This window comes from Deltaproteobacteria bacterium (genome assembly GCA_020845895.1).
Lineage (GTDB): Bacteria > Lernaellota > Lernaellaia > JACKCT01 > JACKCT01 > JADLEX01.
On the sequence record JADLEX010000138.1, the window covers coordinates 1 to 42,177 of the forward strand.

General features: G+C 64.6%; 41 protein-coding genes. 19 read left to right on the top strand and 22 right to left on the bottom strand.

Annotated elements, in window-relative coordinates; translation table 11 throughout:
* Positions 1-1,531, bottom strand: a 1,531-nt coding sequence (locus IT350_18535; protein MCC6160055.1) for a hypothetical protein, incomplete at its 3' end; no start/stop codon positions are given.
* Positions 1,532-1,666: 135 nt separating this feature from the next.
* On the opposite strand from IT350_18535, the gene IT350_18540 reads away from it, so the two are divergent.
* The 7 genes from IT350_18540 (at position 1,667) to rho (ending at position 9,436) form a co-directional block, all read left to right on the top strand.
* Positions 1,667-3,061 (top strand): L-seryl-tRNA(Sec) selenium transferase, encoded by a 1,395-nt coding sequence (locus IT350_18540; protein MCC6160056.1) that lies wholly within the window; start codon positions 1,667-1,669, stop codon positions 3,059-3,061.
* A 41-nt stretch (positions 3,062-3,102) separates the two neighbouring features.
* Positions 3,103-3,384 (top strand): hypothetical protein, encoded by a 282-nt coding sequence (locus IT350_18545; GenBank protein ID MCC6160057.1) that lies wholly within the window; start codon positions 3,103-3,105, stop codon positions 3,382-3,384.
* A 98-nt stretch (positions 3,385-3,482) separates the two neighbouring features.
* On the top strand, positions 3,483-4,490 hold the full coding sequence (locus tag IT350_18550; protein MCC6160058.1) for a patatin-like phospholipase family protein: 1,008 nt from the start codon (positions 3,483-3,485) through the stop codon (positions 4,488-4,490).
* Positions 4,487-5,908 carry an aminopeptidase gene (locus IT350_18555; GenBank protein ID MCC6160059.1) on the top strand — a complete coding sequence of 474 codons (1,422 nt, stop codon included), beginning with the start codon at positions 4,487-4,489 and terminating at the stop codon, positions 5,906-5,908. Before IT350_18550 ends, IT350_18555 begins: the two co-directional genes overlap by 4 nt.
* Before the next feature lie 4 nt (positions 5,909-5,912).
* A complete protein-coding gene (locus tag IT350_18560) occupies positions 5,913-6,869 on the top strand; it encodes an RluA family pseudouridine synthase (GenBank protein MCC6160060.1) in 957 nt (318 codons plus the stop codon).
* Positions 6,866-7,630 carry a peptidoglycan editing factor PgeF gene (gene pgeF, locus IT350_18565; GenBank protein ID MCC6160061.1) on the top strand — a complete coding sequence of 255 codons (765 nt, stop codon included), beginning with the start codon at positions 6,866-6,868 and terminating at the stop codon, positions 7,628-7,630. The genes IT350_18560 and pgeF overlap by 4 nt, the downstream gene beginning before the upstream one ends.
* A gap of 402 nt (positions 7,631-8,032) precedes the next feature.
* The gene (rho, locus tag IT350_18570) at positions 8,033-9,436 is read left to right on the top strand and encodes a transcription termination factor Rho (GenBank protein ID MCC6160062.1); all 1,404 of its coding nucleotides are present in this window, start codon (positions 8,033-8,035) and stop codon (positions 9,434-9,436) included.
* A 52-nt stretch (positions 9,437-9,488) separates the two neighbouring features.
* Here rho and IT350_18575 read toward each other — a convergent pair whose 3' ends face one another.
* The 11 genes from IT350_18575 to IT350_18625 form a co-directional block, all read right to left on the bottom strand.
* Positions 9,489-10,271 carry a TIGR02757 family protein gene (locus IT350_18575; GenBank protein MCC6160063.1) on the bottom strand — a complete coding sequence of 261 codons (783 nt, stop codon included), beginning with the start codon at positions 10,269-10,271 and terminating at the stop codon, positions 9,489-9,491.
* Positions 10,268-10,504, bottom strand: a complete 237-nt coding sequence (locus tag IT350_18580) for a hypothetical protein (GenBank protein MCC6160064.1) — start codon at positions 10,502-10,504, stop codon at positions 10,268-10,270. Before IT350_18580 ends, IT350_18575 begins: the two co-directional genes overlap by 4 nt.
* A gap of 63 nt (positions 10,505-10,567) precedes the next feature.
* Positions 10,568-11,080 (bottom strand): hypothetical protein, encoded by a 513-nt coding sequence (locus IT350_18585; protein ID MCC6160065.1) that lies wholly within the window; start codon positions 11,078-11,080, stop codon positions 10,568-10,570.
* Entirely contained in the window at positions 11,059-11,682 is a 624-nt protein-coding gene (locus IT350_18590) for a TIGR04282 family arsenosugar biosynthesis glycosyltransferase (protein MCC6160066.1), read from the bottom strand. Before IT350_18590 ends, IT350_18585 begins: the two co-directional genes overlap by 22 nt.
* On the bottom strand, positions 11,679-12,332 hold the full coding sequence (locus IT350_18595) for a TIGR04283 family arsenosugar biosynthesis glycosyltransferase (protein MCC6160067.1): 654 nt from the start codon (positions 12,330-12,332) through the stop codon (positions 11,679-11,681). The genes IT350_18590 and IT350_18595 overlap by 4 nt, the downstream gene beginning before the upstream one ends.
* Before the next feature lie 3 nt (positions 12,333-12,335).
* The gene (locus IT350_18600) at positions 12,336-13,427 is read right to left on the bottom strand and encodes a hypothetical protein (protein MCC6160068.1); all 1,092 of its coding nucleotides are present in this window, start codon (positions 13,425-13,427) and stop codon (positions 12,336-12,338) included.
* Positions 13,424-14,464 carry a hypothetical protein gene (locus IT350_18605; protein MCC6160069.1) on the bottom strand — a complete coding sequence of 347 codons (1,041 nt, stop codon included), beginning with the start codon at positions 14,462-14,464 and terminating at the stop codon, positions 13,424-13,426. Before IT350_18605 ends, IT350_18600 begins: the two co-directional genes overlap by 4 nt.
* Before the next feature lie 20 nt (positions 14,465-14,484).
* Positions 14,485-15,864 (bottom strand): sigma-54-dependent Fis family transcriptional regulator, encoded by a 1,380-nt coding sequence (locus IT350_18610; GenBank protein ID MCC6160070.1) that lies wholly within the window; start codon positions 15,862-15,864, stop codon positions 14,485-14,487.
* 3 nt (positions 15,865-15,867) lie between these two features.
* Positions 15,868-17,298: a HAMP domain-containing histidine kinase gene (locus tag IT350_18615; GenBank protein ID MCC6160071.1), complete on the bottom strand. Its 1,431-nt coding sequence runs from the start codon at positions 17,296-17,298 to the stop codon at positions 15,868-15,870.
* Positions 17,295-17,699 carry a YraN family protein gene (locus tag IT350_18620; GenBank protein ID MCC6160072.1) on the bottom strand — a complete coding sequence of 135 codons (405 nt, stop codon included), beginning with the start codon at positions 17,697-17,699 and terminating at the stop codon, positions 17,295-17,297. The genes IT350_18615 and IT350_18620 overlap by 4 nt, the downstream gene beginning before the upstream one ends.
* On the bottom strand, positions 17,699-18,352 hold the full coding sequence (locus IT350_18625) for a ribonuclease HII (GenBank protein ID MCC6160073.1): 654 nt from the start codon (positions 18,350-18,352) through the stop codon (positions 17,699-17,701). The genes IT350_18620 and IT350_18625 overlap by 1 nt, the downstream gene beginning before the upstream one ends.
* A 163-nt stretch (positions 18,353-18,515) precedes the next feature.
* On the opposite strand from IT350_18625, the gene IT350_18630 reads away from it, so the two are divergent.
* From IT350_18630 to IT350_18670, 9 genes are all read left to right on the top strand, one after another.
* Positions 18,516-20,441 (top strand): hypothetical protein, encoded by a 1,926-nt coding sequence (locus IT350_18630; GenBank protein ID MCC6160074.1) that lies wholly within the window; start codon positions 18,516-18,518, stop codon positions 20,439-20,441.
* Positions 20,442-20,562: 121 nt separating this feature from the next.
* On the top strand, positions 20,563-21,414 hold the full coding sequence (gene larE, locus IT350_18635) for an ATP-dependent sacrificial sulfur transferase LarE (protein MCC6160075.1): 852 nt from the start codon (positions 20,563-20,565) through the stop codon (positions 21,412-21,414).
* Entirely contained in the window at positions 21,411-22,184 is a 774-nt protein-coding gene (locus IT350_18640; protein MCC6160076.1) for an inositol monophosphatase, read from the top strand. The genes larE and IT350_18640 overlap by 4 nt, the downstream gene beginning before the upstream one ends.
* A gap of 305 nt (positions 22,185-22,489) precedes the next feature.
* The gene (locus IT350_18645) at positions 22,490-23,794 is read left to right on the top strand and encodes a hypothetical protein (protein ID MCC6160077.1); all 1,305 of its coding nucleotides are present in this window, start codon (positions 22,490-22,492) and stop codon (positions 23,792-23,794) included.
* Positions 23,794-24,519: a dethiobiotin synthase gene (gene bioD, locus IT350_18650; protein ID MCC6160078.1), complete on the top strand. Its 726-nt coding sequence runs from the start codon at positions 23,794-23,796 to the stop codon at positions 24,517-24,519. The genes IT350_18645 and bioD overlap by 1 nt, the downstream gene beginning before the upstream one ends.
* Before the next feature lie 189 nt (positions 24,520-24,708).
* Positions 24,709-25,065, top strand: a complete 357-nt coding sequence (locus tag IT350_18655) for a (2Fe-2S) ferredoxin domain-containing protein (protein MCC6160079.1) — start codon at positions 24,709-24,711, stop codon at positions 25,063-25,065.
* On the top strand, positions 25,062-25,904 hold the full coding sequence (locus tag IT350_18660; GenBank protein ID MCC6160080.1) for a shikimate dehydrogenase: 843 nt from the start codon (positions 25,062-25,064) through the stop codon (positions 25,902-25,904). The genes IT350_18655 and IT350_18660 overlap by 4 nt, the downstream gene beginning before the upstream one ends.
* Complete coding sequence (locus tag IT350_18665) at positions 25,889-26,419, top strand: shikimate kinase (GenBank protein ID MCC6160081.1); 531 nt, start codon at positions 25,889-25,891, stop codon at positions 26,417-26,419. The genes IT350_18660 and IT350_18665 overlap by 16 nt, the downstream gene beginning before the upstream one ends.
* On the top strand, positions 26,416-27,888 hold the full coding sequence (locus IT350_18670; protein ID MCC6160082.1) for a VCBS repeat-containing protein: 1,473 nt from the start codon (positions 26,416-26,418) through the stop codon (positions 27,886-27,888). The genes IT350_18665 and IT350_18670 overlap by 4 nt, the downstream gene beginning before the upstream one ends.
* Before the next feature lie 12 nt (positions 27,889-27,900).
* On the opposite strand, the gene IT350_18675 is transcribed toward IT350_18670, so the two are convergent.
* The 5 genes from IT350_18675 to IT350_18695 form a co-directional block, all read right to left on the bottom strand.
* Positions 27,901-28,830, bottom strand: coding sequence for a hypothetical protein (locus IT350_18675; GenBank protein MCC6160083.1), 930 nt, complete (start codon positions 28,828-28,830; stop codon positions 27,901-27,903).
* 151 nt (positions 28,831-28,981) lie between these two features.
* Positions 28,982-29,368, bottom strand: coding sequence for a hypothetical protein (locus IT350_18680; GenBank protein MCC6160084.1), 387 nt, complete (start codon positions 29,366-29,368; stop codon positions 28,982-28,984).
* Positions 29,304-31,118: a short-chain dehydrogenase gene (locus IT350_18685; GenBank protein MCC6160085.1), complete on the bottom strand. Its 1,815-nt coding sequence runs from the start codon at positions 31,116-31,118 to the stop codon at positions 29,304-29,306. The genes IT350_18680 and IT350_18685 overlap by 65 nt, the downstream gene beginning before the upstream one ends.
* 133 nt (positions 31,119-31,251) lie before the next feature.
* On the bottom strand, positions 31,252-31,884 hold the full coding sequence (locus IT350_18690) for an O-methyltransferase (protein ID MCC6160086.1): 633 nt from the start codon (positions 31,882-31,884) through the stop codon (positions 31,252-31,254).
* A gap of 42 nt (positions 31,885-31,926) precedes the next feature.
* The gene (locus tag IT350_18695; GenBank protein MCC6160087.1) at positions 31,927-33,693 is read right to left on the bottom strand and encodes a hypothetical protein; all 1,767 of its coding nucleotides are present in this window, start codon (positions 33,691-33,693) and stop codon (positions 31,927-31,929) included.
* Between the two features lie 107 nt (positions 33,694-33,800).
* Here IT350_18695 and IT350_18700 point away from each other — a divergent pair, with 107 nt between their 5' ends.
* Positions 33,801-34,619: an SDR family NAD(P)-dependent oxidoreductase gene (locus IT350_18700; protein MCC6160088.1), complete on the top strand. Its 819-nt coding sequence runs from the start codon at positions 33,801-33,803 to the stop codon at positions 34,617-34,619.
* Here IT350_18700 and IT350_18705 read toward each other — a convergent pair.
* The 5 genes from IT350_18705 to IT350_18725 form a co-directional block, all read right to left on the bottom strand.
* Positions 34,616-34,945: a thiosulfate sulfurtransferase gene (locus IT350_18705; protein ID MCC6160089.1), complete on the bottom strand. Its 330-nt coding sequence runs from the start codon at positions 34,943-34,945 to the stop codon at positions 34,616-34,618. The two genes, IT350_18700 and IT350_18705, sit on opposite strands and share 4 nt — an antisense overlap.
* A 29-nt stretch (positions 34,946-34,974) precedes the next feature.
* A complete protein-coding gene (locus IT350_18710; protein MCC6160090.1) occupies positions 34,975-35,838 on the bottom strand; it encodes an acyltransferase family protein in 864 nt (287 codons plus the stop codon).
* A gap of 156 nt (positions 35,839-35,994) precedes the next feature.
* Positions 35,995-38,220 carry a hypothetical protein gene (locus IT350_18715; GenBank protein MCC6160091.1) on the bottom strand — a complete coding sequence of 742 codons (2,226 nt, stop codon included), beginning with the start codon at positions 38,218-38,220 and terminating at the stop codon, positions 35,995-35,997.
* Positions 38,217-40,514, bottom strand: coding sequence for a hypothetical protein (locus tag IT350_18720; GenBank protein ID MCC6160092.1), 2,298 nt, complete (start codon positions 40,512-40,514; stop codon positions 38,217-38,219). Before IT350_18720 ends, IT350_18715 begins: the two co-directional genes overlap by 4 nt.
* A 107-nt stretch (positions 40,515-40,621) precedes the next feature.
* Positions 40,622-41,071 carry a transcriptional repressor gene (locus IT350_18725; GenBank protein ID MCC6160093.1) on the bottom strand — a complete coding sequence of 150 codons (450 nt, stop codon included), beginning with the start codon at positions 41,069-41,071 and terminating at the stop codon, positions 40,622-40,624.
* 104 nt (positions 41,072-41,175) lie between these two features.
* Here IT350_18725 and IT350_18730 point away from each other — a divergent pair, with 104 nt between their 5' ends.
* Positions 41,176-41,457, top strand: coding sequence for a hypothetical protein (locus tag IT350_18730; protein ID MCC6160094.1), 282 nt, complete (start codon positions 41,176-41,178; stop codon positions 41,455-41,457).
* 171 nt (positions 41,458-41,628) lie between these two features.
* Positions 41,629-42,036: a hypothetical protein gene (locus IT350_18735; protein MCC6160095.1), complete on the top strand. Its 408-nt coding sequence runs from the start codon at positions 41,629-41,631 to the stop codon at positions 42,034-42,036.
* The last annotated feature ends 141 nt before the right edge of the window (positions 42,037-42,177 follow it).

The window sequence follows — 42,177 nt, forward strand, 5'->3', positions numbered from 1 at the left end:
CGGACGCGATCAGCTCCTGAAGCGCCTCGTCGACCCGGAGGATCTCGACGAGCGGAATGAGGTCGGTGTAGCCGGAGCGGCATTTCGGGCAGCCGACCGGGCGTTTCACGCTTGCGCGATCGACGACGGCGCGCGGCTCGCGCAGCACGCGAGACGCCTTGGCGTGGTCCGTGTCGTCCGTCCGGCAGTCGGCGCACAGCCGCCGGAAGAACGCCACGGCGATCACGCCGCGAAGCGCCTGCGCGACGAGGGTGCGGTTGTCGACGCTTTCGAGTATGAATTCGAGCCCCGGCAACGCCGACGGAAGGCTGAGATTGGCGAAGACGAAGCGCCGTTCGAGCGCGGCGAGCAGCGATTCGGTCAGCACGCGGCGATCCCAGCAATCCTCGATGTAGATCAGGTCGGGGTCCTGGCCGACGACCATGCGCATCGAGCGCATCAGTTCCTCGGCGTCCTCGGTCGGCGCCTTGATCTGGATGAAGCGCTCGTTCTCAAACCACGGCATGCGCCCGATGGCGAAGGTGCGTTTGTCCCCCGCGTGTTTCTTTTCCATCAGCAGGGCGATGAACTTGCGCTTCTCCATCTTCTCGGTCCCGACGACGAGGCACAGCCCCGACCGTCCGCCGATCGTGCGCAGGAGCTCGTCGCACACATCAGGGGCGAGGCCGAGGTCCTCGACGCGGCCCGGAAAGTCGGGACACGACACGTTGAGCAGCGTCGCCGCGATGCCGTGCTGACCTTGGATGAAATTCGCGAAGAAAGAAAAGTTGCGGCCGGTGTCGCGAAACGCGAGCAGTCCCTCGACGTGCGGGCCGATCGTCTCGATCTGCGTCGCCTTGAGGCGAAGCCCCTCCAGAAACGCCTTGTGCCAGGGAAGTCCCCACTCGGCGCAGGTTTCGAGCCGTCCGTGAATGCGCAGACGCAGAACGGCGTGATCGGCGAACGGCTCGAAGTGCAGCGCCGTCGCGCGCATGGCGATCGACTCCGCGAGGATGCGATCGAGCGCCCGCGACGCTCCCGGGCCCGCGGTGATGAGTGCGGTGTCGTTGGGTCCGAAGAGCGACGTCTTGAACTGCGCGGGATCGAGCTCGGAAATGCCCGCCGACTCGTAAGACTCTTCGATGGCCCGGCGGATTTCCTCGGCGAGACCGACCGCCACGTTGATGTCCTTGCCCGAGGCTTCGGCCACCTCGTGGATCGCCTCGTGCCGCGTGGGATCGTCGATCACGACGGTCAACCGACCATCGATGAGGACGTAGGGGATGATCGTGTGGCGGCGCGCGATCGATTCGGGAACGAGCCGCAGCGCCTCGGGATCGACCTGATCGGAACGCACCCGCAAGAAGGGCATTCCCATCTGATTGGCGAGACCCCAGGTGATGTCGTCGGACTGCACGAGGCCAAGCCGGATGAGGGCTTCTCCGAAACGCAGTCCCGTCAGTTTTTGCTCGGCGAGTGCGGCTTCGACGTGCTCCGGCGTGATGATGTGCGCGTCGACCAAAATGTCGCCGAGACGCGGAATATCCGTCATGCGGTCAACCGTGGAATTCTGGTGGATTTAGCAAACCGTCGTATAGTAACAAGGCGCCGGGTGCTTGAAAAGCGAAGTGCCGGGAAACTCAAAGAAACTTCGCGGTTCGCGCGGTTTATGAATGGGGTGTGACGAATGGCGGAAAATCTGCGGAACTTGCCCGCCATCGGACGATGGCTGAGCGAACCGGTATTTGCCGAGGCATTGGCGCGGCACGGCCGGTCGCGGGTGGTCGCGGCGATGCGCGAGGTCCTCGCGGCCGAGCGGAAACGGCGGACCTGCGGCTCGAGCCCCGTTTCGATCGAGGAACTCGTCCACCTTGTCATCCGTCACCTGCAAACGGGGACGAGAGCGCGGCTTCGCCCGGTCATCAACGCGACCGGGATCATTCTTCACACGAACCTGGGTCGCGCGCCGCTCGCGGAGTCGGCGATCGAGGCCGTCACGCGGACGGCCCGCGGCTACTCGAATCTGGAATACGACATCGAATCGGGCGAGCGCGGTTCGCGGCACGACATCGTGCGGGACAAGCTGGCGCGTCTGGCCGGCGCGGCCGACGCCATGGTCGTCAACAACAACGCGGCGGCGGTCCTGCTGGTGCTCAACACGCTCGCGCAGAGCCGCGAGGTGATCGTCAGCCGGGGCGAACTCGTGGAGATCGGCGGGTCGTTTCGCATCCCCGCCGTCATGGAAAAAAGCGGTTGCCGCCTCGTGGAGGTCGGGACGACCAACAAGACGCACGCCGCGGACTATCGGGCCGCCGTGACCGACGCCACCGCGCTCTTCCTCAAGGTCCACCGCGGCAATTTTCGCATGGAGGGCTTCGTCTCCGAGGTCGGCGTCGGCGAACTCGCGCGCATCGGGGATGAGATGGGCATTCCGGTCGTCGAGGACCTGGGCAGCGGATGCCTTGTAAACCCGGACGGCGGCGGATTGGGCGACGAGCCCACCGTGGCCGCGTCGTTGAAAGCCGGCTGCGCGGCCGTCACGTTTTCGGGCGACAAGCTGCTGGGCGGGCCGCAGGCGGGCGTCATTGCGGGACATGCCGAGGTCGTCGAAGCCTGTCGAAATAATCCGCTGGCCCGGGCGCTGCGCGTGGACAAGATGACGCTCGCCGCGCTCGAGGCCACGCTCGCTTGTTACGAACATCCCGAAACCTTGCACGACAAGGTGCCGGTGCTGCGCATGGCCTCGACGCCGGTCGATTCGCTGCGCCGACGCGCACGGTCCATGACGTCGCGACTGCGCCGCGCGCTGGGCGACGCCGCGGCCGCTCGCGTTGTCGAGACGCGGTCGCGCATGGGCGGGGGCAGTCTGCCCGGCGGCGATCTGCCCGGCGTGGCGGTGCGCATCGACGCGGCGTCCATGTCGGCGAACGAACTCGAACGCGCGCTGCGGCTCGGCGATCCGCCCGTCGTCGGGCGCATCGCGGACGGCGCCGTGCTCATCGAAATGCGCACGTTGCTTGACGGTGAAGACGCGCTCGTGGAAAAATCCCTGTGCAACATTCTGGGGCCGGGCGCGAAATGATCTCGCCAAAACCATGTCACGGATGCGGAAGAGCGCTGGTGATGGGCGGAACGTCGTACGACGTCAGCATCCGGATTGTCTCCGGGTTCGACGGGTTCGTGCCCGAGGCGGAAGGTGACGACGCCGGCCGCGAGGCGCGGATCGCGGGGTTGATGGAAACGCTCGATCGGATGTCCGAGCAGGAGATCGAGAACGACGTATTCCAGGAAATCGAGTTCACGCTCTGCCCCGATTGCCGAAAACGCTTCGTCGCAGAGCTTTCCGACTATCTCGGCGATCAGGACGCGCCGAAGTCCAAAAAGTCCCCGATCCTGCTTCAATGACGCGAATTCGCGGCACGCGCCCCGCGGGCGTCGTGCCGCGTTTGCCCAACATCCCATGACGTGGATCTCATGAAGTGGCCGGTGGGTCGATGTTTCCGGTGAGGGTCGGTTTGGCGCTCGGCGGCGGCGCGGCGCGGGGGCTCGCGCACCTGGGCGTCGTCGAAACGCTGTGCGCCGCCGGAATCCCCGTTCAGGTTGTGGCCGGCACGAGCATGGGCGCGCTCGTGGGGGCGATGTTCGCCCAAAAAGCCGACGCGACGTCGATGCTTGCCGACGCGACGCGTTTTCTGCGTTCGCCCGAGTTTCGCCAGGCGCGCATTCACCGATTGCAGCGCGAGACCGCCGGCGAAAAAAGCGTGCTCGACGCGGTCAGCCGCTATATCTCGCGCGGGCGCGTGTTGGCCTCGACGGTCACGCGGCCATCGGTGCTCGACGCCGAGGATCTGTACGAATTGCTCGGGTTCTTCGTGGACGATCGCGACATCCGTTCTCTGCACGTCCCCTTTTTCGCGGTGGCCGCCGATCTGCGGACGGGCGAGGAGGTGATCCTCGATCGCGGACCGGTCATCGATGCCGTGGCGGCCTCGTCCGCCGTGCCCGGCGCGTTTCCGCCCATCGTCGTCGGCGGACGCGAATGTGTGGACGGCGGCGTGGTCAACATGGTGCCCGTGAGTGTTCTGCGCGACATGGATCTCGATTACGTGATCGCCTCGAACGTATCGCACGAACTCCCCGTACCCGCCGACGCGATGAAGGCGCTCGCCACGCACTTTCGCACGCACGAAATCACCAAGCGCACGCTCACCCGGTTGCAGGTGCGTTTCGCGGATGCCGTCATCACGCCGCAGATCGGCCAGATCCATTGGGCGGATTTCACCAAGTCCGACGAGGTGATCGAAGCCGGACGGTTGGCGGCGCGGGGCGCGATCGATACAATCCATCGCGATCTGAAACGACTCGGACGTCGGCCGCGCTTTTGGCGCAAGCCGCGGCGTATTCCGCCGGAGCACGGAATTGTGCCGCCGATGTCGCCGCTCCCCTCGCCGGCGATCGAAGCTGCGCCCGCCGACGCGACCGAACCTTCCACGGAGGAACTCGACCTGTGACCGAGAAAAAAGACGACTCGCTCAAATCCCTTCGCAAGACTTTGATGCGCGAGCGCCGCCACGCGGCCGACGTGCTCGACAACACCCGCAAGGCTGATGCGTACCGTTTTGCCGACGACTACATCGACTACGTCTCCGCGGTGAAGACCGAGCGCGAATCGACGCGATGGTTCGCCGATCTGCTCGCGCGAAGAGGCTTCGCCGACGCGTCGGGCTCCGCCGAATCCGCGCGCTCCGTCTTCGTCGCGTATCGCAACCGCGTGATCGCGGCGGCGCGTCTCGGGACTGCGCCGTTCGATGCCGGACTCACGATCGTCGCGGCGCATCACGATTCCCCGCGTCTCGATCTCAAGACGAACCCGATCTACGAGGATCTCCAGTTCGCGATGCTCAAGACGCACTACTTCGGCGGCGTCCGCAAGCATCAGTGGGTGGCGCGACCGCTGGCCATTCACGGAGTGGTGGCGCTCGCCGACGGACGCCGTGTGGACATCGCGATCGGCGAAGATCCCGCGGACCCCGTATTCACCATCGCGGATTTGCTGCCGCATCTCGCCGCGAACACGCAGTCGCAGAAAAAACTCGCCGAGGCGATTCCCGCCGAAAAACTCAACGTCATCATCGGCGGCATTCCGATCGGCGGGACCGAGGACAAGGATCGATTTCTGCTCGGCGCGCTGCGTCTGCTGCATGAGCGATTCGGGATCCGCGAGGAGGATTTCGTCAGCGCGGACATCGAGATCGTGCCCGCGGGCCCGGCCCGTTACGTCGGGCTCGACCGCGCATTCATCGGCGCGTACGGCCACGACGACCGCTGTTGTTCATATGCCGCGATGCGCGCACTCATCGACGCGAATGACGCGACGCGAACGCGCGTGGCGATCTGTTTCGACAAGGAAGAGGTCGGCTCCTTCGGCGACACCGGCGCGCAGGGATACTTCCTGAAATTTCTCGTTGCCAGGCTCATGGAGTGCGCGGGAGCGAAGCCCGACGCGCTGGCCGTCGAGCGCACGCTGCACAATTCGTTTGTCATTTCCGCCGACGTCGGCGCGTCGATGGACCCGGACTGGAAGGATGTTCACGACCGGCGCAATGCGGCCTTCGCGGGGCACGGTATCACGATCAAAAAGGCGACGGGCCAGCGCGGAAAGACGGCCGCGTCGGAGGCCTCCGCGGAGACCGTGGCGCGGCTGCGCGAGATTCTGACGGCGGCGAATGTGCCGTGGCAGAACTCGTCGATGGGCAAGGTGGACGAAGGCGGCGGCGGCACCATCGCGAAGTTCATGGCGATTCACGGCGCCGAGGTGATCGACGCGGGGCCGCCGGTGCTCGGCATGCACAGCCCTTTCGAAATCCTTCACGTTTTTGACCTCTACAGCGCCTACGCCGCCTATCGCGCGGTGTTCGAGTCCGTCTGAGGTCATGGCCGAACGACGGATCACCGTCCACGCCGGGCGCGACGACGCGGGCCTGCGGCTCGATGTTTTCCTCTCGCGCCGTGTGCCCGCGCTGAGCCGGTCGCGCGCGGCGTCGGTCGTGGACGCGAGCGGCGTGACCGTGGACGGGCGGATCGCCAAGTCGTCGTACCGAATGCGCGGCGACGAATCGATCGACGTCGTCGTGCCGGAACCCGCGCCTGCGCGGGCCGAAGCCCAGGCGATTCCCCTCGACATCGTTTACGAGGATGCCGACATCGTGGCCGTCAACAAGCCGCCCGGCCTCGTGGTGCATCCCGCCGCGGGGAATCCCGACGGCACGCTCGTCAACGCGCTGCTCGCGCACAGCCGCGACCTGTCCGGCATCGGCGGGGTGATGCGGCCCGGCATCGTGCACCGCCTCGACAAAGGGACGAGCGGCGTCATCGTCTGCGCCAAGAACGACGCGGCGCACGAGGCGCTCACGCGCCAATTCGCGTCGCGCACCCTGACCAAAGTCTATCTCGCCATCACCATCGGCGCGCCGAGTCCGCGCGCGGGGGTGGTGGATCGTCCGATCGGGCGGCACACGGTGGACCGCAAACGCATGGCGGTGGATGTGCCGCGCTCGCGCGCCGCGAAGACGGAATACGAAACGCTCGCCGCGGCGGGCGGGCTCGCAGTCGTGCGTTGCGGGCTCCTCACGGGACGCACGCACCAGATCCGCGTGCACTTGCAGTCGCTGCGCTGCCCGATTCTCGGCGACGCGGTTTACGGCGGGCGCAATGCCGAAAAACGTCTCGACCAGATGTCCATGTCCGACGCCCGTGCGATGCGTCGCCCCGCGCTGCACGCGTGGCGCATCGAGTTCGATCACCCGCGCGACGGCCGGCGCGTGAAGCTGGAGGCGGCGATTCCATCGGACATGAAGTGCATTCTCGACCGGATCGGATGGACGCCGTGACGTGGCGGATCGACGCCTTCGCGGACGCCGCGCTGCCCGTGCGCGGGGCGTTCTTCGGACGCCTCGGCGGCACGAGCGCCGCGCCTTGCGACTCGCTGAACCTCGGCATTCGGTGCGGGGACGACGCGGATGCCGTGCGCCTCAACGAAAACTTCGTGCTGGCATCGATGGGGGTTCGCGCGCTCTACATGCCCGATCAGGTTCACGGGTGCGATGTTTCGATCGTGGAAAGCGAGCCCATCTCCGGCGTCGTGCGCGGTGTCGCCGCCGATGCCGCCGTCATCACGCGGCCCGGGATCGCCGTGGGCGTGCTGACGGCGGACTGCGTGCCGGTACTCATTGGCGACGCTCGCGGGCGCGCGGCGGCGGCGGTGCACGCGGGATGGCGCGGGCTCGACGGTGGGATCATCGCGGCAACGGTGGCGGCTCTCTCGCGGATGGGCGTTGCGCCGGGCGACCTGCGCGCGAGTGTCGGCCCCGGCATCGGACCGTGCCATTTCGAGGTATCGCCCGATCTCGCCGGGCGGTTTCGCTCCGAGGTCGCCGGCGCCGACAACGCTGTCGCGCGCGCCGGGGAGCGTGACGTGATCGATCTGGCGCTCGTGGCGTTTCGGCAACTCGTCCTCACGGGGATCGATTCGGCACATGTCGAAGTCGTTCGCCGTTGCACGGCCTGCGAGCCGGGCGTCTTCTTCAGCCATCGACGTGAACGGGGTGTCACGGGCCGCCAACTTTCGGCGACGTGGATCGCGGGAAGATGAACAAAAAGGACTTGACTGGCGAAAAAGCGAAGTCTAGATTGCCGTTATCCGTGAAGTCGTGGAGCCGACGATTCCTGCGTTGTCCCGCGTCGTGTTTCGCCTGATGTGTCCGGGCCGTGTTTCGTCAGGTGTGTTCGTGCCGATGACCGGCTGTTTTTCGTGACGGCTGTTCCCGTTAACAACTCCACACGGTGAGATCGGGTAGTTCGTTCCCGTTCCAAACTCCCTGGCCAATGGTCGATACCTCATGGCTCGATGTGAAGCCCGAGGCGGCGCGAAAAGCGTTGCCCGGCACAAGTCCCAAATGACGGCGACCGCCGTTTTCGATGTCCCGCCCGCGCGTGGTTTTTCCTCGAACCGCCGCTCGTCCCACCTCATTCATTCCGTTATGGGAGACCTGAAATGACCGCCTCGAAGTCGCAGTCCGAAGAACCCCAGGACCAGCAGCCCACGGTCGAAGCGACGCCCGAACCCGCGCCGAGGCCGCCCGTGGTCGACGACTACGAGCCCGAGCCGCGTCGGAAAAAAGAGCGCCGGGAGGATCGCGGGCGGATCACGCTCAACATCCAGGAACTCAAGGAAAAGAAGATCGGCGAGTTGCTGCGTCTGGCGAAGGATCTGGACATCGAGAACGCGACCGGTTTGCGAAAGCAGGATCTGATCTACGCGATCCTTCAGGAGCACGCCGAGCGACAGGGCGCGATCTTCGGCGAGGGCGTCCTGGAAATCCTGCCCGACGGCTTCGGATTCCTGCGCGCGCCGGACTACAACTATCTGCCCGGGCCCGACGACATCTACGTCTCGCCCAGCCAGATTCGTCGTTTCAATCTGCGTACCGGCGACACGATTTCCGGGCAGGTGCGTCCGCCGAAAGAGAGTGAGCGGTACTTCGCCCTGCTCAAAGTCGAGACGGTCAACCACGAAAACCCCGAGGTCTCGCAGGACAAGATTCTGTTCGACAACCTCACGCCGCTTTATCCCGACGAGCGGATCAAGCTCGAATCCGACCCCGAGAATTTCTCGACGCGCGTCATGGACCTGCTCAGCCCCATCGGCAAGGGCCAGCGCGCGCTGATCGTGAGTCCGCCGAAGGCCGGCAAGACGATGCTGCTTCAGGCGATCGCGAATGCCGTCACGAAGAACCACAAAGAGGTCTATCTGATCGTCCTGCTCATCGACGAGCGACCCGAAGAGGTCACCGACATGAGCCGTTCGGTCAAGGGCGAGGTCATCAGCTCGACCTTCGACGAACCCGCCACGCGCCACGTGCAGGTCGCCGAAATGGTCATCGAAAAGGCCAAGCGCCTCGTCGAGCACAAAAAGGACGTCGTGATCCTGCTCGACTCCATCACGCGTCTCGCCCGTGCGTACAACACCGTGGTACCGCACTCGGGCAAGATCCTGTCGGGCGGCGTCGATTCCAACGCGCTGCACAAACCCAAGCGGTTCTTCGGCGCGGCGCGCAACGTGGAAGAGGGCGGTTCGCTGACGATCATCGCCACGGCGCTGATCGAGACGGGCAGCCGCATGGACGAGGTCATCTACGAGGAGTTCAAGGGCACCGGCAATATGGAGATCCACCTCGATCGCAAGCTCGCTGATCGGCGCATCTATCCCGCGATCGACATCAACCGCTCCGGCACCCGCAAGGAAGAACTGCTGCTCGACAACGATATCCTCCAGCGCGTCTGGGTGCTTCGCCGCGTGCTCTCGCCGCTCAACCCCATCGATTCGATGGAATTCCTGCTCGCCAAGATCACGGGCACCAAGAGCAATGCCGACTTCCTGAATTCGATGAATCAGTAAGACGCGAATCGGATCAAGCATGGATCGGCCGGGCGATTGTCCGGCCGATTTTTCATGGGATCAGGTCCTTCCATTGACCCGTGATGCCGATGTGCGTGATCGCGAAATCGTAACGAAGAGGATCATCGGGCGCGAAGCTCCGCAGCGCGTCGGTGACCTCGATCGCGGCGCGGCGGTCGTCGCTCGCGCGGCGCAGCAGGCCGAGTCGACGTGAGATCCGCGCGACGTGCGTGTCGAGGGGCATGACGAGGCGCGACGCGCCGAACTCCGACCACAGTCCGAAGTCGATGCCGTCGGCGTCCCGCACCATCCAGCGCAGAAACAGCGAAAACCGCTTGCAGGCGCTGCCGTCCGCGGGATCGGGCAACAGATAACGCACGTTGGGGCGAACCGCCCCGCCCGCGCGGAATTGCGCGACGAACCGCGACATGGCGGCGTCGATGGGTTCGCCGCCGCAGTCGCCCTCGCGAAACGCGGCGCGGAGGCTGCCGTGTTTTCGCAGGAGATCCGCCGTGCGTGTGAGAAACTCGTTCATGTCGTCGCGCGTAGTGAAACGGTGAACGAAATTCGCGGGCAGGGGGGAGTGGCGCGGATCGAAGTCGATCAACGCGCCGTGCAGATCCGGCCCGAGCGCATCGAAAACGCGCGACACCGACGCCCGCACCTGCGCGGCCCGGCCGTAGGCGAGCGCCGACGCGATAAACGCCGCGACCTCGATGTCAGCGGGGCGCTCAAACCGATGTACAAGATCAACGGGATCGTGATGACGGTGCCGGACGTGATGAAAACGCGCGACGAGGTCGTCGAGAAACACTTGAACTTCGCGACGGTTCACGACGTACCTGGCTCCCAGGGGTCGGCGTATGTCTCGCGCCGCCAGCGATACGGCAGATCGACGATCGCGGGGGCATCGGCGCGCGCGAGCAGGTCGAAGGCGTCCTGAATCACACGCCGCTGCTGCGAAGCGTTCTCGGGTTCGCCGAGCGGATGGCCGAACGGCCAACGCACGCACACCGCACGTGGCGGTTTCACCTTCTCGGTGATCGCCCGGCTGAGCGAAATCGACACCGTGGAAATTCCTCTCTCTTCGAATGCGCGTTGGATCAGTCCGACCGACTGATTGCAGATCCCTCAGGCGGGGGTGAGGAACGCGACCTCCACCCCCTCCGCCACCGCCGCGGCTGCAACCTCGGGCGCGGTGCGATCGATCAGCGTTGCGAGTTGGGGACCCTGAACGTGCCCCATGAACGACCACGCGTGTATATGCAGTGCGCCGATGACGCCGAGTCGCGCGGCCTCGCGCATGCGGTCGATCGGCAGCACGATGTTCACGTCGCGGTCGGCATCACGGTGATCGTAGTAGTCGTGCGTGATCGTGAGGTTTCCGCCGCCAGTTTCAATGACGCGATACGACGCGTCGCCCACGTCGCGGCTCATATCGAACGGTCGATCGCTCGCGTGATGCACGCCCGCCGTGGTAACGAGCGCGACGCGGCACTCGCGAAGCGGTTTTCGCATCGGTGCCCAGGGTGTGGTCGCCGAGCACACGGCCTCGAATCGGGTTTCCCAGTTTTCGCGCAGGCCCGGCACCTTCGCGAACGCCCATCGGCCCGCCGCGTCCTTCAGCCTCTTGATGCGATCCATGCCTCGATCTCCGGAAACTTCTTCATGTCGTCCGCCGTGTCGAGATCGGACTGCGTTTCGAGCATCCGCGTGCGAAGCCCGAACTCGGCCGCGCGTCGCAGCGTTTCGGCCATGACATCCGCATGACCGTACCGCAGTCCCTCCAAAAACCCCGTGACCTGTCGCGCGAACCCGACGGCCACGTATCCGCCGTCGTCGGCGGGAATGAACACCATGTCGTGTCGATCGAGTTCGTTCAAGAAGGTTTCGACATGATGCGCACGCAAGCCCGGCGCGTCGCATCCCACGAGCGCCACGCGGCGAGCGCCGTCGCGAAACGCATCGGCGAGCGCGTTCGCCATGCGCGCGCCCAGATCGTCGCCTCGTTGCGGATGGAATTCTGGATCTTCCCCGAGCCACGCGCGCATCAGGGATTCATCCTCCGGCGGCGTGAAATGAATGCGAACAGCGGCGCCCTGCACGAGCCGAAGCTGCGCCGTGACTTGAGCGCCGAGCCGCCGATAGACGGCGAGCGCGGCGTCGTCGCCGATAGCGGCCGCAAGGCGCGTCTTCACGGTTCCGAGGCGCGGCGATTTCGCGAAGAGGCATAGCACATCGGTCATCGTCGATCCGTCCCGCGCCGCGCGAGCCAGGTCACCGCCTTGCCGTAGTGACGGAGCGTCAACGCGAAGTATCCGTGTCGTTTCCACGCGCGGTCGCTGATCCGCACGGACACGGGTGCCATGCGCAGATGACCAAGGCGACGCAAATCGAGCACGAGCGCCATGTCTTCCAGCGCGGGCGGCGGCGCGAATCCACCGACGGCCAGGAAGTCGGCGCGCCGACAGAACAGCGCCTGATCGCCGTATGGCATGCCGAAGACGGCGCAGCGCAGCGCCACGCCGAGCTCGATGACGCGGTTCGCCGCGCGCCGGCGTTCGAGCCCGAACCGAAACGCGCCGAGCGAAACGGAGGCGTCGCCGAGGATGCGCTCGACATGCGCGCGGTATCCGTCCGGCAACATCGTGTCGGCATGGCAAAACAGCAGGAGGTCACTCGTGGTCCGCGCCGCGCCTTCATTCATCTGCGCCGCGCGGCCCGGTTTGGTTTCGATCACGCGGACGCCGTGAGTGCGGGCCACGTCGCACGTTGCATCACGGCTCCCGCCATCGACCACCACAAGTTCATCGGGGCGTTCGCGCGACGCGGCGTCGAGGCAGGCGGGAAGATGAGCTTCCTCGTTCAGAGTCGGAACGATGATCGCGAGCGACATGGATCAGAAGTTGAACGACGCGCCAAGCGAATAGACGTTTTTGGAGAAATTGAATTGGCTGACCGAATACTGGCTCCAGAAGCGCGCGTAACGCGCCTCGAGCCAGATCCGTTCACCGACCTTCCGGTTCAGCTTCGCCACGAGCTGGTTGTAGTTCTCGTCGTCCTCTTCGACGGAGTAACTGTGCGGGATGAGCACCTGCTCGTCGCTGTCGCGGAAGTTGGCGACCGCGAAAAGGTGCAGGTTCGTCGTCGGCGTGAGGCTCTTCGAGACCATCAGACGCAGCCGGTGGTGGTAATACGAGTCGCCGTAGGAGTTGGAATCGTTCACCTGGAAATCGTACGCGAAGTTGACGAGCACGAAATAGAAGCTGGAGAACTTGAATCCCACCTCGTGCAGCGTGTCCTGACGCAGTTCGTCGGTCTCATCGAGGAACACGGAGTCGCGGTCGGAGACGACGTTCTCGAACGCGAAGAAGGGGTAGTTCTTGTCCTCGATCAGGTAATGGACGCCGAACCCGAGCGCGTGGGAGATCGACTTGTTCAGCTCTATTCCGTACGCCTGCGTCCAATAGTCGTAATAGTCGTAGTTGCGGAAGTCGAAGCGGGTGTAGGACGCATTGACCTGCCCCGACACGCCGCGCGCGAAGTAGTGGCCGGCGAAGGAGTTGAGGATGACCTTGTTGTAGTCCTCTTCTCCGTCGCGAATGTTGCGCAGCTTGAGCGTGGCGTCGCCGCCGATGTACGTGTTCGAGATCGTCGTGTTTTCGTACTGCATCATCACCTGATTGATGAGCGTGTCCTGATCGATGAGGTCGGCGAACTTTTTTGCGCCGAGGGTGTAGTCGAGCGTGACCAGGTTTGCGCGATTCGGGTGCAGATCGAGCTTCGAATCGAAGAAGACGCGTGCGAGCAGGTCGCCTTCCACATCGTCGGTTGTCTTGTAGACATTGTCGTCGTACTCGGCGTGCAGCGCGGCGTGATTCGTCCACGTCACGCGCTCGCCGGCGCCGACGGGCGCGGCGAACGCGAGCGCGGCGAGCACCGCCCACGCCATGCGCCCCAGGGCCGCGATATGGCCGTGTGGTCGTTTCACGGATTGGACCCCTTCGGCGATATCCTCGCCGTGTTCAACGGGACCGGACTCCGGATCACGTCGGCGCGCAGGCGCCGCTGGATCTCCTGGATCTGGCCGTCGATCTGCTTTTCCACGCTCCTCAGGTATTCGAGCAGCTTCTCGAGCCTTGCGATTTCGTCCTCAATGGAGACGTTCAGGTCCGCGCGATCGCCGACATCCTCGAGCGGCGACACGTGACCGCGCGCGGAGGGATCGGCTCCGCCTTCGGCGCCGCCGGGTGCGGGAGTTTCGCCGGTTCGGGCTGAGCCGCGCGAGCCCGGCGAAAACACGACGCCGTCCTCGATGAGTTGCTCCTGGATGACGAGCGTGCGCATCTGGTCGGCGAGCGCCTTGTCGTTTCGGAGCGCCGCGATCTCCTTTTTCAGATTCGCGATCACGGCCGCGAGTCGCGCCTTGCGCCGTTGCAGCAGATCGCGTTTCGCGGCCAGCTCCGAGGGGGTATCCCCGTCGCCGAGCTCGACCGTCATGAACTCGGACTGCGCGACGCGCATCCCTGGCGGACGGAACTGCTCGCGACGATCGCGCAGCCGCGCGAAATCGCGCGCAAGCTCGACTACGGCGGCGCGTTTGGTCTCGCCCGAAATCCGATCGGCGATTTTTTCCATCTCCGCGGTGTACACGCGGTACAGATTGGCCAGTCCGTCGTCGTTCTCCTTCTGTTTTCGATCAACCTGGGCGACGAGGTCTTCCATTCGCTTGCCGGCCTCGAGTGATTCGGCCTGCAATCGCTCCAGTCGGCGGCGGTCGATGAATCCCGGCTCGCCCTGCGCCTTGATGCGGTCGATCTCCGACGCGAGTCGTCGGACCTCGTCATGGGCGAGCGTCCGCTGGCGGACGAGCTCGCGCAGGTTGTTGCGGACGAGCTCGTGCTTTTGTTCCAGCACGCGGATATTGGCGGGGAGTGCGTCGTCGGCGCTCGCCGGGGCATGCCATCCGACGATCGCGGCGAGCGCGATCAGAGCGGCCAGTCGGATGTGAACAGACGCCAAACGCACGTTGCCTGACGGCCGCCGGGTCACAGCAGGCCGTACTTCTCCAGTTTGTAGTAGAGCGCGCTCGTCTTGATGCCGAGGATGCGGGCGGTCTCGGTCTTGACCTGCCCCGACTTTTCGTAAGCTTCCTTTATGAGACTGCGCTCCAGATCGTCGAGAATCTCATTGAGCGGCTTTTTGCCGAGCTGCGAACGCAGCGTGGGCATCGACTGTTCCTGAAACAGGAAACTCGGCAGATCGTCGCGCCCGATCGAGCGCGATTCGCACAGCACCATCGTCTGCTCGATCACGTTTTCGAGTTCGCGGATGTTACCCGGCCAGGGATAATCGGCCAGCGCGCGCATCGCGGAGGGCTCGATCCCGTGGATTTCCTTGCGCGTGCGCGCCATGAGTTTGGCGAGAAAATGGTCAATGAGCTTGGGGATATCCTCCTTGCGGTCGCGCAGCGGCGGCAGGTGGATCGGAACGATGTGCAGGCGGTAGAACAGATCCTCCCGGAAATTTCCCTTTTGTACCTCGTCCTTGATGTCCTTATTCGTGGCGCAGATGACGCGCACGTCGACGCTGATAGTCTGCTGGCCGCCGACGCGCTCGAACTCGCGCTCCTGCAACACGCGCAGCAGCTTGAGCTGGATCACCGCGCTGATGTCCCCGATCTCGTCGCGAAAGAGCGTGCCGCCGTCGGCGAGTTCGAATCGTCCGAGCTTGCGCTTGATCGCGCCGGTGAAGCTGCCCTTCTCATGGCCGAACAGCTCGGACTCCATGATGCCCTCGGCGAGCGCCGAGCAGTTGACCTTGATGAAGGGCTTTTCGGCGCGGGGGCTGAGTTCGTGGATCGCGCGCGCGACGAGTTCCTTGCCGGTCCCCGATTCGCCGTGGATGAACACGGTGGAATCGCCCTGCGCCACCTTGCGCACGGTCTTCATGATGTCGGCGAGCGCGCTGGAGTCGCCGATGATCTCGTCGATTGCGTAGTGCGCCGACTCGGCCTTGCGCAGGTACCGGTTCTGCTCTTCGAGCAGTTCGTTCTTTTTCGCGAGTTGCGTGAAATCGAGCGCCTGCGTGACCTTGAGGCGGAGCTGGTCCTGCGAGAAGGGCTTCTGGATGAAGTCGTACGCGCCCTTTTTGATGGCGTCGACGGCGACTTCGATCGAACCGAACGCGGTGATGAGAATGACCACCGCCTCGTGGTTGATCTGCCGCGCGCGCGTGAGCACCTCGATGCCGTCCATCCCTTCCATCTTCAGGTCGGTGAGGATGAGATCGAAGGCATTGTTCTCGATGAGTGAGACGCCTTCCTGCCCGCCGGCGGCGCCGAGCGTCTGGTGGCCCATGCGCGTGATGATGGTCTCCATCCCCTCGCGCATGGTTTCGTTGTCGTCGATCACGAGAATCTTGGCCATGGACTATCCCTGAATCGTCAGCGGAAGGCGGATCGTAACCCGCGTTCCCTGAAGGTGGCGACTGGTCAGTTGTATCGTACCCCGGTGGCTTTCCACGATCTTTTTCGCCAGCGGCATGCCCAGACCCGTTCCCTTGTCTTTCGTCGTGTAGAACGGCGTGAACAGGTGCTGCAAGTCCTCGTCCTTGATTCCGACGCCGGTGTCCTCGACCGCGAGCGTCCATTCGTCCGACTCTCGCTGTGCGAGAATCGTCAGCCGGCCGCCCTTGGGCATCGCCTGAATGGCGTTGTTCACCAGATTGAACAAAGCCCGGCGCAGGCGATCGGCATCGAAGGTCGCTTCCAATTCGGGCGGCTCGACTCGAAAGTCCAGAATAACGCCTTTTTGATCGAGGTCCATATAACCCGCCATCAGATCCCGCAAGAAACCCACAACGGATTGGGACTTCGGATTCAGGACGACGTCGCGGGTGAAATCGAGGAATTCGTTGACGACGTTTTCGAGCCCGCCGATCTCTCTGCGGATCTTTTCGACATGCTTGAGCTTCTCGGCGTCGCCCGCGAGCTCGTCGCCGAGGATGTCGCAGAACAGGCGCATGCCCCCGAGGGGATTGCGGACCTCGTGGGCGATCCCACGCTGGAGCATCTGAAGGAACCGGTCGCGCTCGACGATGCTCTGGCGCGCGGTGTCGAGCGAAGCGGCCAGAAACCCGATCTCGTCGCGGCTTGTCGGGTCGATGCGCGTTTCGAGGTCCCCGGACCCGAGGCGCCTCGCGTCCTGCACCAAGCGCGCGCTGGGCCGTTCGAATCCGATCGCGAGAAACACACTGACAGCCACGATGAGCGCCGTCGCTCCCGCCGCATAGAGAAGGAGATTTCGTTTGATGCGGGAGAGCGTCTCGAAGAAGGGAACGTCGGCTTCGACGGCGAGCGCCGCCACGATCTCGTCGCCCTTGCGAATCGGCGCGAATGCCGATTTGTACCAAAGCCCGTCGAGCCCGAGAAAAACCTGCGAGACCACCGACTCGCCGGCAAACGCCCGTCGCACCTCGGCGCGGTGCGTTTCGAGCCGAAAGTACGACGCGCCGATCTTCGTCTTGCCGTCAGTGTCGAGCATGCTTTTGTGCTCGGCGTCGAAAACGTAGATGCGCCTTGCCGCACCCAATTCCATCAGGTCGAGAACAGACTGCGTCTGCCGGCGATAGGTGGGCGAGTCCTCGTCGCCCGGGCGCAGCGTGACGAGCTGCTCCGGTTTCTGCCGACTGGCGGCCAATTCGGCGACCAGCACCAATCGCCGCCCCATCTCGTTGTCGAGCGAGTCGCGGGCGATGTAGTAAAAAAACGTCCCGATCACACCAAAAATCCCCGCCGTCAGCAGACAATACGTGACGACGAGCCGGGTGCGGATGCGTCGGTATAGTCGAGGGAGTTTCACGCCCGGCGTCCCTTCGCGTCGATCGCACGCGGATACACCGTGATCCGCGGCTTGTCGCCGGCCATCACGACGGACACGACATCGATGCGGATCGCCACGTCGCGCAGATTGCGCGTCTGACGCAACTCGGCGACGAGGGATACGAGTTTGCGCGCTTTTTGCGAATTGACGTGGACCGTGGGCGAAATGTCTTCGCCCGACGCACTCTTGACCTCGACAATCACCAGAACGTCGCCGTGGCGGGCGAGGATGTCGATCTCCCCGCGACGAAGTTTCAGATTCCTTTCGAGAATCCGGTAACCGAGAGACCGCAGGTGTTCGGCGGCGAGGTCCTCGCCCGCCCGGCCGAGCGCCTGGCCGCGTTCGGGCTTTTCCGAATCATTCGCGCCGAACCAACCCATCACGCCAGAACCTCGGCTACGGGCTGGTAGCTGCGCCGATGGATCGGGCAGGGGCCGTGGAGACGCAGGGCGTCGCGATGCTCGGCGCTGGGGTAGCCGCGATTTCGATCGAAGCCGTATTCCGGCCAGCGCGCGTGCATGGCGCACATCAGCTCGTCGCGGACGACCTTGGCCACGATGCTCGCCGCCGCGATCGAAAGCGAACGCAGGTCTCCCTTGACCAACGGCGTCTGGGGGATGGTGATCGGGAGTCGTTGGTTTCCGTCCACCAGGACATGCGTGGCTAATAACGAAAGTCCGGCCAAGGCGCGCATCATCGCGGTTTTCGAGGCCTGAAGGATGTTGATGCGATCGATTTCGGCCTGATCGCAAAATCCGATCGCCACGCAGTCCGCGGCAGCGAGGATCCCCGGCACCAATTTCCATCGGCGCGCTTCGGAGAGCTTTTTGGAATCCGTGACGCCCGGCAGCGCGATTCCCGGCGGGAGGATGACGGCTGCGGCGACGACCGGTCCGGCGAGCGGACCGCGGCCGACCTCGTCGCACCCGGCCACGTAACGGTGGCCGTGTTCCCACAGCGATTTTTCGAAAAACAGCGTGTCGCCGTATTCGGGATCGCAAAACAGCGTCGGCGCGGCTTTCGAGCGGGGCATTGGCGCATCGTAAATTCGCCACGACCCTTTGACAATCGAATGCGAATCCCTACAATCGCGCGGTTTCGGCCCCGAACGGGGTGGTTCCTCGCGGCCGAAAACCGCCCGGGCTCGCGTCGCCGGGCGGACTCTCCTTCATCGCGGAACGCCCCGGAAGACGGCCATGAAATTGCGGATTTTGACCTGCATCCTGATGCTTGCGTGTTCGTCCGTCGCCATTGCGTCGGTTTACTCTCCAGAAGACACGGTCGCCGCGGTGGAAGCGGACGAGCGCTCGGGCCTGATCGACTTCGACACGGCCGCGCTCTACAAGACCTACGCGTTTTTCGCCCCGGATCGACTGCCCGCCGCCTACCGGCAGGTGGCGTCCGAACCGTTGCACCACGAGTGTGCGACCGGATTTCTGCTGAAACTCGGTCCCGATCTCAAACGTGTGTCGCCCGCCGTGCGCGACGAGATCCGGACCATCGCGCCGAACATCCCCGACCTCAGCCGTCCACCGGTCGCGTCGCGTCCCAAGTCGGCCATTACGGCGCCGGCGGATTTCCCCGACGGGTACACGCCGCCGAACGTCTACTACACGGAGCATTTCGCGCTGCGTTACGGCGATGGGGCGTCGTACACGAACGACGAGCTCGAAGCCCTCGGCGACATCATGGAAGAGGTGTGGGACGTCGAGGTCACCGACATGGGCTATAATGCGCCGTACGGCTCCGACGATTACTTCACCGATATCTACGTGGGCAATTCGGGCAACGGCGCGCCGTCGATCAGCTTCGAGGGCGCGTACACGACGATCTACGACTCGTGGCCCGACACCATGGCCCATATCGTCATGTGGCCCACCATTCTCGACTACGAGTCGTCGTTCAAGGACATCATGTCCCATGAATTCTACCACGTCCTGCAGTTCCAGATCGCGCTCACGGGCTGCTTTCAGCACATGAGCGGTTCGGGTTCGGACTGGGCGGTCGAGGCGACGGCGACGTGGGCAGAGGACGAGGTCTTCGACGACATCAACAACTACGCGTACTTCGTCGACTACCACATGCAGAACGTCGAGCAGACGATCTTTGCGTTCTCGAGCGGCGCTCCGATCCAGTATTCGCGCGCGATCTATTTCAAGTTCCTGTCCGAGAACTACGGCGGCCGGGATGCCCTGCACCACATCTGGAACGACTGCAACGCCAACATCTGGTATTCGGTCGACAGCTATCTGCAGGACTACGAGACCACGACGACGTTCGACACCTTCCCCGAATTCACGCGTAGGACGCTCTTCCGCGACTACGAAGAGGGCAACCTCTACGACAGCCCGTATGTGCTCGACCATGTCAACGACTACCCCGCCGCCGAACTGTATGACACGGGCAAACTCCCCGAGCCCTACGGAACGGCATACGTCCAGTTTCAGCCGAGCGGCGGCGAGACCTCGCTCAATTTGCGGGTACGCGGCGAGCCCAAGTACGGCAACCGCGATATCGACTACGACCTGACCATCGCCAAACAGCGCGCCAACGAGACGGTCGAAACCGAAACGATGACCGAGTCGGGCGCGGGCAACGTCGGCGACATCACGGTGGACGGTTTCGGCGGCGAGTGGACACGGATCTATCTCATCGTGACGCCCCGCGTGCAATTCTCGGGTGGGAGCGCGAATGGGATTCCGTTCTCGATTCAATCCAGCGAGGGCGACGATCCCCTGCCGCCCGAACCGACGGGCGACGATGACGACGACGATACCGACGACGATGCGGATGACGACGACGCCGATGACGACGACGCTTCGGACGACGATGCGGACGATGACGACGGCGGCAATGCGTGTGTCGATGCGCTCGAACTCATCTACGGGGGCTGTGACCTGTCGCTCATGAACGGAGGCTCGGCGATGGACGCTCAGGAGGCGCTCGATTCCTGCGAATCCGGCGGCGGTCCCTGGGCGTGCGTCGAAGCGTGCGTCGACGCGGTGAACTCCTGCGGCGACCTCGAATCGTGCCTGACGGGTCAGTGCGGAATCACGACGGATGACGGCGGTTCGAGCGGTGACGACGACGACGATGACGACGGCGGTTCGTGCGGCTGCTGACGCCGTCGCCGATCTCCCGAAATTTCTCGACGGCGGGGCATTTTGTCCCGCCTTCGTTTTTGGACAAAATCTGATCGCCGTCGTGGACAGTGCCGCGCGCATCCGGTAAAAGTTGGGCGCGATGAACACAGCCGTGAAACACTCCGATCTCGAATCCAAGCTGGAGCGCTTGCGGTCGATCCTCGTGGAGATGGAGCGATTTCTCGTCGCGTTTTCCGGCGGCGTCGACTCGGCGTTCCTGCTGGCCTTCGCGGCGAAGCACGTCGGCGACCGCGTGACGGGGCTCATCGCCGACGGGCCGTCGCTGCCGCGATCGGAACTCGCGGACGCGCGCGATTTCGCAAAACGGGTCGGGGCGAATCTGCGCGTGGTGACGAGTCACGAAATCGAAAACGCCGACTACGCCGCGAACAACCCCGACCGCTGTTTTCACTGCAAGACCGAGCTGTTCTCGATCTGCGCCAATGACGCTGCGCGTCTGGGAATCCATTGGGTCTGCGACGGGTTCAACGCGGACGACGAGGGCGACTATCGCCCGGGCAAGCGCGCCGCCGCGGAGCGGCAGGTCCGCCATCCGCTCGCCGAGGCGGGGATGACGAAGGATGACATTCGCGAGGCGTCGCGCCGGATGGATCTTCCGACGTGGGACAAACCCGCATTCGCATGTCTCGCATCGCGGTTCCCCTACGGCACTTCGATTTCGGTCGAGCGGCTCGGTCGGGTGGAGGCGTGCGAGGAGGCGTTGCGTCGCGAAGGCTTCCGGGGGTATCGCGTCCGGTTCCACGGCGAGATCGCGCGCGTCGAGGTTCCGCCGGCGGAGTTTAGGCGTTTGCTGGATGAAGACACTCGTGCGCGCGTGATCGAAGCGATCAAGGCGCAGGGATTCACGTACGTCGTTCTCGATCTCGAAGGCTACCGATCGGGTTCGATGAACGAATCGCTCGACGCCGAAACGAAAGCCCGCCATCAATGACCGACCGGCTTCAAACGGTGATCGCCGTCGCCCGTGACGCGGGCCGGCTGGCGCTCGACCTGCGTCACGACCTTCGCGTTGAAACCAAGCCCGACGGTTCCATCGTCACGAACGCCGATGTCGCCGTGCAACAGCACATCGCCCTGGCGCTCGGCGCCGCGTTTCCGGATTTCGCGATCGTCGGTGAAGAAGGCGGGCTCGGCGGCGGCGACCTGAGCGGACCGACCTTCGCCGTCGATCCCATCGATGGCACCGATTCCTACCACCGGGGCTTCGTTCACTTCGGCGTCTCGATCGGGCTCGTGGAAAACGGTCGGTGCACGCTCGGGGTGTTTTTCAATCCCGCGCTCGATCTTCTCTATGCGGCGGATGCGGGAGTGGCGTATTTGAACGGGGAGCCGCTTCCCCGGCTCGTGGATCGCGGCCTCGGCGAGGGCCGGCTCCTTCTCGCGCCCAGCAACTTCCACCGCTACTACACGACGACGTTCACGGGAAAAATCCGCGGATACGGCAGCGTGGCGCAGCATCTGTGTTACGTGGCTTCGGGCCAAGCGGCCGCGGCGCTCGCGTTCAGGTCGCACATCTGGGATCTCGCCGCGTCGCTCGCGATTCTCGACGCCGTCGATGGGCGCTATCTCGATCTGAACGGGCGGCCCTTCGATCCCGCGCCGACCCTGAACGGCGAAAAGATCATCGACGCATATCTCGCGGCGCCGGCTGACTGTTGGGGCGAAATGGCGGCGCACATCGCGCCGCGACCGCGCCCGTGAGGGCGATCGGCAAACGCCATTTCGCAGCGCTTCACGAGGGGAGAATTGGTTGCGGACACCGACCGGGTGGTCGAGTATTTTTGGCCCCGATGGGACGGGCCGCGAGCGGTCTCTGTGGATAAGTCGACGATTTGCCCACAGGTTTTCCGAAGCAAAAAAGGGCATGTGGACAATTAAGTGGATAACGTCGAAATCCGGACAGATTCACTGGAAAAATTCTGTGGATATCGCTGTGGTCACCGCATTTTGACCAACGCCGCCTCGGGCTGATAAAGAGGGTGTTCTCCACAGGGCAGGGGCTTGACATGAAGTTGCGCGCAATCCGAGTTTCCGCGGCGATCCTCTGCGCCGTTTTGGCGTTCGCGTCGTCGGCGTGGGCCGACAATCGGCAACTGGCCGAGAGCCTGCGTGCGAAGCTGCTCCAGCTTCCGGGTTTCGAGGCCGTATACGAGGGGAAAAACAACGCGACCGGCGCGACGCTGCGCATCGAGGTGAAGTTCGCTTCGCCCGACCGTGTCCGCATGGATGTCGTGTCCAAGAACGTACGAACGGTTTACGACGGCAAGCGACTCATTCATTTCGACGAGAAGTCGGGCACCGTGCTCGAGATGAGTCTCGAAAACGCGCGCCGTGTCGTGAAGGAATCAGCCAAGTCCCTCGCGACGCTCGACTGGCTCGTGTCGGGCGCGAAGTCGTGGCCGGATCAGGCGGACGTGTTCCCGTTCGTGCTGCTCGACCTGACGGAATCGAACGCGGAACTCGCCGTCTATTTCGGCGCGCGCGCGTGTGACGCCCCGTGGCTCAACCGTCTTGCCGCGAACCCCGACGAACCCGAGATCGGCGACTCCGAGATCGTCGTGTCGTACGGCGAATTCACGCACCGCATCGACCCGAAAACCGGCGTGCTCGTCGCGGTGGAGCATCGCGAGAACGATGTCGTCGTTCGTTCACTTACGCGCACGTCGTTCGAGGTCAAGAAGCCCGATCCCGCCGTCTTTCATCTTACGCTGCCGCCCGTGACGCGCACCGAGCAGGCGCAGTCCGATTCCAACGCCGTCGACGCGGTCGTGCGCAGCCAATTCAACCTCCGCATCGACGCCCTGCTCGCGGCGTCGGCGGCGAGGTGGAAATCGACCACGCCGGAAGACAAACAAAAGATCAGCGCCGCGGTGACGGAATACTGGCGCATCGCGTTCGCCGCGAACGAGGATCTGAAGAATCGTCTCTTCAAGCTCATCGACAGCGACCAGAGCGTCGCGCTCATTCGTGAGCAGCTCGACGACGCCGAGGCGAAGAAAACATGGGTCGCCGAGCAGAAGGTCGAGGGTAATCCCGCGATCGAAGAGCTGTGGCGCAACAACGTGTCCGTCACGCTCACGCAGGAGATTCTGCGCGAGGCGGCTGAACCTTATCGCCGAGAGATTTTCGAATCGGTCATCAAGAGCGTGCGCGCGTCGGCAAAGGCACACAAGTTGTCCGAGGACGAGGCGAACGACCTGCTTCAGCGGCATACCGAGGGCATCGTGCTGGCGCTCGTCGAGGCGCTCATGGCGCCGATCCGTACGCACGTCGACGCGGCGGTCGCCAAGGCCGCGAAGCTCAAGCCCTGATGCCCGCCGGGCACCCCCCGCGCGCACGGCTGATCGCCGTCACCGGCACTGACACGGGCGTCGGCAAGACGTGGGTCGCATGCGCACTCGCTCGGAGTTGGTCAGCGAGAGGGCTTCGCGTTCGGGTCTGCAAGCCGCTCGAAACCGGTTGGCCGAGTGAAGGGGCGGCGGACGAAACCGACGCGGGACGACTCCGCCTGGCGGCGGGCGCGGATCAAGCCATCGAAGACGTTTGCCTCTACCGCTTTCTCGATCCCGTCGCGCCGTATGTCGCGGCCCGGGCCGAAGGCGTTGTTATCGATACGGAACGCGTTGCGAGGCACATCGAACATCTTCTCGACGGTTGCGACGTTGTCCTCGTCGAGGGAGCGGGGGGACTTCTCGCACCCCTCGCGCCCGGTTGGACGCTTCTCGACCTTGCGGCCCGGACGGGCGCGGTCGTGGTGGTGGTCGTCGCCGATCGGCTCGGCTGCCTGAATCACGCGCTGCTCACCGAACGCGCACTCGCGAACGCGGGGGTCTTTCACCTCGGTTTTGTGATGAATCAACTGCCGGGAACCGGCGATGATTCGCGGTTGTCGAACGAAAAGACCCTGGGCGATTGGACGCACGCGCCGATCCGGCGAGCGCCGGAGAGCGCGGACTCCGATGCCTGGGGACGGATCGCCGAGGCGATCCTCGTCGGAACCGGCGAACGAGGGCGGCAAAAACCTCCTCAATCGTGAACGCGAACCGGACGGGGATCGGCGGCAGCGGAACGGCTGGTAATCCGCCCGACAACCGTTTCGATCAAGGAGCCTGGACCCCTCCCTTGATGTCGCCGCCGGTCCCCTTCCAATTTCCCCGATCTTCCCCCCAAACGAATCGGGGCGATTCGATTGACATGCCCCCGGCCGGCGGTCTTGTATGTCGCCATGAATGAGATCGCGGCGAGAAAGATCGCGGCACTTCGCCTCGGGCAATGCACGCGGCACATCTTTTTGTGCACCGGTCCCGACTGCTGCCATGCCGAGCAGGGGCTCGAAGCGTGGGAGTTTCTGAAAAAGCGGATGGCCGAGCGCGGATTGTCGCCCGGAAACGTGCTGCGCTCCAAGGTCGGTTGCCTGCGCATCTGCGCTGATGGGCCGATTTGCCTCGTCTATCCCGAGGGCACCTGGTATCGCGGCGCGACGCCCGAGGTACTGGAGCGCATCATCGAGGAACACCTGATCGGCGGACGGCCCGCGGACGAGTTCGTCATCGCCGTGAATCCGCTCCCGCCGAGCCCATGAGCCCGCCGACGAAGTACGGCATCATCGGCTACCCGCTCGCCCATTCGGCGAGCCCCGCCATCTACGCCGCCGCGTTTCTCGCGCTCGGCATGGACGCGACCTTCGACCGCATCGAGGACAAGGACGGCGAGCGCGCCTTCGCCCGCGCCCGTGACGAGGGTTATACGGGAATCGCCGTCACGATGCCGCACAAAAAGATCGCCGCAGGTCTGTGCGGCGAGATTTCCGAAGACGTCGATCACACCTCCGCGGCGAACACCGTGGTCTTCGGCGATCCCATTCGAGCCTACAATACAGATGTTGCGGGGGTGCGCGCCGCCCTGGACAGCGTGGAATTCGATTGTCGCGGCAAGTCGGCGACGATATTCGGACTCGGCGGAGCATCCCCGGCCGTGTTGCACGCGTTGATCCTCGCGGGAATTGAAGATGTCTGGGTCGTCACACGGTCAAAAACGGACGGCGACGTTCATGTGAATGGGTTTGGAGATCACGAGATCCTCGTCCGCATACGGCTGCGCACCGAGATGAGCATTCGCGAGGCCCTTGCAGCCTCGACGCTCGTCGTCAACGCGACGCCGCTGGGAATGAAGCCCGGCGATTCGCTCCCCGCTCCGAAAAAGCAACTGCGTCGGGACATGGTGGTGCTCGACGCGGTGTATCGTCCGGCGCGCACGCGGTTCCTGCTCGAAGCCATGGGGCGAGGCGCGACGGCGATTCCCGGCACGCGCTGGTTTCTCGGCCAGGCGGCTGAGCAGTTCCGGCTTCTCACGGGTCGTGAAGCCCCCGTCGAGGCCATGCGCGAGACGCTGGCCACGGTCCCCGGATGCGACTGGTTTTGATCGGTCCGCGCGGCGCGGGCAAGTCCAAACTGGCGCGTCGGCTGGCCGCCGCATTCGAGCTGCCGTGCGTTGCGAGCGACGAGGAAATCACCCGCGCCGTCGGATGCTCGATCGCGGATTTTGTCGCGGCGAAGGGATGGAGTGCGTTTCGCGAAATGGAAACGGTCGTCCTCGAAAACATCCTGCGCGAGCATCCCGGCGATCTACTGCTGGATGCGGGTGGGGGGCTGATTGTCGCGGAGCGCAATCGCGAAATGCTTCGAGCGTTCGATGCAAAGATTTTTCTTACCGCGAGAATCGAAACTTTGGTCGTGCGCGTTGCTCGTGATCGAAACCGTCCGCCGCTCACGGATGCCGCCGACCCCATCGAGGAGATGCGTCGCGTGACCGCGGAACGCGAACCGATCTACAGGTCCCTGGCGGATTTGACGATCGACACGTCGGACGCCTCGCCCGACGAAACACTGGCGATGGCGACCCGCTGGATTCGGTCGCATCTGGAGAATCATCCATGAAGTCCCCGACGCTCGTGGCGGCCATGGTTGCGGCACTCGTGTCCGCGCCGGCTTGGGCTCTCGAATTTCGAGAAAGCGCGATGCAGTCGACGGGGTCGATCCGATCCGTCGTGGCCGACGATCTCGACGGCGACGGGAAGCTCGAAATCCTCGTGTCCATCACCGCCGGGACGCCGCCGAACGAGAAGCGGCGAATTCAGATCTTTCACATCGGAGCGAACGGCTACGACGCGCAACCTCGATGGACGCTCGACGTGCCCGCGGGCGCGACGGTCTTCGACACCGGCGATGTGGACGGCGACCGCGCGGCGGAGCTGGTGTGGATCTACCGCAACCGCGTCGGCGCGGTGGATTTCGCCGCGTCGGGACCGGGCGACGAACGCACCCTCGTGGACAAAGGCTGCGGCGTGTGCTGGGCCGATCGCACCAAAGCGCCCGTGCTCGACCTTGTGCGGGACTGGCGCGGCGACGCATCGGTCGAACTCATGCTGCCCGGCGACGGCGAGTTTCGCTTTTTTGAGCGACGCGATGGCGCGTTCGTCGCGGCCGAGACGGTTGCGGTCGAGATGGAGCGCGACCTGCACAGCGCAAAGGCGACGAAGTCCGAAAGCTACGGATTCTCCGTCACCGCCACGATCAAGGTTCCCGAGTGGGCGCTCGTCGACTACGACAACGACCACGACGCGGACCTGTACGTCGTCGGCAACGAGCGGATCTGGGTCGTCAGGCAAACCGACGGACGTTTCGAATCGAAAACCACGACGTCGCGCTTTTTCAAGATCCGCTCCGAACAGGACTGGAAGCGTCAGGACGTGACCGTCTCGACGCACGTGCGCGATCTGGACGGCGACGGCTTCGGCGATCTCGTGTTCAACAAGTTCGGCGGCAGCATCACGAATTTCTCGTCGGACATCCGCGTCTATCGCGGCGGCGCGGCGGGGCTGCCGACGAGTCCGACCTACACGCGGCAGTTCGAGGGATTCTCGGGTCTGCTCAAGTTCGCCGATGCGGACCGCGACGGTCGCGTGGACATGATCGCGCCGGGCGTGGAGGTGAGTATCGGCAAGATCATCCGCGTGCTCACCGTCAAGAAACTCGACATGGAGTACGGGCTCTACCGCTGCGACGGGTCAAATCTTTACTCGCAGGAACCGACGCAGAAGTTCGATGTTCCCTTCCACATGAGCACCGGCGACGAGACGGAGTTTTCGGGCACGCCGCCGGAGTACGGGCAGGACTTCAACGGCGACGGCAAGCCCGACCTGCTGATCGGCGTGAGCCCCGATGAGATTGTGGTGAAAACGGGAAAGAGCGGGCTCGATTTCACGGGCCCGACGGCGACGATCAAAGCGCCCGCTGCGAACGGCGCGGAGGTGATGGATCTCGACGGCGACGGGAAGACGGACCTGCTGATTTGGTATGGAACGGCTTCGCGACAGGGGCAGTTGAAGGCGTTTTTGTCGCGGTGAGGCGGTGGGCGCCTAGAAGTTCATGTTGATCATGAGCATGTGCGAAAAGTTCTTGGGATTCTCGACGTCGCCCCGGAACGAATAGCCGAGCGTCCCCTCGGGCGCGTACCACGCGATGCCCGCGCCGTAGCGGTCGCGGTCGTGAATCTGATCCCAGTTGAATCCGCCGCGCAGCACGAGTCCCGCCTTGGTCATCGAGCGATAGCGATACACGAAACCTTCCGCGCCCAGCGCGAAGTTGAACGTGTTGACCTCGTCCACGTCGAAGATCTTGGTTGCGTCGAAAGAGACGGTGGCATAATCGAGCACGAACCCGGCGAGGCCGATCGAGAACTCGCGCTCGATCAGATAGGGATCGGGGCCGCCGAACATGTTGCGTCCCGCGAGCCCGATGGCGAAGTAGTCGATCGCCTTGATGAGCACACCCGCGTCCATGTTGATATTCGACGAGCCCGGCTCGAGCTGCCGGTATTTGCCCGACGCGCCGATGAAGAAGATGTCGGCCGCGCCGCCGGCGATGGCGAGCGCCGCCTGGTAATCCTTGCCCTCGGCGAAGGTGCGATTGGGAAAGTTCGCCGCCGTGAACGACAATCCCGCCGCGATCGCGTTCGTCGTCTTGCCGTCCACGATCGACAGGTGCCAGAAGTCCGAGATGTTCTTTTCGTGCTCGTCGACCGTCGATTCCTCGTCCGTGAAGAACTGATTGTTGAAATCGTCTTCTTCCTCGAGCGGCTCGATGTCGTCGCTGTGGAGCTTTTCGTAATCCAGAATCTCGTACTCGCGGCGCTCGTACTCCACGTCGAGGCTGTACGTCTCGATCATGGCGATGCCCGCGGGGTTGATCTGGATCGCGTTGTTGTCGTCCGCGACGCCGGTGAACGCCGTGCCCATGCCCCCGGGTTTGACGCCCCAAAACCAGACGGCCTGGGCGGGCGAGGCCATGACCGCGGTGGCGATCAGGATGAGAAAAACGAGGCGGAATGCGCCTCGATTCCGTGAATGTCGATTGGAAATCACGGCGGGAACTTAGACGTTTCCGCCGCCGGTGTAAAGAATCGGGGCGCGGTGGCCCGCGGGACGAACGGGGACCGTTTCAATAGGCGCAAAGCGCCATGCGTTTCGCGAAGTCCTCGCAGTCGCGCGCGTCGCACGATGCCTGGATGCGGCATTCGAACGCCGCCTGCTCGACCGTCTCGCTCGCGATCGCTTCGTTGCAGGCGGATGCGAATTCCGCCGCGTCCGGCGTTTCGCCTTCGATCTCGACCACGCCGTGGCAGTCCTCAAAGATCGCCAGCGCCATTCCGCTGCAATCGCAGGTGCGGTCGATGTCCTCGTCGTCGAACTCGTCGCCGTCGCAGGTACACGAACCCGTCGCCGCGAGCGCCGTCAGCAGCGCGACCGCGATGGCCGCCCGGCTAAACGCGCGGCGGACGCACGCGCGGGTGCGAATAGGTCTTTCGGCTGCCTTCTTCCTCTTCATTGAAGATCCATCCGACGATCTCGCCGACGTTGAGGACCGTTTTGCCCCGAACCGCGATCTCGTAGCGCTTGCGGTGCACCCGGCTGCTCGTGCCCATTCCCGACTGCGTCTGCTTCCAGCCCATCGACTCGATCTCGGCGGCGAGGCGGGCGAGCCGAACGCACCAGTGTTTCATGTTCGAGACGCGAAGATCAACCCAGCCGTCGTGCGCGTAGCGGTCGAGTCGCTTGGCGTCGATTTCGATCGTATTGCGTCCCCGAAACGGCGGAATCACGATATTCGGCCCGCGCAGCATGCTCTTGCCGTCGGGCATCAGGATCGGAATGCCGATCGAAATGATGCGCGCACGCAGCGTTTTGTCGCGGCGTACGAGCCGCTCCAGATCGGCCGACATCTTCGCCGGGTCGGCCTTCGTGGCCGTTGCGATATCGCCATAGACACGACGCAGCAGGTGGGTCTCGTAAAGCAGCTTCGACAGGCGCGGCGGGCCGAGCAGCTCGAAGGCGATGCTCTCGTCGCCGCTCTCGGCCTGCATATCGCGCAGCCGCTCGAGCGCGATCTCGCGCATCACGCCCGCGCGGTAGGTCGATTTCATGACCGAGTTCGACAGCATGCCGATGATGTCGAATCCCGTGTTGCCGCCGAGCAACTCCTCCTTCACGTTTTTGGCGATCTCCTCGGGCGTCACGTATTCCATCTGACCGGTCGTGGTGATCGCCTCGAACTCGGCCGCCGAGAACAGGCCGTTTTCGCCCGTGTTGATGTACACCGCCTTCAGCGGCTCGCCGATCGGCCGAATGCGCGCGTCGCCCGTCGCGACGAGATCCACGGTTTTCGACACGTCGAACGGCGCGCGAAGGTCGCAGTCGTACAACTCGATGGGCTTCCCCGCCTTGCGGATTTCGCCCCGGTCGATGTCCTTCCACGCGATGGCCGCCGCCGGTTTGACCTCCATGGTGAACGCGAATCCCGGCGTGTTGTTCATGAGGAAGAGCAGCAGCGAATGCGCCCCCGCCACGGCCGACTTCGACAGCAGCTTCTGGCTCGGCTTTTCCTCGCTGTGCGTGTAGGGGATGTTGAGTCCCATGCCGCCCGTGCCCGTGGTGCCGATCTTGAAATAGCTTCGCGTGCCCGCCGTTTTCATCGCGTTGTACAGAATCTGCACGTGCCGGATCAGTCGGGGCAGGTAGTTCGACGCGATCTGAATTCGCGCGCTTTTCATCATCGCCCGCACGGCTTCGGCATAGCCGGGATCGGATGGATCGAGCGCCTCGACGTCGCGCATGCGAAGGCGAAGATCGAGCACGGAGGCGTAAACGTCGCGATACGCGACGCCCGTCGCCGTGTTCACGGCGTCGATGACGACATCGGGTTTGTAGCGCGTGACGAGACGGTGGAGGTAGTTCTTCGTCACGTCCACGGTGGACAGATCATTGAACGTGTCGTCGATGATCCGGTCGAGCGTCGCGGTATCGGTAATCGCGCGCGCGTCCATGTCCTTGAATTCGATGCGCGCGAAAAGATCTCCCCACTCCGGGACGAGTTTCGTCGTGACGCGCGTCTTGCCGGTATCCGAGAGAAACCCGATCTCCTGGGCGAGATCCAGAACGGCGTCTTTCGACTCGCTCTCTTTCAGCGAGCAAACGACGAGTTTTTTCGGATTTTCCTTGAGCAGTTCAAAGCAGATTGCGCGACCCACCAAGCCCCATCCGCCCAGAACCAGAATCGTCTGGCCCTTCAGCGCCGGCATGCAGACCTCCAGAACATCAAAGGGAAAAATCGAGGAGGAAAGGCCCCCGAAAGCCCGGCGATGATACCGCCGGGCCGGGCGGTGTCAACGAAAATGTGCCCGTTTTCGGGCGGTTCGAGGTCTGCGCCAGCCCCTAGAGCTTGACCGCGACCGCGAGCCCGTCCCGTACCGGCACGATGGCGGAAAACGCGTCCGCGCGGGCGAAGAGGTGATCGTTGAAGGTGCGGATGGCGGTGGTGGACGGCGCGGCGTCGTCGGTCGCGACGCGGGCGCTCCACAGCACGTTGTCGGTGATGAAGAGTCCTCCGGACCGCAGCTTCGCGAGTGCGACGTCGATCACCTCCGGGTACTGCTCCTTGTCGATATCGTTGTACACGATGTCGAAGGAACCCGGCTCGCGCGCGAGGATCTCCTGCCCGATGCCGACGCGAAAGTCGTAGCGCCCCGCGAATCCCAGCGTGTCGAGATGCGACGCTGCCCGATCACGATTCCCGGCGTCGCCGTCGGTCAGTACGATCCGTCCCTCCGCGGGCATGCCGGTCAGGAACCAGTACGCCGAGTAGCCATAGCCGGAGCCCATCTCGAATACGGTTCGCGCATTTGTCGCCCGGGCGAACAGAGCGAGCAGGCGACCGACATGCGGCCCGATGATGGGAAATCGACGCTCGGCCGCGTACGCCTCCATGCGCGCGACCTCATCGGGGCGCTGGGGGATCAGGGCTTCGAGATACCGGTCGAGCCCTTCATGAAACATGCTCACGGCCATTCGAATATCCTTTCCAACGGCGAGCGAGTTTTGAAAACGCGGTCAGTGCGCCGCGTCGAACTCCACGCGAAGAACGGTGAGGCTGTGCGGGGGAAGGTCGAGCGTCACGCGCGTCCCGACCTGAACGAAGACGGCGTCCGACGCGCGATACTCGCCCGTCGCGTCGGACTCCAGCGACGTCGGCGCGTAGAGCGCGGCGCCGGTCACGCGCGCATCGCGATCGATCTTCACATCGACCTGCGTATTCGAATCCTGCACGCGGTTCAGCAGTACGATCGTTCCGCGCGTGCCCTGCGCGTTCGCGAACGCCGTCGCCGCCACACTCGTGTATTCGAGCGCCGTCCGCTCGAACGAATACGAGCGCGACGTCATGCGCAGCGTGCGAACGGGCACGGTGCGGCCGAGCATCGCACCGGCCATCATGTCGGTCACCTCGAACGACGGCATGTTGACGAGGGCGCCGTGGGTGCCTACGCGAAATGGGTTGAACCAGCGCTCGACGAGCGCGTCGCGATCCTCGCCGTCCTCTCCGAAGGCGAGCGCCATGTGCTGGCACGCGGCGTCGATGCCGAGATTCGCGTACGCGATCAGCATATCGGCGATGCCGAGCCCCACCACGGGCTGGTCGCCCCGCGCGAACCGAAAGCGCGAAAACGCTCCGGCGACATGGTACTCGGTCACCGCGACGCGAAGCGGCTCCGCGCGGGGCAGCGCGTCGAGTTCCTGTCGGAGCCGCGTGTAGAGGGGCGAAAAGAGGTCGCTGCCCGCGAGCAGCAGCTCCGACGAATTTTTGTCCCAGAACCCAAACACCGACGCGTCGTCCACTTGATACTGGTGAATGACGACCGCCTCGACGGCCGGGTGCGTGAGCAGGTCCGCGAGCGACGCGATCGAGGCGGATGTTCCACCCCACGCGTCCATCGACGCCTGCGAAAGCGGAACCCAGAAACGGGCGACCGGCTCCACGGCCAGCACGGCTTGAATGTACTTCAGGGCGCGTGCCGCGTAGTTCGCGGGGTCCTCCGCGGGTTTTCGATGCCACGCCGGATCGCCGCCGTTCTCGGCGCGGGGATTCGCGTAGGAGAATCGCCCGGTCTGCGAGTACGCCGTGTTCCACCAGCCGAAGACCTCATTGCCGATTTCGAACGTGGTGTGATTCCACGGATTTTCGTAGCCCCAGTATCGGCGAGCCCCGGCCATCGCGTCGCCCTCGTCCGTACTGTTCAGGTGACGCACGTACGCGGCGGCTTCGAGCGCCGTCCCCGATCCGAAATTGAGCGTCACGAGTCCGTCGCCGCCGATCTCGTCCATGATCGCGTGATACTCGAAGGTCGCCATGTTGTCGTCTTCGGCGACTGTGCGATCCGGGCGGACGAAATCCCAGAAGTGGTAGCCGTCGCCGCCGAGCATTCCATCGATCTGCAAGCCCGAGAAACGCACCAGGGGCGGTCGGCCATCGGCGGGCCGGATCGACGAGAGACGCGAAACGGCTTCCGCCATCCACGGCGTGCGCCACTCGGGATGCAGCGGATCGCCTTCCGGTGCGTAGAGTGTGCCGCGCCCGATATTCCAGCCGATGAGTCGCCCCGTTTCGCTCGTGGGCCCCGCGAAATTCACGGCGAGCACGATGGGCGCGGAATCGGTGTCGACATCGGAGGGAACATCGCGAAGCTCGACGTCGGGGTGCGGCGCGGAATCGGCCGACGGCTCCGGAGTGTCGGCTTGGCGTTGCTGCTGCGCGCAACATGGGGCCAGCGCGATCCAAACGATCGTTGCGAACAGCGCGGGGATCGAACGTGGGCCCCTCATCGCGTTTTGCCCTGGCAGGGAAATCGCCCGAATTGTCAGACGGGCGGGGTAGCCTTGTCAAACCCGGGCGCGGACAATGCGAGCATCATGACAAACGATGTCCGGCGATGACGCCGCAGCGGGTCGAGAGTTGGCGCGCGAAGTACGGTCCGTGGGCTCTCGTGACCGGGGCGACGGCCGGTATCGGAGCGCACTTCGCCCGCGAACTCGCTCGGCGTGGGCTGAACCTCGTCGTGAACGCGCGCCATCGGGACGAAGTCGAGGGCGTGGCGAGAAACCTCGCCGAGCAGTTCGGCATCGAGACGCGGGCGGCGATCGCCGATCTGTCCCGGCCGGGCGACGTGCGTGCGCTCCTCGACGGCATCGCGGATCTGGAGATCGGCCTCGTGATTCAGAACGCGGGGACGATGACGCTCGGTGCGCTGTGCGACGCGGACATCGACGCCGAACTGGGCGTCGCGGCGCTCCACGTTGAATCGACGCTGATGCTCGCGCACGCCCTCGTCCCGCCGATGCGCGGACGCGGGCGGGGCGGTTTCGTCATCGTGTCCTCGACGATGGGCGCGTTCGCCGCTCCCTACGCCTCGAACGCCGCCGCGACGAAGGGTTGGCAACGTCAGTTTGGGATTGCCCTCGCCGAGGAACTTCGCGGCAGCGGCGTAAACGTGCTCGTGCTCTGCCCGGCGCTTACGGACACACGTGCGATTCGCCGCCTGAATTTCCGCGCGCTCGGCAAGCACCCAATGCCGGTGGATGTGCCGGTGCGCTCGGCGCTCGACGCGCTGGGACGGCGGACGCTTGTTACCGTCGGTTGGACAAATTCGCTCGCGGGCGCGCTGCTGGGATTGCTGCCGCGCACATGGGTCGCGCGGGTCGTCGGGCGTTATCTGCGCCGACTTTCGATCGATAACCCATCCTCGCGCTAGGCCGAGCGCTCCGTGGGGAACTGTGGCCGCCACGCCTCGAATCCGCCGGTGATACTGCACACGTCGGTGAATCCGCGCGAACGCAGGAAATCCGCGCCGCCGACACTCACGTAGCCGTGATAGCAATAGACGACAATGCGCGCGTCCTTGGGCGTTTTTTTGACGAAATCCTCGACGTTGTCGTCACGCAGGTGGACCGCGCCGGGGACGTGAGCGCTGGCGTAGTCGCGTCCCATGCGCACGTCGACGAAGACAGCGGTCTTTTCGTCGAAGAGGCGTTTGGCTTCCTCTACGTCGATCTCGCAAACCTCGGGCTCCTCGTACATGAATGATCTCCCGCGCCGGAACTACGCGATCAGATCCGGTCGGCGCTCGTTGCGATCAGGTCCGGTCGGCGTTCGTTGTCGAAAACCTCGCCGAGGCGGGGCCACCGATGTCGTTCGGGGTCCGTCTCGCGGTACTGCATCATGGCGTCGATGCCACGGCGCACTTCGTCGCGCACGAGGTCGCGCAGTTCGCGCGCGGCGTCGAGGTCGTCGAAATGGCCGCCGTAGTTTGCCGTGGCGATCGGTTTGCCGAAGCGGATGTACACGCGCTCGCGGCGCGGGATCAGCGTCGGGCCGACGCCCCGGACGATCGGGAGAATGGCGTCCTGACGAATCCCGAGCGCGGCGATCGCCTTGCCGATCGGCGTCTTCATGATCATCGGCGAATCGATGACCACGCGGTAGATTTCGTCCGCGCCGATCGCGGAGAACGGAATGATCGGGCAGCCGTATCGGATGGCGAACCGCGCGAATCCGACGCGGTCTTTCCAGATCACCTGATTCGTTTCCCCGCGCTGCTTGAACGCCTCGCGCGCGCCGCCCGGAAAGATCAGCACGCACTCCCCCGCGCCCAGCAGCCGCGCGGCGTGTTCGTGCGTGCCTTCGAGCACGCCGAAGTGCGTCATGATCTCGCGCCACACCGGGACCTGGAAGTGCGCCCGGTCGCCCAGCGCGTGGAGGTAGATGTCGTGCCGGAAGTACAGCTCCTCGAACATGAACATCGAGTCGAAGAACGCGAAGAGGCTGTGGTTGCCGATGAACAGGAGCGGGCGATCGGCCGGGATGTTCTCGCCCCCGAAGATGACGGGACGCACGAACGCGCGCCACGGCGCGAGGATCTTCGACACCGCGTCCATTTCCCAACGCGACGGCTTGGCCACATGCTCGAGCAACGGCAACACTCCCGGACGAGGACGCCGATTGGCGGCGAAACGAGGGGGGCGGCCCGTGAGCCGTCCCCGCGACGCCGTTCCTTTAGGGGAATTCCCGCGCCGGATCAAGAACCGGGGCTTACCGTTCGGAAAGTCCGGGGCGCACCGTGACGAAGATCATCCCGCACGCTGAGCACGCCGGGCTGCGAGCCACGTCGCAAACGCACGCGCCGCGACCACGCCGAGGCCGATCACCGCGCCAAGCACCACGCCGCTCGTCGTTCCCGCGAGCCACGCAAGCGAGGCGAGAGCCGCGCCGAACATCGCGAATCGGCGAAGTCCCTGCCCGGAATCGGACAGAATCGTCCGCACGCGCCACGAGAGCGCGAGTGCGCCCGCGAGACCGAGCAGCCACACGAGCGACTTGAGCGACTCGAGCACCGACGAGAGCGCGAAGCCGAGCCGCAGCGTGGACGCCTCGCCGATGGTGACGAGTTCCCGGTAACGCAATTCGGTTCCCGCTTTGGGAATGGTGAAGCGCGTCGGCAATGCTCCGCCGGTGTCCTGCGCCGACTGTGCCGCACGCAGCCGCTCCTGAAAATTCAGTTCGGCTTTTTTCTGCGAATCGTCGCCGTCCCAGTAGCCGCGGCCCGCGCGTCCGCCAAGTTTGCCGAGCGCGCCCGACTCCGCGGGAGCAGGCGCTTCGGGAACGGCCATCTCGCCGCTCTCGAAGTCCCCCGCAATCGGCGAGGCGATCACAACCGGCTGCGTCCAAAGCCTCATCGACCCGCCAAGACGCGTGAACCGGAACCGCTCGGGCGCATACACGGTCAGGTACGATTGCGAGATCGGCAGATCGACGAGCGGCATGGCCAGATTCGCCGTGCCCGCCAGGCGGATGTGACCGGGAAGCTGCGTGTAGAAGATCACCTCGACGTCGAAGCCCGTGGACTCGTCGTTGCCGCCCGCGGATTTTTCCAGCGGCAGCAGCATCGCCCCTTCCTTGGTCTTGCTCGGCTTCACGGGCTTGCCGGCGACGAAGCTGCTCCACAGCGCCGTCTTTTCGCCTTCCGGCAGACGCACTTCCAAGAACTGTTTGCGATTGTTGCGCACGCGGTAGATCGCACTCACCACGCAGTCGCCGTCCTCGGTGATTTGCACAATGTAGTTCGCGCGGTCGATCGCCGCGCCGAGCACGGCCTGCGTCTGATGGCGCACGACGCGCAGCTCGCCCGAAAACGGATGACGCAGATATTTGTACGAGAGCACGATGGGGTTGGTCGCGCCGCCCGCGAGCCCCGCGGGCAGTTCCTTCACGTCGACCGGCTGCAGGTCCTTGATGTTCGCGGGCGTCACCTCGACGCCGCCCGTGACCTGCACGGCGAAGTGGCCCCGGTCGCGCTCGACGCCCTGCGCGGGCAGGGCCGGGAAGGGCACGGTGAATTCCTCGCCCTCGATGGATCGCTCCAGCACCACCGTAAGCGGGTACGCGCCCTTGACCTCGTAACCGATCGTGGCGATGAGCATGCGCGTCGCGGCATCGACGCGCCAACCGGCGATCGATGCGCCGGTGACATCCACGACCTCGTACCCCTCGGGCACCGCGAGCGTGAACTCGGTGATTGGCGCGTGACGCACCTCGTAGTCGAGTTGCACCACGGCGCGGACGAAGCCTTCGTCGATGCTCACGAGGGTGCTGGTGTCGACGAGCACCTTCGACGGCAGCTTTTCTTCCTTTGCGGCGGCGTCGCCTTCGGCCTTGTCGAGCGCGACGTTGTAACGCACCACGAGCTGGTCGCCGGTGAGGACGGCGGTGACCAGACCCTTTTCGTCGTGCATCGTCGCCCCATCGATGGTGACGCCGGAGAGCTTCGCGCCGTAAGTCAGTCGCAGCACCTGCCCCGCCGCGTCGGGCAGCCCGAGCTCGACGCTGCCGGGGCCGGGACGCATCGGTGCATCCACCTCGAAACGCATCGTCAGTTTGTGCGCGGCGGGTCCCTTGAGCACGAGTTCGATTTGGCCGCCGTTGTCGTTGACGGGCGCGGTTTGGCCGTCGAGCAGAATGTCGGCGACGGGCGTGGATGACGGCACGAGCGGGCACTGAACCCAGTCGGTCCCGAAGACCGTGAGGGGATAGTCGGCGGTGAGTTCGAGCCGCCCCGCGTCGAGCTTCGCCGTCAGCGTGCCTCGTCCGAGCGCGTAGGCCACGGGCGGCGGGGGAGGCGGCGTGGGCGTCTGCCCTTGAAGCTTTTCGCGCAGCAGCTTGAAGTCGGCCCACGGGATGCTGACCTCGCTGCCGTTGATGTCGGGCAGCGTGTCTTCGGCGTTGGCGACGCCTGCGAGCGCCGCGACGAGCGCGAGAGCGAGCACGACCGGATACAATCTTTGTCCAATTCGCGTCATGACCCGCTCCCTTCGTCCGCGTTCGCGATCGGCGCGACGGGCGGAGTAGGCGGAGGACTCGGCGGCTCCCTGCGTGGGCGGTTGGCGATGGCCTCGCGGCCCTTGATGACGAGGACGCGCGAGACGGCGAAGAGGGCGCCGACGAACGCGGCGAGCGCGAAGTCTTCGAGGCCGAAACCGATGAAGACGCCCAGCACCGCAGGCGCGGCCATCGCGACGAGCGCCGTACGGCGGGCGAGCGGGCCGGGTTCGGGAAGCGAGGGTTCGAAGCGACGCAGGATGCGCCGGGCGACGCTCTCGCCGAATACGAGCGCGAGGATGGCGAGCACGAACGAAATCAACGCCGACGAGCGGTAACGCGCGTAGGCGAACGACAGATGCGGCTTTTCGCCCGGGTCCACGATGCGGGTCTCGAAGGTCATGGGCATGCCGTCCCATGCGATCTGCACCGCGACGGGGAGCGCGCCGCGCGTCATGGCGTTGGAGTACGCCACGTTCTCCGCGGCGGCCGGCAGATCGAATCCCTGTTTTTGCACGAGCGTCTGTTGGGAGCGGTAGATGCTCAGTTCGTCGGCCTTCTCCTTCACGCCCTTTTTGTCTTCGCTCCGCAGCAATCCATCCAGTTCCCCTTCGAGATTGCGCTTGTCCTCGTTCTGGTCGGGCGGAACCGTCGATGCGGCGAGGCCGCCTGGTCGCAGCGTGCCGGAGAAGCCGAAGTACCGGTATCCGCGCGGAAGGTAGGTTGTCAGCGCGACGCGCTGCACGGGAACGTCGATCGCGGGGAGGTCCAAGCCGCGCCGCCAAAGGTACGGGATCATGCGTTGCTGGCGGAAGTATGTGAGGCGCAGCGTCGTCGTTTCGCGGCCCTCGGCATTCGCCACGGGTAGGAGCAATACGCCGTCTTTCACTGCGGCCTTCACCGGTTCGCCGTCGCGAAACACGCTCCACACATCCGCGCCCGGCGGCAGCGTGACCTCGATGAACTGGCGGGCGCGGTTCGCCACGCGCAGCGTCGCTTCGACGAGTTCCTTGCCGCCGTTCGTCAGCATCACCGCGTAGGTCGCCTGGTCGACCGCGCACGCGAGCACCGAGGCGTCCTCGTGGCGCGCGATGGCGAGTTCGGCGGTCGCGGGGTGCGTGACGTATTTGAAGCCGAAGAGCACGGTCAGATCCGCGACCGCGCTCAGGTCGGGCGGCAGTTCGCGCACATCGAGCGGCGCGAGGTTCGCGGTCTTGCCCGCCGTCACCTGCACATTGCCGCGCACCGCCACGGCGAGATGGCCGACCTCGTGCACGATGTCCCGCACGGTGATGTCCGCGGTCGTGAAATTCGCCGACGCCTCGGCGGGAAGCGACTGCTCGAGCGTAAAGGCGATGCGGTGATGCCCCGCGGCTTCATACGCCAGTTCGATTTGAAGTTCCTTACCGCCATCCACCTCGACCGCCTTCCAGTCCGCGAGACCGTTGGTCGTGACGTCGGCGACGTTGAGCCCGGCCGGGAGAGCGATCGTGAATCGGCTCACCGGCTTGTGCAGGATCTGGTAATCCACCACTGCCGTGTAGACGGCGAGACCTTCGGTAACGGTGACGAGCGTTCGCGTCTCGGCGGTCACCCGCGCCTGTTCGCGTTCGGCCTTCGGGGCGCGACGCGACCACTCGACGCGGACGGGATCGGCCTGAACGAAGGAACCGATGGCCACGGTTTCGGTCGAGCCGTTCTCGACGCGCATGTGGCCGCCGGAAACGAGGCGCACGTCGAGATCCGGCGCGCCGAGGTGAACGTTGAGCCGGTTCACGGGCGAAGTGACGGTCGGTAACGAGAAACCGCGCGGCCCGCCGGTGTCCTCGACGGGGACCTCGATCCGCAGTGTCAGCACGTGCGCGCCGGGAAGGTCGGTCACGACGTGCAGCCTCCCGTCGTTTTCGGAACCCAACGCGACCGGCTTGCCGTCGAGCTTCGCGTCCAGTACCGGCGCGTAGGCCGAAAGAATCGGCACGCTCGACCAGCCCCTGGGCTTGAGCACCTGAATCCCCACCGTCACCTCCGCGACCGCGTGATCGCCGACGACACGCACCACATAGTCGGCGCCGGTGACGAGGGCGTCATGCGGGGGCGGGGGAGGCTCGACGGTGCCACCGGCGGTGAGGCGTTCGAGGATTTTCTGAAAGTCGCTCCAGGGGATCGACAGGGAGCTGTTCGGAAGATCCGGCGCGCCGGCTTCCTCGGCGTTCGAGGCCGCCGGCAGAAGCAGGGCGCAGATCAGCATCAGGGCAAACGTCGATCCCCGTCGCATGTCGAACTCCAAGGCGATGCTGTGGACGCAAACAAACGATAACGCGGGCACGGGCCGGTGTCGACCTCACACCGGTGATCGCCGCCGCGCGGCGCGCGAGCATGATTTCACGGGCCGGTCTTTTCCCTTTTCGACACATCGCCGGCCGGTCGGTTCCCGATCTCGCCGCGCCGATCCCGCTCGGCCGATGCCCAGCACTCGGCGCAGAGCCCGTACACGAAGACCTCGAAGCGTCTCGGCAGAAACCCTTCGGGCAGGAGATCGTCGACATCCCGTTCGCCGCCGCCGAGGTTGAAGACCTTTCGGCAAGACTCGCACACGAAGCGAAATGGGGATTCGTCTCGGACGATTTCGAACCGCGCGGGCTCGCCGGGAATCTCGACGCGGCGGATCGACCCGGCGGCAAGTTCGATCTTCAGGTTGCGATAGACGGTGGCGATGCCGATGCGCGGGCTGAACGCGCGCGCCGCGTGCAGGATCTGCTCGATCGTGAGCGGCGCCGGCGCACGGTCCAGCACCTCGCGCAGGGCTCGTCTCGGCTCGGTGTTCCGGGTCATGCGACTCCTCGATCGGTATCTTCCGGAAAGACCGGGGAATGTCCATCGGTTTCGCCGCAAACTTCGATTTGCCACGAGTCGCGGGGAACGGTAGAATTTCTCGGATGCTTTGGACGTTGCTGTGCGGGTTCGTGGCGTTTTCGTTCGTCGTGGGCGCGTGCGGCGATGGCCGCGACGATTCGGGCCGCGTCGGCGGGACGACGACCGACGACGACGATGACACCGTGGACGACGATACCGGCGACGACGACACGAGCGGCGTCACCCAGTGCTATGTGGATGCGGTGGTCGAGCAGGGCGACTGCGCAACGCGGCCTGCTTCACGCCGCTCGGTTCGTGCATCGGCACGTGCGCGGGGCGCTGACCCGACGCCCGTGATGCGATGAAGGCGTTCTGTCGGCTCGAATCCGCGAGGATTTCGAACCGAAGTTATTTTGCGAAAAGGTCCCTAAGGCCCTCAGTTTTCTGAGACCAATCCCTCAAAAAATTTTCGTTGCGCGCGCAATTCGGCTGTGATAGAGAGAAGCCACCCTAACCCCTAAGGAGGTTCGAAACCGATGAAGACCCAATTCCTGTGGCTCGTGACCGTCCTGTTCCTCATCACCGGCATGATGGCTGCCGGCTTCGTCGCGTGCGGCGATGACGACGACGACGACGACGACGACACCGCGGACGACGACAGCGGCGACGACGACGACGACGACGACAGCTCTGATGACGACGATGACTCGGCGGACGATGACGCGGCCGATGACGACGCCGGCGATGACGACAGCGGAAGCTACTGCGAAGAGGTTGTGGCTGCGGTCGTGGCGTATTGTCCCGATTTGGACGAAGCCGAACTCTACGCGACCGTTTGCGAAGAGAATGATGACGCTGACTGTCTCGCGATCTGCTACGACACGTACGACGATTGCGCCCTGATCGTCGATTGCTACAACAGCAACGAGTGCGCCGGTCTCTAATCCTTCCTGAAGGATCGTCCCAAAATCCCCGGGTCTTCGGTCCCGGGGATTTTTTTTATGCGTACGAAAAATTCATCGACTCGGGCGCGAAGATGTGAGAAAATTCACGCATATGTATGTCCCCATGTGGGAGCGTGGCCA

Excerpts from the sequence above, each read along its gene's own strand:
- IT350_18540 (MCC6160056.1), top strand. The coding sequence starts at position 1,667 with ATGGCGGAAAATCTGCGGAACTTGCCCGCCATCGGACGATGGCTGAGC.
- IT350_18545 (MCC6160057.1), top strand. The coding sequence starts at position 3,103 with ATGGGCGGAACGTCGTACGACGTCAGCATCCGGATTGTCTCCGGGTTC.
- IT350_18560 (MCC6160060.1), top strand. The coding sequence starts at position 5,913 with ATGGCCGAACGACGGATCACCGTCCACGCCGGGCGCGACGACGCGGGC.
- rho (MCC6160062.1), top strand. The coding sequence starts at position 8,033 with ATGACCGCCTCGAAGTCGCAGTCCGAAGAACCCCAGGACCAGCAGCCC.
- IT350_18585 (MCC6160065.1), bottom strand. The coding sequence starts at position 11,080 with ATGGATCGCATCAAGAGGCTGAAGGACGCGGCGGGCCGATGGGCGTTC.
- IT350_18590 (MCC6160066.1), bottom strand. The coding sequence starts at position 11,682 with ATGACCGATGTGCTATGCCTCTTCGCGAAATCGCCGCGCCTCGGAACC.
- IT350_18595 (MCC6160067.1), bottom strand. The coding sequence starts at position 12,332 with ATGTCGCTCGCGATCATCGTTCCGACTCTGAACGAGGAAGCTCATCTT.
- IT350_18610 (MCC6160070.1), bottom strand. The coding sequence starts at position 15,864 with ATGGCCAAGATTCTCGTGATCGACGACAACGAAACCATGCGCGAGGGG.
- IT350_18620 (MCC6160072.1), bottom strand. The coding sequence starts at position 17,699 with ATGGGTTGGTTCGGCGCGAATGATTCGGAAAAGCCCGAACGCGGCCAG.
- IT350_18625 (MCC6160073.1), bottom strand. The coding sequence starts at position 18,352 with ATGCCCCGCTCGAAAGCCGCGCCGACGCTGTTTTGCGATCCCGAATAC.
- IT350_18630 (MCC6160074.1), top strand. The coding sequence starts at position 18,516 with ATGAAATTGCGGATTTTGACCTGCATCCTGATGCTTGCGTGTTCGTCC.
- larE (MCC6160075.1), top strand. The coding sequence starts at position 20,563 with ATGAACACAGCCGTGAAACACTCCGATCTCGAATCCAAGCTGGAGCGC.
- IT350_18640 (MCC6160076.1), top strand. The coding sequence starts at position 21,411 with ATGACCGACCGGCTTCAAACGGTGATCGCCGTCGCCCGTGACGCGGGC.
- IT350_18645 (MCC6160077.1), top strand. The coding sequence starts at position 22,490 with ATGAAGTTGCGCGCAATCCGAGTTTCCGCGGCGATCCTCTGCGCCGTT.
- bioD (MCC6160078.1), top strand. The coding sequence starts at position 23,794 with ATGCCCGCCGGGCACCCCCCGCGCGCACGGCTGATCGCCGTCACCGGC.
- IT350_18655 (MCC6160079.1), top strand. The coding sequence starts at position 24,709 with ATGAATGAGATCGCGGCGAGAAAGATCGCGGCACTTCGCCTCGGGCAA.
- IT350_18660 (MCC6160080.1), top strand. The coding sequence starts at position 25,062 with ATGAGCCCGCCGACGAAGTACGGCATCATCGGCTACCCGCTCGCCCAT.
- IT350_18665 (MCC6160081.1), top strand. The coding sequence starts at position 25,889 with ATGCGACTGGTTTTGATCGGTCCGCGCGGCGCGGGCAAGTCCAAACTG.
- IT350_18670 (MCC6160082.1), top strand. The coding sequence starts at position 26,416 with ATGAAGTCCCCGACGCTCGTGGCGGCCATGGTTGCGGCACTCGTGTCC.
- IT350_18675 (MCC6160083.1), bottom strand. The coding sequence starts at position 28,830 with ATGGCCTCGCCCGCCCAGGCCGTCTGGTTTTGGGGCGTCAAACCCGGG.
- IT350_18680 (MCC6160084.1), bottom strand. The coding sequence starts at position 29,368 with ATGAAGAGGAAGAAGGCAGCCGAAAGACCTATTCGCACCCGCGCGTGC.
- IT350_18685 (MCC6160085.1), bottom strand. The coding sequence starts at position 31,118 with ATGCCGGCGCTGAAGGGCCAGACGATTCTGGTTCTGGGCGGATGGGGC.
- IT350_18690 (MCC6160086.1), bottom strand. The coding sequence starts at position 31,884 with ATGGCCGTGAGCATGTTTCATGAAGGGCTCGACCGGTATCTCGAAGCC.
- IT350_18695 (MCC6160087.1), bottom strand. The coding sequence starts at position 33,693 with ATGAGGGGCCCACGTTCGATCCCCGCGCTGTTCGCAACGATCGTTTGG.
- IT350_18700 (MCC6160088.1), top strand. The coding sequence starts at position 33,801 with ATGACGCCGCAGCGGGTCGAGAGTTGGCGCGCGAAGTACGGTCCGTGG.
- IT350_18705 (MCC6160089.1), bottom strand. The coding sequence starts at position 34,945 with ATGTACGAGGAGCCCGAGGTTTGCGAGATCGACGTAGAGGAAGCCAAA.
- IT350_18715 (MCC6160091.1), bottom strand. The coding sequence starts at position 38,220 with ATGACGCGAATTGGACAAAGATTGTATCCGGTCGTGCTCGCTCTCGCG.
- IT350_18720 (MCC6160092.1), bottom strand. The coding sequence starts at position 40,514 with ATGCGACGGGGATCGACGTTTGCCCTGATGCTGATCTGCGCCCTGCTT.
- IT350_18725 (MCC6160093.1), bottom strand. The coding sequence starts at position 41,071 with ATGACCCGGAACACCGAGCCGAGACGAGCCCTGCGCGAGGTGCTGGAC.
- IT350_18730 (MCC6160094.1), top strand. The coding sequence starts at position 41,176 with ATGCTTTGGACGTTGCTGTGCGGGTTCGTGGCGTTTTCGTTCGTCGTG.
- IT350_18735 (MCC6160095.1), top strand. The coding sequence starts at position 41,629 with ATGAAGACCCAATTCCTGTGGCTCGTGACCGTCCTGTTCCTCATCACC.